Here is a 56256-nt window from a genome sequence, read left to right on the forward strand (position 1 = left end):
ATCCGCCAGCTCTGCTTCAACCGACGCACAGGTTCCGGCGCTTGGCCGGTGCGTGGAGTGAAGCAGAGCAAAGGGGCCGGACAGCAAGCACCGCCCGGGCGGCGACGGGTCGGCCAGTGGCACTGGCCGCTCTCCGCCGCCTCGGGCGGTACGTGGTCAGTCGGTGGTCGCCTCGGCCGGCGTACCGCTGTCGGCTGCGGCACCACGGCGGCGTCGGCGGCGGCGCGGGCGCGGAGTAGCCTCACCGGCGCCGTCCTCGCTGCGGTCGGTGGTCGCCTCGGCGGGGGTGCCGTCGACGGCCGTCGACACGGTCTCGGCGCCCGCCACCGCCTCGCCGGCCCGGCGACGCCGACGACGCCGGGGAGTACGAGTGCCTTCCTCGGCGTCACTCGCGGTGGCGTCGGTCGGCGTGGTGTCGGCACCGTCCTGCCGGCGACCGCTGCCGCCGCGTCCGCGCCCGCCCTCACCACGACCGCCCTCACCACGACCGCCGTCGCCGCGACTGCGGCGGCGAGTGCCACGCGGCTCGCCCCGCCGGGAGCGGCCACCACCCAGGTCCTCCTCGACCTCGGCGGCCAGTCCCGCACGGGTGCGTTCCGCGGTCGGCAGGGTGCCGGTGATCTCGGTGGAGATGTGCAGGTCCGTGTAGAGATGCGGCGAGGTGTGGTACGTCTCCGGCGGCTCGGGCATGTCCAGGCCGAGCGTCTTGTCGATGATCCGCCAGCGGGGCATGTCGTCCCAGTCGACGAAGGTCACCGCGACACCGGTCGCGCCGGCCCGACCGGTCCGGCCGATCCGGTGGGTGTAGGTGTCCTGGTCTTCCGGACAGTCGTAGTTGATCACGTGGGTGACGCCGCTGACGTCGATGCCCCGGGCTGCCACGTCGGTGGCGACCAGAGTGTCGATCTTTCCGGCCCGGAACGCCCGCAGGGCCCGCTCGCGGGCGCCCTGACCGAGGTCGCCGTGCACCGCCGCGACCGCGAAGCCACGGAAGTCCAGGTCCTCGGCGACGCGGTCGGCGGCCCGCTTGGTTCGGGTGAAGATGATGGTCAGGCCGCGGCTCTCCGCCTGGAGGATCCGGGCCACGATCTCGATCTTGTTCATCGAGTGGGTGCGGTAGACAAGCTGTTCCGTCTGCGGCGACGGGCCGGTCTCGGCGGTGTGCCCGGCGTGGATGGTGATCGGGTGGCGCAGGAAGCGTCGGGACAGCGTCACGATCGGATCCGGCATGGTCGCGGAGAAGAGCATGGTCTGCCGGTCCTCCGGCAGCATCGCCAGGATCCGCTCGACGTCGTCGAGGAAGCCGAGGTCGAGCATCCGGTCAGCCTCGTCCAGCACCAGTGCGCGTACCCCGTGCAGGCGCAGATGCTTCTGCTTGGCGAGATCCAGCAGGCGTCCCGGAGTGCCGACGAGGATCTCCACGCCCTTGCGCAACGCCTCGATCTGCGGCTCGTACGCGACGCCGCCGTAGATCGGCAGCACCCGTACGCCCCGGGTGCGGCTGGCAGCGGCGATGTCCTTGGCAACCTGGATGCCCAGCTCGCGGGTTGGTACGACGACCAGGGCCTGCGGCAGCCCGTCGCCGCCCTCGTCGGGTGCGAAGACCCGCTCCAGCAGCGGTACGCCGAAGCCCAGGGTCTTGCCGGTGCCGGTCGGCGCCTGCCCGATCAGGTCAGCTCCGCGCAGCGCGATCGGCAGTGCGTACTCCTGGATGGCGAAGGCGCGGGTGATGCCGGCCGCGGCCAGCGCGTCGACGGTCTCGGCGCGCGCGCCGAGCTCGGCGAAGGTCGGTGCCTCCGGTCGGACCGGAGCGGTCGGGGCCAGTTCCTGGCCGTCGATAATGTCTTGAATCGGCTCACTCATGTGGATTTGGGGGTGCCCTCTCGTGGGTGCGCCCCGTCATGTCCTCAGGGCGCGTTCGGTATGGCGCGGGCCACACGGTCGGCGGCAGAGAGCCGGGCGGACCGGGCCGCACGCGCGCCGTGGGTCGGACTTCGACCGGATCGGAGTTGACTCCAGCCGGATCGGCACCTACGGCAACTCCTCCATGCTACCTGAACGGGCCAAACAGCGTCCCGATTCCGCGGGGGCCGGTGGCGGCGCAAAGGTTTGTAAGTGACCTGTATCACACATTGTCGGGGTGGCGGGTTTCGCTCGGGCCTGCCGGTACCCCGGCCGGACGGTAGCCTGCGCACGTGTCCGCCCCCACCCCGCCCGGCCACGCCGTCGCCGACCTGCTCGGTCTGGTGGCCCTCGGTGAACTGCTCGCTTTCGACCGGATGGCGGCCGACGCCCGGCTCGCTCCCGACCTGCGCCGCCGGGCAGCTTTGAGTGAGATGGCAGCTGCCGAGATCGCCAACTACCGGCGGGTGGCCGACCGGCTCACCGCGCTCGGCGTGCCGCCCGACGACGCGATGGCGGCGTACGTCATGCCGTTGCAGGCGTACCACGACTCGACCGAGCCTCGCGACTGGGCGGAGGCGGTCACCAAGGCGTACGTCGGTGACGCGATCACCGATGACTTCCTTCGGGGGATCGCGGTCGCGCTGGGAGAGCCCGACCGTCAGCTGGTCCTCGACGTGCTGCACGAGTCGCGGTACGCGGAGTTCGCCGCCGCCGAGATCCGGCTGGCCGTGGAGGCCGATCCGACCGTGGCGGGCCGGCTGTCGATGTGGGCGCGACGTCTGGTCGGCGAGGCGCTGTCCCAGGCGGGGCGGGTCGCCACCGCCGACCATGGGGCCCTCACCATGCTGATCGCCGCGGGTGGTGACGTCGACGTGGCGGAATTGTTCCGGCGGCTGACCGCTGCGCACACCGCGCGGATGGCCGCCGTCGGGCTCAACAACTGAGTTGGGCGCAACGACTGAGCAGAGACCGGCAACAGGGCGGTGCGGCGGGACAGCCCGCCCCGCCGGTCCTGTCGCCGGTCGGTCAGAACGTCAGCGGACGGTGAAACCGACCGCCCGAGGGGATGCCTCGGCGATCTCGACGTAGGCGACCTTGCCGACCGGCACGATCACCCGCCGCCCCTTCTCGTCGGTCAGGGAGAGAGTGCCCTCGCCCCTGGCGACGGCGTCGGTCACGATCCGCTCGATCTCGGCCGGCGACTGTGCGCTCTCCAGGACCAGCTCGCGCGGCGCGTACTGCACGCCGATCTTGACCTCCACTGTGCCTCCTCCATCGGGCGAAATGGCCGCCCTGCGAAGGCTATCCGATCACAAGGTCGAAGGTCAGGCTGACTCACCTTGCAGCGGGAAGCTGGCGATGCCCCGCCAGGACAGCGCCGCGACCAACGCCTCGGCCTCGGCCTTGGGTACCTGGCGGCCGCCGGCCAGCCAGAACTGCGCGGCGGTCTCGGCCGCGCCCACCAGGCCCGAGGCGAGCAGTTCGGCGTGCGCCCGGCTGACCCCGGTGTCGGAGATGATCGTGTCGGTGATCGCCGCGATGCAGCCCTGCTCGACCCGCTCCACGCGTTGCCGCACGGCCGGATCGTTGCGCAGATCCGACTCGAAGACCAGGCGGAAGGCTTCGCTCTCGTGATCGACGAAGTCGAAGTACGCCCGCACCGACGCGCTGACCCGCTCCTTGTTGTCGGTGGTGCTCGCCATGGCGTCGTGCACCTTGGCGACGATCGCGTCACAATGCGTGTCGAGCAACGCGAGATAGAGCTCCATCTTGCCGGGGAAGTGTTGGTACAGCACCGGCTTGGAGACCCCGGCCCGCTCGGCGATGTCGTCCATGGCCGCAGCGTGGTAACCCTGCGCGACGAACACCTCCTGAGCAGCGGCAAGTAGCTGCTTGCGGCGCGCCGAACGGGGCAGGCGCGTGGGTCGGCCGGCGGTCTGGGCGCCGTTCCCCACAGCGGTCATGGGAACCTCCGAGGTTGTCGTACGGGCCGGCATATCACCCGAACCCGGTCGGGGCTCCTCAGCCCCTCGCGGAATTGGCCCGCCGCTGTAACTTATCGCCACTGTCGCCACACGGTAGCCTCAGCGGGGGCGACCAAGGAGCGCGCGGTGAGTGAAACAGGGCAACCCGGTGCCGCCACCCCGGGAGAGCACGGCGACGGGACGGGTCAGCGCGATGACCTGGCCCGTTCCGGCAACGGGTGGGGTCCGCCACCGGTCGACTGGTCGTGGGGGCCCGAGGTCGTGCCCGGTTCCGAAGCGACCAGGCCGCAGCCGGAGTCCCCGTCCGGTTGGGCCACCGCCTCGTCACGCCATGCCGACCTGCCCGCTCCTGTCGGTGAGCAGGCGGAGCCGGAGCGGCCCGTGCGGGTCAACGGCAACCACGTCAACGGCCACCGGACGAACGGCACGCCCGTCGCGGACCAGACGCCGGCCAACCGGCATGCCCCGGTCAGCGCCCCGCCCGGCCTGCACGGGCCGGGTCAGGACCCCGGCAAGGACCGGCTTGTCGTACCGGCCCCACGCCCGGCGCCGTCCGGCGAGTTGCCGGTGACCACCGGCACCGGTCTGCCGACCTCGTCGCCCCCGGCCGTGCAGGTGCCGCCCGTCGGCACCGCTCCCTCCGGCTTCGAGATGCCACCCGGCCTGCACGCGCCCACCGCCGAACGGTCCGGTGAGGGCCCGACGGGTGGCCGGCAGCAGAGTTGGGACGAGGGCTTCCCGCCGGAGTCGGTCGGCGAGCCCTGGCCGACCGCGCCGGTCAACGATCAGGCCGGCGGGCCGGCCGACCACCCTTCGGGCGGCGCCGACCAGCCTGCCCGCTGGTCGCCCGCCGACCAGCCCGCCGGTGATGCGGACCGACCCAGCTGGGCACAGCCCGGCCCGGCTCGCGACTGGGCGCCGCCGTGGGCGCGCGACGACGGTGAGTCCGCCGACCGTCGGTCCCGTGAGGCGCCGGCCCGGAACTGGGCCAGCGAGCCCAACCGCCCGTACGAGCCGGTCCGCGCCGAGCCGACCCGCCCGTACGAGCCGGTCCGTGCGGAGCGGCCCCGGCCGTACGAGACCCGCCGGGATGCCGAGCCTGCGGAGGGCGAGTCGCCCACCGCGCCCGAGCCCGGGGACACGCCGGCCGCCGTCGACCCGACCAGCGCACCCCCGTTCCCGCAACCGCCCTCGTGGGCGCGTGCGCCCGAGGTGCCGCCGGCCGAGGAGCGTCCGTCCTGGGCGCTGCCCCCGGCCAGCGGCGATCCGACAAGCGCCCCGCCGGCCCCCCAGCGGCCGTCGTGGGCGCGTGCGCCGGAGTCGCCGCCGGCGGAGCAACGTCCGTCCTGGGCGCTGCCGCCGGTCAGCGGCGCACCGGCGAACGAGGGCCTGCCCTGGGGTACGCGGAACGAGGAGGCCCCGTCCTGGGGCAACCGGTCCGGCGGCCAGCCGACCGACGAGCGTCTGCCGTGGGCGCTGCATCCGGCCAGTTCCCCGCCGGCCGGCACGCCATCCGGTGCGGTCGATCCGACCAGCGCTCCACCGGCCGGAACCCGGTCGACCGCCCCCATCGGCAGCGCGCCGCAGCCTGACCCGCCGAGTCGGCGGGAAACCCTCGATCCCGGCTCGACGCCACCGGTCGCCGAGGCCCGGTCGGCCGCCGATCCGCCCGGGTATCGTCCGTTCCGGCTGCGGCCGGTTCCGGACGAGCCGACAGCCACGCCCGTCTCTGCTCCCGCCCCGCCGGATCCGATCACCGGGCCGGCCGCGACCGACCAGGTTCCGGGTGAGCCCGGCCGCCGCGAGCGCACCCCCTCTGCGCCCGTCCCGACGAGTGCAGCCCCCTATGCGGCACGCCGGTCCGCGCCCGATCCGGTGCCGTCGACCGAGTCGGCCGGTGACCGATCGCAGGACAGCACCACGGCCGTGTTGCCGCAGCGCGTCCCTGCCGAACCGGACGTGCCCGTCGTGCCGGAGCCGCCAGCCGTGGAGCCACCCGCCGAAACCCCGGAACTCGCCCGGATCGCCACTCATCTCCGCCGTGACGACGAGCCGGCCACGCTGCGGGACCGGCCGGAGGGCTTCGACGTCAACGCGATCCTCGCCGCTGTCCGAGGAGTCGAGGGCGTCCGCGACGCCGCCCTGCGGCGTACCCCCGCCGGGGCGCACAGCCTGCGCCTCGACCTCGCCGACGGGGCCGACCCGGCCGAAGTGAGCCGACACGTCGCTCGCCTGTTGCAGGAGCGGATGGGGCTGGCCGCGGCACCGCGTGGCCTGCCCGGAGTGCCCGCTGCGCCGGTGCGTCGACGCGCTGCGGAGAGCCGGAGCGAGGCGGGTGAGACGCGTCCGGTCGCCGAGCCGCGGCGTCCGTCCGCCCGACCCGGTGGCACTCGGACGGAGGCTCCGCCGAGCCGGCCGGAGACCGTGCCGGAGACGACCCGGCGGCGCCGGCAGTCCCCGACTCCGCACCGGGGCCGGGCGGTAGTGGACGAGTCGGGTGTGCCGGGCAGTCCGGCGACCCTCGGTGCCTCCTACTCCGGCGGGCAACTCACCACGACCGAGTCCGCGCCGTCCCGGCCGCTGGACACCGGCGGGGTGCCGGGCCCCCGGGTGGTACTCGACCACGTCCAGGTGAGTACGTTCGGGCTGGACGCCAACGTCGAGGTCAGGCTGGTCGCGGGCGATCACAACGCCTCGGGGTACGCCACCGGACCCGCCGTGGACGGCTTCGTGCTGCGGTTGTGCGGCGTCGCGGCGGCGGCGGCGATCGACGAGCTGCTCTGTGCCGCCGTTCCCACTGCGGAACGTGGACGGTGCTTCGTGGAGCACGCCGCGGTGGTGCCGTTCGGCAACTGCGAGGTGGCCACCGTGGTGGTGCTGCTGGTCTGCGACGGCTGGGTCGAGCAGTTGGCCGGTTCCGCGCTGGTGGCCGGCGATCCCCGGCAGGCGGTGGTACGCGCCACCCTGGCCGCCGTCAACCGTCGGCTGGAGGCGCTGCTGGCGTGAGCCGTTCCAGGCAGACTGGAACGGTGAAGCCTGCCACCCTCTGGCCCGAAGGGCTGCTGCCCGCCCACTCGGTTCCGCCGCCCTGGCCGGGGCGCGAGGTGCGACTCGACGGAGCGGTCACCTACGTCCGGGAGACGCCGGCCACCGGCCCGGACGCCGAACCAGCGTTGTACGTGCACGGCCTGGGCGGCTCGTCGCAGAACTGGACCGACCTGGCCGGCCTGCTCGCCGAGCGGCTGGACGGTCAGGCGATCGACCTGCCCGGCTTCGGCCGCAGCGAGCCGGGCCGGCGCTACACGGTGCCGGTCTTCGCGGACCGGGTGATCCGTTGGATCGAGCACTCCGACCGTGGGCCGGTGCACCTGCTCGGCAACTCGCTGGGCGGTGCGATCTCGGTACGGGTGGCCGCCCTCCGGCCGGATCTGGTCCGGACACTGACCCTGGTGTCGCCGGCCCTGCCGTTCCTCGACTTCCGCCGGTCGTTGCAGGGACGGATGCTGCCGCTGCTGGCGATCCCCCGGGGCGAACGGGTGGCCGCCTGGCGGCTGGCCCAGCTCGCGCCCGAGGTGATGGCCCAGCAGGTCATGGAGGCGTGCGTGGCCGATCTCAGCCGGATCAGCGACCAGCGTAGGCGCGAGGCGCTGGAAGAGATCCGGGTCCGCTACGAGGCGGAGCACTACGCGGCGGCGTACGTGCGGACCTTTCGTGGCCTGGTGTCCAGCTTCGTGCGGTCGTACCTGCCCGGGTCGGGCTCGCTGTGGCGGATGGCCGGTACGGTGCGGGCACCGTCGCTGGTCATCGGGGGACGGCAGGACCGGCTGGTCGACGTGCGGGTGGCGCCGCAGGCCGCCCGGGTGATCCCGGACAGCCGCCTCCTGATGATCAACGGTGTCGGTCACGTGGCTCAACTTGAGGTGCCGCGCCTGGTGGCCCGGGCCGTGCTCGGGCTGCTCGCCGAGACTGGGGAACCCGCCCGCCGGGCCGACCTGGCAGGATGACCGGGTGCACAGCCCTGGTAGCCGTCTTCGATCGGCGCATTCCGCTGGCCGTCATGCCGTCCGGCGGGGCCGCGATGGTCAGACGGCGGACCGGACCGTGTCCGACGGGGGCGGGCGGCGTCGTCGGCGGCCCGGGACGGGTGCGCTGATCCGGCTGGCGGTGCTGGTGGCCGCCGTCGGTGCCGTGGTGACGATGGTGGCCGGCGGCACCGGTGTGGGCTCGGGGGCGGCCGAAGAGGTCGACCCGGTGGGGTCCGGGCCGCCCGTGGCCCCGTCGTCCGTGGCACCTGTGGAGACGCCGTCGCCGGTGGCGGTGTCCCCGTCGCCCGCGCCACCGGTTCTGCAGGAGCCCGGTTCGATCCCGTCGACCGGCCCGGGTCGGTTCGGCTATGACGACCGGACCGGCCCGGTGCTGGGTACGGCCGGTGACCTCCGGCGTTACCGGGTGGCGGTGGAGTCCGGCGCCGGCGTGGACGCGGGCGAGTTCGCCCTGGCGGTGCGGACGGCGCTGGCCGGCCCGGGCAGCTGGGTGGACGGCGACCGGCTGCGGCTGCGGCAGGTCGAGCGCAGCGCTCGTCACGACTTCACCGTCTACCTGGCCACGGCCGGGACGGCGGGCCGGATGTGCGCGGCCGGAGGTGTGGACATCCGGGTCGGTGGCCGGCCGTACACCTCCTGCCGCGCGCCGGGGAAAGTGATCATCAACCTGGACCGGTGGCGGCTGTCGGTGCCGCACTTCGTCGAGGCCGACGTGCCGCTGTCGCTGTACCGGACGTACGTGGTCAATCACGAGGTCGGGCACGAGTTGGGCAACCGGCACGAGCGCTGCCCGGGGCGTGGCAAGCCGGCGCCGGTGATGATGCAGCAGACGCTCTTCCTCAAGGGGTGCGTCGCGAACCCGTGGCCGTATCTGGACGGCCGGCGGTACGCGGGCCCGCCGCTCTGAGCGGATCCATGCGGAGCGCACCCAGTCGATCAAAATGTGGTGATGCGCCGGAATAAGGTGCGACGATGGCGTCATGCCCTCTTCACCCCTTTGGCGCGATTGTCGGCGCTCGGGCGGCCCGCCGGAGCCCGACGATCGGCACTGCGGGCCGCTGGTCCCGTACCGGGTGATCGTGACGCTGGGCATGGTGCTCGTCCTGGCCGCCACCGCGGTGGTGCTGCTGGCCCGGACCGGTCAGCGGGTGGCCGCCCCGGAGCAGCAGGGCTTCGGCAACCGGATCGCGTCCGGCGCGGGAGGCGACGAGCGAATCGGGCCGAGCCGGTATCCATGGGCGGGCGTCGGCAGCTTCACGGTGGCCGGTGACCACTCGCCGGTGCACGGCGAGGACGGTCCGGTGGCCCGCTACCGGGTCGCCGTCGAACGGGGCACGGGCCAGGACCCGGCTGCCTTCGCCGCCGCGGTCGACGGGGTGCTGGCCGACGCGCGTAGCTGGATCGGCACCGGCCAGCTGCGCGTGCAGCGGATCGCCGAGGCGGAATCGGCCGACTTCACCGTCTACCTGGCCACCCCGCGCACCTCGGAGGCGATGTGCGCCGAGGGGGGCCTGAGCACCGAGGGCTACACCTCGTGCCGGCTGCCCGGGCAGGTCATCATCAATCTGGCCCGCTGGCTGGAGGCGGTGCCGGACTACGGCGCACCGCTGGAGGTCTACCGGGCGTACGTCATCAACCATGAGGTCGGGCACGAATTCGGGGAGGGGCACGAGGCGTGTCCGGCACCGGGTGACCCGGCGCCGGTCATGCAGCAGCAGACGTACGGCCTGGACGGCTGCCTGCCGAACGCCTGGCCGATCCTTGACGGGCGCCGGTACGCCGGCGAGCTGATCGGCTGACCACGGCGGCGGCAAGCGCTGACCGCCCGGCGGTATTCCCGCTCCCGCATAGCGGGCGACGTGTCCCTGCTCATGGTCGATGGGCGCGTCGCCGAGCGACAATGGCCCGGTTGCCCACCATCGATCCCGGGGAGTCCACCGTGTCGCTGCCCCCGCTCGTCGAACCCGCCGCCGAGCTGACCGTTGACGAGATCCGCCGCTACTCGCGCCACCTGATCATCCCGGACGTCGGGGTGGAGGGGCAGAAGCGGCTGAAGAACGCCCGGGTGCTCTGTGTCGGCGCGGGTGGCCTCGGTTCGCCCGCCCTGATGTACCTGGCCGCCGCCGGTGTCGGCACGCTGGGCATCATCGACTTCGACACCGTCGACGAGTCCAACCTCCAGCGCCAGATCATCCACGGGGTCTCCGACGTCGGACGCTCGAAGGCCGAGTCGGCCGCGGCAAGCATCCGCGAGATCAACCCGCTGGTGAACGTCGAGATCCACAACACCGCGCTGGACCGGGACAACGTCCGCGACATCTTCGCCCAGTACGACCTGATCGTCGACGGCACCGACAACTTCGCCACCCGCTACATGGTCAACGACGCGGCGGTGCTGCTCGGCAAGCCGTACGTCTGGGGGTCGATCTACCGCTTCGACGGCCAGGCGTCGGTGTTCTGGGCCGAGCACGGCCCCTGCTACCGCTGCCTCTACCCGGAGCCCCCGCCGCCGGGCATGGTCCCCTCCTGCGCCGAGGGTGGTGTGCTGGGCGTGCTCTGCGCCTCGATCGGCTCGATCCAGGTCAACGAGGCGATCAAGCTGCTCGCCGGCATCGGTGAGCCGCTGGTCGGCCGGTTGATGGTCTACGACGCGCTGGAGATGAGCTACCGCAAGATCAAGGTCCGCAAGGATCCGAACTGCGTGCTCTGCGGTGAGAATCCGACGCTCACCGATCTCATGGAGGACTACGAGGACTTCTGCGGCGCGGTGTCGGTGGAGGCCCAGGAGGCGGTGGTCGACGCGACCATCACCGCATCCGAGCTGAAGGAGTGGCAGGACGCCGGCAAGGACATCTTCCTCGTCGACGTCCGGGAGCCGGCCGAGTACGAGATCGTCCGCATCCCCGGGGCCACCCTGATCCCCAAGGGGGAGATCCTCTCCGGTGAGGCGCTGTCCAAGCTTCCGCAGGACCGGCAGATCGTGCTGCACTGCAAGTCCGGCGTCCGCTCCGCCGAGGCGTTGGCCGCGTTGAAGGCGGCCGGTTTCCGCGACGCGGTGCACGTGCAGGGCGGCGTGCTCTCCTGGATCAAGCAGATCGATCCGTCGCTGCCCGTTTACTGATCCGCAGCCGAGGGGCCCTCCGCCGTGTCCAATGGGGGAGGGGCCCCTCGCCGCTACCCTGCCGTCGGTCGGATCTCACCTATCCGTCCTCCTGAGGCGAGATCACGTTTGCGCCGGTAGCGTGGCCGCCGTGGTCGACATCGACGCCGCGATCGGGTTCGTGGTGGCTCACGGAGATGCGGTGGAGCGTGCCCGCCTGTCCTGGCTGCGTACCGGCACGCAGCCACCGCCGGAGGTGCTCGACAGCGCCGAGGTCGGGCAGACACTTGGCGGCGGCTGGCCGGCGTCCTGGGGTGACGAGGTCGCCTCGGTCGACGCGACCTGTTTCCGCCTCGCGGAGCTGGACGACCTGGGCGCGCTGGGCCGCCCGAGCGCCCGCCGGGCCCTGGACTGGCTCGCCGCCGGCCAGCAGCGCGACGGCGGCTGGGAGGAGGACCCGGCCCTCGCGGACTCCGCGCCCGAGTGGGCCCGTCCGGGTGACCCGGAGGCGCGGCTGTACCTGACCGCCAACGCCGCCTTCTGGCTGACGGTGGCGGGCCTGGACGCGCGGGCCGCCGGTCCGTTGGACCACCGGGTCGGCGGGGCGTACGCCGGGGTGGTGCAGGCCGCCAGCCAGGCGCTCGCCGCCCAACTGCGCCCCGACGGCAGCTGGCCGTCCTTCCTGGCCGCCGGGTGGCTCAGCGCGGCCGTCCTGCATCGGCAGCAGATGTTCTACGAGTCGGCGCAGATCAAGGCGGTGTTGGCGGAGCGGTTGCCGCAGGCGTCGGCGGCCGATGCCGCCTGGCTCGCCGTGACGCTGCGCCGGGTGGGCGTCGATCATCAGGAGTGGACGCTTGTCGCCGCCCGACGCCGCCTCACCGAGACCCAGCGCAGTGACGGCGGCTGGAGCAGCGACGACGGCCACCAGTTCGACGTACACGCCACCCTCGCCGTGATCCGCGCCTTCCGCTGACCCCGTTACCCCCGCTCCCCGCGATCTTGCAGTTATTGCCTCTACAAAGTGGGGCAACAGGTCCGTATCGGCGACCGAAAGTGCAAGATCGCGGAGGGTGGTGCGGGTGCGGGTCAGGGGCGGAGGTGGCCGGTGCCGGTGACCACGTACTTGGTGCTGGTCAGTTCGGGGAGGCCCATGGGGCCGCGGGCGTGCAGCTTCTGGGTGGAGATGCCGATCTCGGCGCCGAAGCCGAACTCGCCGCCGTCGGTGAACCGGGTCGAGGCGTTGACCATCACGGCCGCCGAGTCGACCCGGGCCACGAACTCCCGGGCGGCCGCCTGAGAGTCGGTGACGATCGCCTCGGTGTGGCCGCTGCCGTACCGCCTGATGTGTGCGACCGCCGCGTCCAGCGAGTCCACGACGGCGGCGGAGATGTCGGCGGCGAGGTATTCGGTGCCGAAGTCCTCGTCGGTGGCCGCAACCACGGCGTCGGAGTAGGCCGCTACCCGTGCGTCGCCGTGCACGGTCACCCCGGCCTCGGCGAACGCGGCCAGCATCGCCGGCAGGAAGGCGTCGGCGACGTCGGCGTGCACCAGCAGCGACTCTGCGGTGTTGCAGGTGGACAGGCGCTGCGTCTTCGCGTTGAGGGTGATCGCGACCGCCATCGACAGGTCGGCGGCGGCGTCCACGTAGACGTGACAGTTGCCCACCCCGGTCTCGATCACCGGTACGGTCGACTCCTCGACCACGGTGCGGATCAGCGACGCCCCGCCGCGCGGGATCAGCACGTCGACCAGGCCCCGGGCCCGCATCAGCTCCTTGACCGAATCGCGGGAGCTGGCGTCCACCAGTTGCACCGCGTCCGCGGGCAGTCCGGCACCGTCGATGGCGTCCCGCAGCACCGTCACCAGCGCCGCGTTGGAGTGCGCGGCCGAGGAGGAGCCGCGCAGCAGCGCCGCGTTGCCGGCCTTCAGGCAGATCCCGGCGGCGTCCACGGTCACGTTGGGTCGCCCCTCGTAGATGACGCCGACCACTCCGAACGGCACCCGGATCTGCCGCAGCTCCAGCCCGTTGGGCAGGGTCGAGCCCCGGACCACCTCGCCCACCGGGTCGGGCAGCGCGGCCATCTGGCGCAGCGCGTCGGCGATGCCGGCCACCCGCCCCTCGTCGAGGGCGAGCCGGTCCAGCACGGCCGCGCTCAGCCCGGCGTCGCGTCCGGCCGCCAGGTCCGCGGCGTTCGCGGCCAGGATCTCCGGCGTACGCGCCACCAGCGCGTCGGCCATCGCGTGCAGCGTGGCGTCCTTGGCGGTACGCGTCGTCACGGCCAGCGTCTCCGCCGCCGTTCGCGCCCGGCGGCCCTGCTCGCTCACGCTCATTGCACAACTCCTCAGGTTGGACGGTCTCTTACAGCAGCACCAGGTCGTCGCGGTGGACGACCTCCCGTTCGTACGCCGGGCCGAGCGCCGCGGCGAGGTCGGCGGTCGACCGCCCGAGCAGGCCGGGCAGCTCGATCGCGTCGTAATTGACCAGCCCTCGGGCCACCGGTGCGCCGGAGGTGTCGACGAGGTCGACCGGGTCGCCGGCGGTGAAGGCGCCGTCCACGGCGGTGATCCCGGCGGGCAGCAGCGACTTGCGTCGCCCCACCACCGCGGCGACCGCGCCCGGGTCGAGGTGCAGCCGGCCCCGGGGCGCGGTGGCGTGGGCGAGCCAGAACAGCCGGGCCGCGGGTCGCCGGAGGCTGGGGTGGAAGAAGGTGCCGACCGGCTCACCGGCCAGCGCGGCGACCGCCTGGGCGGCGGAGGTGAGCACCACCGGGATGCCGAAGCCGGTGGCGATCCGGGCCGCTTCCACCTTGGTCATCATGCCGCCGGTGCCGACTCCCGCGCGGCCGCTGCCGCCGATCTCGACACCTACCAGGTCCGCCTCGTCGCGTACCTCGGGGATGCGGCGGGAGCCGGGTCGGGTCGGGTTCCCGGTCCAGAGCGCGTCGACGTCGGAGAGGAGTACCAGCAGGTCGGCGTCGACCAGCGCGGCCACCAGCGCGGCCAGCCGGTCGTTGTCGCCGAACCGGATCTCCTCGGTGGCGACCGTGTCGTTCTCGTTCACGATCGGCACCGCCCGCAGGTCGAGCAGCTTGCGCAGGGTGCGGTACGCGTTGCGATAGTGGGCCCGTCGGGTCACGTCGTCGACGGTGAGCAGCACCTGGCCGACGGTACGGCCGTGCCGGGCGAACGCGGCCGCGTACCGCCCGATCAGCAGGCCCTGGCCGACGCTGGCGGCGGCCTGCTGGGTGGCCAGGTCTCGCGGTCGCCGGGGCAGACCGAGCGGGGCGAGGCCGGCGGCGATCGCGCCGGACGAGACCAGCACCACCTCGCGGCCGTCAGTGGCCCGTAGGCCGAGGGCGTCGACCAACGCGTCGACCCGCCCGTCGTCCAGACCGCCGCTGGCGGTGGTCAACGAGGAGGACCCGATCTTGACAACGACCCGCCGGGCCGCCGTGACTGCGTCGCGCACCCGCCCATTCTGCGCTGTCGTCGCGGCGTGGCCTGTCGCCGTTCCCATAGTCTGGCCGCTTGTGACACCTGACGAGTACGTCGAGGCCGTGCTGGAACTGGTCGACCGGATCCCACCCGGCCGGGTGATGTCGTACGGAGCGGTGGCCGAGGCGCTGGCCGACCGCTCCGGGCGGACGTCGGCGCGGCTGGTTGGGGCGATCATGGCCCGCCATGGTGCTGGGGCCCCGTGGCACCGGGTGGTGAACGCGTCCGGCGGGCTGCCGCCCCGGCTGGCCCGGGAGGCGCGGGCGCGTTGGCTCGCCGAGGGGACGCCGCTGCGCGGTACCGGGGTGAACATGCGGACGGCCGCGTGGTGGCCCGGGTAGGGGATGTGACCCCCGCCATAACGTGAGTAATATTCGGCCCCATGACCGCGCCGCCGGGTGGCTCCGGCCCACCGCCCACCCCCGGACAGCCCGCGCAGAGCCCAGCCCCACCGGGCACGCTGCCCAGGGGCGTGCACGCCGGCTATGCGCTCGGCTCGCTGGCGACCGGGGCCTTCGGCACCGTGCCGGGTCTGCTGCTGCTGCCCTATCTGACCGACACCCTCGGGGTGGCCGCCGGCGTGGCGGCCCTGCTGGTGCTGCTGCCGAAGGCATGGGACGTACTGGTCAACCCGGTCGCCGGGCGGATCTCCGATCGCACCAGGTCGAGGTGGGGCGCCCGTCGTCCGTATCTGCTCTTCGGCGGGCTGGCCCTGGCCGTGCTCTTCGGGGCCATCTTCGCCGCGCCGTTCGGCGCCGGTCCCGCCGCCGGGGCGTACGTCGCCGTCGCCTTCCTCGCCACCGCGACCGCGTTCGCCTTCTTCCAGGTGCCGTACGTGGCGATGCCGGCCGAGCTGACCAGCGACTACGCCGAACGTACCCGGATGATGACCTGGCGGATCGCGGTGCTGGCGCTGGCCATTCTGGTTGCCGGCGCGGTGGCCCCACTGGTGCGTGATGCGGCCGGCGGAGGTGTACCCGGACACCGATGGATGGGTGTCTTCGTGGCCGCCCTGATCGCGCTCGGTGCCGTCGGCGCCTTCCTCGGCACCCGGTCCGCTCCGCAGGGCGCGGTCGGCGAGAGTGAGCCGAGCCTGCGCGCCCAACTGGCCGTCGCGGCCCGCAGCCGGCCCTTCCGGGCGCTGCTGCTCTGCTTCGTGGTGCAGTCCGCCGGGGTGGCCACGATCCTCGCCGGGGTCCAGTACTTCGCCGACCACGTGCTGCGGGACTCGACGACCGGCCCGACCGTGCTCTTCGTCTGCTTCGTCGGACCGGCGCTGGTGGTCATGCCGCTCTGGTCGCGGGTGGGCGCCCGGGTGGGCAAGCTCGCCGCCCTGGTCGCCGCGTCGTTGATCCTGTCGGCCGGCGGACTGGCGCTTGTCGCCGCGCCGGTGCTGCCCACCGCCGTGGTCTACCTGCTGGTCGCGGTGCTCGGCGTCGGGTACGCCGGTCAGCAGGTCTTCGCGCTGGCCATGCTCCCGGACTGCATCGCCTACGACACCGTGCGCACCGGGCGTCGGCAGGCCGGCGTCTTCACCGGGGTGTGGACGGCCGGCGAGACCTTCGGACTGGCCCTGGGCCCCGGCATCTACGGACTGGTCCTCGCCACCACCGGCTACGTCTCCTCCACCACCGGTACCGCCGCCACCCAGTCCGACACCGCCCGCCTCGGCGTCCTGCTCGGCTTCACCATCCTCCCCGCCCTCCTCATCGGCCTGGCCACCCTCCTGCTCCGCCCCTACGACCTGACCCCCGCCCGCCTCTCCGCCCCCACCCCACCCCCAGCCACCGCCGATCATGCAGTTGTGGCAGGAACAAAAGCCGCTGAAAGCCACGGAAAGGGCGCCACAACTCCATGATCGACGAGAAAAGGCCGGACGGGACGCCGGCGGAGCAGGTGCTGGCGGAGATCCGGCAGCTGCGCGCGATGGATCGGCCGACGCACGGGGGGCGGTTGTTCGCGTACGTGTACGACCCGGCGGTGCCCGGGCTGGACGCGCTCGCCGCTGCCGCGTACGCCGAGAGCGCCCACGTCAACGGGCTCGACCCGACCGCCTTCCCCTCCCTGCTGGCCATGGAGAACGCGCTGGTCGCGGCGGCGGCGCGACTGCTCGGCGGCGGGCCGGGCACGAGCGCTCCCGAGGTCGTCGGCAGCGTCACAAGCGGCGGCACCGAATCGCTCATCCTGGCCGTGAAGACCGCCCGGGACGCTCGGCCGGACATCACTGCGCCCCGGATCGTGGTACCGGCCAGCGCCCATGCCGCGTTCGCCAAAGCGGCCCATTACCTGCGGGTGGAACTCGACACCGTGCCGATCGACCCGACCACGCTACGACCGGCGGTCGCCGACGTGGCTGCCGCCGTCCGGCCGGAGACGGTGCTGGTGGCCTGCTCCGCCCCCTCGTACGCGCACGGCGTCGTGGACCCGGTCGAACAGATCGCCGAGGTGGCCGCCGCCGCAGGGGTGCGCTGCCACGTCGATGCCTGCTTCGGCGGCTGGACGCTGCCGTACCTGCGTCGCCTGGGTCTGCCGGTGCCCCCGTTCGACCTCGCCGTGCCCGGGGTCACCTCGATCTCGGTGGACCTGCACAAGTACGCGTACGCGCCGAAGGGGGTGTCGGTGCTGCTGCACCGCGACCCGCAACTGCGCGCCCCGCAGTACTTCGCGTACGCCGACTGGCCCGGGTACACCATGATCAACCCGGTGATCTCGTCCACCCGTTCGGGCGGTCCGATCGCCGCCGCGTACGCCACCCTGCGGCACCTCGGCGACGACGGCTACCTGGCGCTGACCCGCCGCACCTGGACGGCGGTGGGCACGCTGGCCGACGCGGTACGCGCCACCGAAGGGCTGCGGCTGGTCGCCGAGCCGGAGTCGACAGTGGTCTGTTTCACCGCCGACGATCCCACGCTCGACCTGTTCCTACTGGTGGACGAGCTGACCGCGCGGGGTTGGCACACTCAACCACAGCTCCGGTACGCCGACCTGCCGGCCAGCGTGCACCTCACGGTGACCGCGGCGGTGGCGCCGCGGGTGGCCGAGTTCGGTCCGGCGCTGGCCGACGCGGTCGCCGCGACCCGCGCCGCCGGGCCGGTCGAGCTGCCGTCCGACCTACTGGCGATGGCCGGCAGCCTCACCCCGGAGGCGCTCACCCCGGAACTGGTGGCGGGACTGGCCGAAGGGCTCGGCCTGGGCGGCGGCGCTGGTGCTCCGGACCGGATGGCGGTGGTCAACACGCTGCTCGACGCCGCCCCGGCGGCGGTGCGGGAGCGGCTGCTTGTGGAGTTCGTCGGGCTGCTCCAGCGCCCGGCCTGGTGACCCGACGACGCCAGCGCCTGCCCAGTGACCCGATGACGTCGACGCCCGGCGTGGTGACCGACGACGTCCGGCCGGCGCCGTGGGCACCGGCCGGACGAGGGGCGGTCAGGCCGCGTCGGCCACGCGAACCGTGAATGATGCGGTGTTGTCGGCCGGGTCGGCGTCGGTCACGCTGTCGCCGTACCACTGGGTGCTGAGCTGCAACGAGACGGTGCCGAGGTCGCCCGGCACGGTCTCCGGCTCGGCGTGCAGCAGCACGTCGAAGCTCCGCTGTTCGCCGGTCATGAAGCGGTCGCCGGGTACGACGAAGTTGGTGAAGGAGCTCGGGGCGTCCTGCGGATCGGTGCCCCAGATCACCACGCCCGCCGGCAGGCCGGTCGCCTCGACCCACAGGTACTCGTGCGCGGTGTCGCCGGCCCACCCGACGGTCACCGGCAGCCTGCCCTGGTAGCTGCCGTCCGCCTGCCGGGTCAGCGTCACGGCCCCGGCCGTGGTGATGTCGGCGCGGGCCTGGCTGTCCTGCACGTAGGGCACCGGGTTGCGCAGCGAGCCCGAGGTGGAGCGGAAGCGGGCGGCGAAGCTGGCCCGGTCGGCGACCTCGTCCCGACCGTCGCCGATGTTTACCGAGATGCGCCCGCCCTTCGCGATCATCGCGACGTCCCGGGTCGGGGTGAGCACGTCAAAGGCGATCGAGAACGACCGGCTCTCGCCCGGCTCGATGTCGCCACCCGGCACCGAGCAGGTGGCTGTCCGTCGGTTGTCCTTCGGCGCGCCGAAGCCGCACGCCTCCTCCGGGCTGAGCATGCCCAGCGAACCAGCGACCGGCTCGACGACGTAGACGCTGAAGTAGGTGGCGGCCGGGCCGTTGTTGGTCACCGTGACCGGCAGGCTGCCGTGGTAGCCGCGGTCGGTCGGTTCGAGCACCAGCCGACCCACTGAGATGTCGGCGGTGGGGCTGCCGGTGGTGGGCGCGGCGGCGGCCGGTGCGGCGAGCGGCAGCAACACCGCGCCGGTGCCGAGCAGGATGCCGGCCAGCCGACGTCCGGTACGTGTCCTCATCTGGAAGGTCCTCCCGTGGTTCCCCGTCACCGCGCGGCTCGTCCGCGCGGTGTCACAAGTGGCACGCGACGGGCGTCGATCCGGTTGCCGACTCTTCTGCCGGAAGCCCGACAGCGATGCAGCCGTACGCGTAGCGATCCTCGTCGTTGTCGTGGTTCGGGCCCCGAGATGCGGAGTGCGCGACCCCCTGCCGGCCCGGGTTTCCGGCCTCGAACATTGTGGTTGACTGTCGGGGACAGGAGGGGGAGCGGTCGTGCAGCTGCCTGCGGTGCTCGGTGAGCCGATCCGGTTCGTGCTGAACTGGGGCCGCCGCTACTCGCTCTGGGTCTTCAACTTCGGGTTGGCCTGCTGCGCCATCGAGTTCATCGCGACCAGCATGTCCCGCCACGACTTCATGCGACTCGGCGTGATCCCGTTCGCGCACGGCCCCCGGCAGGCAGATCTGATGGTGGTCTCCGGCACCGTCACCGACAAGATGGCCCCGGCGATCAAGCGGCTCTACGACCAGATGCCCGAGCCGAAGTACGTGATCTCGTTCGGTGCCTGCTCGAACTGCGGCGGCCCGTACTGGGACTCGTACTCGGTGACCAAAGGGGTCGACCAGCTGATTCCGGTCGACGTCTACGTGCCCGGCTGCCCGCCTCGGCCGGAGGCGCTGCTGCACGGCATCCTCCGTCTCCAGGAGAAGATCGCCGCCGAGCAGTCCGGCATCGGCGGGGTGCCGCGCACCGACCCGCTCGCCGCACCGGTCGACGCGCCGCCCAGCGACGGCACTGCGGTCCGCTCCGTCGCTTCCCTGACCTCGCCACCGGTACGCCCGCCGCGCGCCTGACCGGGGCGACGCTGCTGGGTCGGGTCGCGGCCGGTGCCCGGCCGGGTGCGGGGGGCGGTCCGGTCGGTCCGGCGAGACCGGTCGCTCGGCTGGCCGTCCGGGTGGTGAGGTTTCGCTAGCGTACGGATCATGACCGACCTCGCCGAGCAACGTTCCGCCTTCATCATCGAGGTGCTGACCGAGGAGTTCGGCACCCTGATGGCGCTCGACCCGGCCGCCTTCCGGCGCAAGTTCCGCAAGATGGCCGCCTCGCCGTTCGCCTTCTACCGGGGCAGTGCCAGCCTGTTCTACGCCGATCAGCGTGGCGACTTCGCCGACGACAGCTTCCTGGACGCGCGGACCAGCCGGGTGTGGATCCACGGCGACCTGCACGCGGAGAACTTCGGCACCTACATGAACGGCTCCGGCCAGCTCGTCTTCAACGTCAACGACTTCGACGAGGCGTACGTCGGGCCGTTCACCTGGGATCTGCGACGGTTCGTCGCCAGCGTGGCGTTGATCGGCTACACCAAGGCGCTCTCCGACCGGATCATCAGCGACCTGGTCACCTGCTTCGCGAACGCGTACCTGATCGAACTGCGGGCCATCGCTGCCGGCGGGGACGACGCCATCGGGTCGATCACCCTGGACAACGCCGACGGTGTGCTGCGCCGGGTGCTCCAGCAGGCGCGGTTGAACACCCGGGTCGACCTGCTGCGGGGACAGACCACCATCGACAACTACGAGCGGCGCTTCTCCGTCGGCGACGGGGTGTACGAGATCGACGGTGACGTGCGGGCGCGGGTGTGCGCGGCGTTCGAGGCGTACCTGGACACGCTGCCGCCCACCACGGCGCAGGCCCGGCCGCTGGCCGCCCAGATCAAGGACGTGGTGCTGCGCAAGGGGGTGGGCATCGGCTCGGCCGGACTGCCGTCGTACAACCTCCTGTTGGAGGGGCACACCCAGGCACTGGAGAACGACGTCGTGATCTACATGAAGCAGGCTCAGGTGCCGGCGGTGGCCCGGTACATCGACGACGAGCGGGTCCGCGGCTACTTCCGGCACCAGGGACACCGCACCGCCGAGTCGCAGCGGGCCCTCCAGGCACACGCCGACCCGTGGGTCGGCTTCACCGAACTCGACGGCGTCGGCCAACTCGTCGCCGAGGTGTCCCCGTACGCGGCCGACCTCGACTGGTCGGACGTCAACGAACCGGAGGAACTGGCCGGGGTGCTGGTCGACCTGGGACGGTCGGTCGCCCGGATGCACTCGGTGGCCGACGACGAGTCCAGCCACGACCTGGTCGACTACTCGACCGAGGAGGCCATCGTCGCCGCTGTCGACGCGGACACCGCCGGCTTCGTCGGGCACCTGGTCGACTTCGCCCACACGTACGGGGTACGCGCCCGTCACGATCACCAGCTCTTCGTCGACCTGTTCCGCAACGGTCGGCTGCCCGGGATCTGAGGTGCCCAGACGCCTGCCCCGGTCGCTGGCCTGGACGCTACTCGCGCTCGCGCTGTCGAGCTTCGCGGTGGGGGTGGTGTGGGAAGCACGTGCCCTGGACCACATGCAGCAGCATCCGTACCTGGTCAACGTCCTGTCCGGGATGACCGGCTTCGCCACCAGCGCCCTGGTGATCACGCTCGGGGTCGACCGCGTGCTGCGGCGGGAGCACCTGCGGCGCTGGGGACGGATGATGGGTCAGGCGGTGGGCCGGATCCAGGCGGACCTGATGGACATCGTCGAGTGGCACCTGAGCGATGGACGGATCCGGCGGGAGCGTCATCGGTACGGGTATGCCGAAGGGCTGCTGGACACGCACCTGCTCGTCCGGACGCTCGTCACGGTAGCTGACCGTGGCGGACTCCGGGGGCCGGTCGATCGGGATCGGCTGGAGAGCCTGTTGCGCGTCGTCGACGAGTTGCTGGCGGTCTCCGTACCGGCCTTCGAACGTGCCTTCGACGTGCTCGCCGATCCCGCCGTGGAACGGGCGGTCGCCGAGATCAGACACGGCCGGGACCTCCTGTCGGAGGGGGTGGATGGAGAGCCGGCTCAGGTCGACACCAGGGCATTGCTGCTCGGCTCGATCGAGCTGGTCCGAGCGCTGACCGCGGTGGCAACCTACCGGCCCTACCGGAAGATGGTGCTCCGCCGGCAGCGGCTTCGTGGCGCCCGTCGCGCCAAGGAGGGAGCGACCGGCTCAGGCGGCGAAGTCGAGGACGACCTTGATGTCCTGCGGTCCGGGGGAGTAGGCGGTGGCGTACTGGGCCAGCGGCACCCGGCGGGTGATCAGTGAGCCGAGCCAGGCGTGGTCGGCCTTGGACAGTGCCTCGGCGGCGCCCTCCCAGTGACGCCGGTTGGCGTTCACCGACCCGAAGACGACGTTGTTCTCCAGGACGAGGGTCCGGTTCAGTGCGCCCGCGTCGAAGTCGATCGTCCGGCCGCCGCTGGACACCCCGGCCAGGCACACGATCCCGTTGGGGCCGACCTTGCACATCGCCTCCAGCACGACCACTGGTGCGCCGGTGCACTCGATGATGACGTCCGGTTCGAGGTCAAGCTGATCGAGCGGTCCGGAGTGGTACGTCGCACCGAGCGCGCCGGCAAGCGCCGGCTTGGGGCCCTCGGTGGCCAGATCGAGCACGTGCACCGAGAGACCCCGCTGGCTGGCCAGCAGCGCGGCGAGCAGGCCGATCGGCCCGGCACCGGTGATCAACGCCGTGCGGGGCTGCCACTCCGCCCGCAGGCCGATCCGGTCCACGTGGTCCCACGCCTTGACCATCACACTTGTCGGTTCGAGTAGCATGCCCACCTCGATCAGCGACGGGTCGAGCCCCACGGCGAAGCGGGGCTGCAACCGCCACCGCTCGCGGGCGAAGCCCGGCAACGCCTTGATGCCGTGCTCGGTGAACAGGCCGTTGCGGCACATGTCCCACTCGCCCACCGCGCAGTTCGGGCAGGGCATCGGATCGGGGTGCCGGACGATCCCGGCCACCAGGTCGCCGGGTTGCCGGGTACCGGTCGGATCCTCCAGCACCCGGCCCAGCGACTCGTGACCGAGCACCAGGTGGTCGGTGTCGGGCGGGGCCTCGCCGTACTGTCCGTCGATGATTTCGATGTCGGTGCCGCAGACGCCCACCGAGAGGGCCTCCACCAGGATCGGTCCCTCCTCGGGGGCCGGTTCCGGGTAGTCGTCGAGGAGCCGCAGCGAGCCGGGTACTCCGGGAATGACGGTCACAGCGCGCACGGGTCCATCCTGGTGACCACCGACGACCGGCATCGGCGAAGTCCGCGAGAGTCACCCGCCCGCGTGCACCCGTCCGGTCGGTCGGGTGCCGTCTGGCTCCGCATCGGCTCGGCCGAGGACTCCGGCCACAGGGCCTAGGATCAGCGACATGACACCGGAAGAGGTCGGCCAGCGGCTCGTCGCGTTGCTTGCGCCCGTCGAGGCCACCGCGACGGTCTCCGGCGGTGAGGTCCATTCCCGGGCCACCATCGACGTACCCCCGAACGCCTGGCGGGCCGCGCTGCTGGCCGCCCGCGACGACGCCGAGCTGGCCTTCGACTACTTCGACTGGCTGTCGGCCGTCGACGAGTTGGCCGACGGGTTCGACGTGGTGGCCCACCTCTGGTCCATCACGCACCGGCACGGGGTGCTGCTGCGTGCCCGGGTGTCCCGCCAGACACCGATTGTCGACTCCGTGGTGGCGGTCTACCCGGGGGCCGCCTGGCACGAGCGGGAAACCCACGAGATGTTCGGCATCGACTTCGCCGGGCACGCCGAGCTGCGCCCGCTGCTGCTGCCCCCGGAGTTCGAGGGGCATCCGCTGCGCAAGGAGTTCGTACTGGCCTCCCGGGTGGCGAAGCCCTGGCCGGGTGCGAAGGAGCCGGGTGAGTCGGAGGCCGGCGGTGGACGTCGCCCGATCCGACCCCCGGGTGTGCCCGCGCCGGGCGAGTGGGGAGTCGTGCCGACCCCCGCCGGTGCCGGTGGGGTGGGGGAGGGGCCGCGCGGCGGCACCCCGGCCCGCCCCGCCCGGGAACGCCCGGCCCGTCCGGCACCGGGTGCCCGCGGGCCGCGTACCCCTCGGGATGCCGGCTCCGCCGGGGCGGGCTCCCGGCCGCGCCCCGGCGGTCCGGCGCCTGCGGATGGGACAGCATCCGAGGGTGGTCCGGCACCGGATGACGGAGGTAGCGACTGATGCCGCTCTGGCTGGAACTGGTGGTCCGGATCGGTGGCGTGCTGGCTGCCTTCCTCGTGCTGCCGCTGTTGGTCGGACAGGCGGAACACAAGGTGATGGCGCACATGCAGGGTCGGCTCGGCCCGATGTACGCGGGCGGGTTCCACGGCTGGGCGCAGTTGATCGCCGATGGGGTGAAGTTCGTCCAGAAGGAGGACGTCACTCCCCGAGCCGCCGACCGGCCGGTGTTCCGGCTGGCTCCGGCGGTGGCGCTGGTGCCGTACCTGCTGGCCCTGCTGGTGATCCCGCTCGGCCCGAACGACCTGGTCGGCCAGCCGCTCGACGTCGGGCTGTTCTTCGTACTGGCGGTGGTCGGGGTGGGCGTGCTGGCCGTGCTCATGTCGGCCTGGGCGTCGGCCAACAAGTACAGCCTGCTCGGCGGGTTGCGCGGTGCGGCACAGCTGCTCGGCTACGAGTTGCCGCTGGTGCTGGCCGCCGCGTCGGTGGCGATGGCCGCCGGGACGCTCAGCCTCTCCGGCATCGTCGAGGCGTGGCAGCCGTGGTGGCTGCTCTGGCAGGCACCGGCGATGGTCATCTTCTTCGTGGCCGGGCTGGCCGAGATCCGCCGGCCGCCCTTCGACATGCCGGTCGCCGACTCGGAGCTGGTCTTCGGCTACCTGACCGAGTACACGGGCCTGCGCTTCGCGTTCCTGCTGCTGGCCGAGTACGTCGGCATCGTGGTGATCGCGGCGCTCACCACCGTGCTGTTCCTCGGCGGCTGGCAGGGCCCGTTCGCCGACGCGCAGCTCGGCTGGCTCTGGACCCTGCTCAAGGTCGCCGCCGTCAGCTTCGTGATCATCTGGCTCCGGGTCTCCTACCCACGACTCCGCGAGGACCAGCTCCAACGCCTCTGCTGGCTCGTCCTGGTCCCCGCCGCCCTGGCCCAGCTCGTCCTCACCGCCGCCATCCGCCTAACCCTCTAACCAAAATCCCGTTGATCAAGAAGTTTTGGTCGGGATCCGCGCGGATCCCGACCAAAACTTCTTGATCAACCCGGACGTCGCGCGGGGTGGGCGGGGCTAGGGGGTGGGGAGGGGGGTGTGGGCGGGGTTTACGCGTTCGGCGGGGGTGGGGGGTGCGGGTGGGGTACCGGTGCCGAAGGGGTGGCCGCCGAGGGACTCGCGGTCGTGGGGCTCCAGCCAGTTCGACAGGTCGGGGCCGAGCGGTACCACGCCGGTCGGGTTGATGTCGCGGTGCACCTCGTAGTAGTGCCGCTTGATGTGGTCGAAGTCGATCGTGTCACCGAAACCGGGCGTGGTGAACAGATCCCGGGCGTACGCCCACAGCACCGGCATCTCGCTGAGCTTCTGCCGGTTGCACTTGAAGTGGCCGTGGTAAACCGGGTCGAAGCGGACAAGCGTGGTGAACAGTCGGACGTCGGCCTCGGTGATCGTGTCGCCGACCAGGTAGCGCTGCCCGGCGAGTCGTTCACTGAGCCAGTCGAGCCGGTCGAACAGCCGCCGGTACGCCCGCTCGTACGCTTTCTGGCTGCCGGCGAAGCCGCACCGGTAGACGCCGTTGTTGACGTCGGCGAAGACCACCGCGTTTACCTCGTCGATCTCGCCACGCAGGTGCTCCGGATAGAGCTGCGGCGCACCGGGACGGTGGTACGCGGTCCATTCGGTGGACAGGTCCAGGCTCATCTGGGCGTAGTCGTTGGTAACCACCTGTCCGGTGGGCACGTCCACGATGGCCGGCACGGTGATGCCGCGGGGGTAGTCCGGGTAGCGCGCGAAGTAGGCCTCCTGGATGCGCTCGATGCCGAGCACCGGGTCCCGCCCGTCGGGGTCGAGATCGAAGGTCCAGCTCCGCGCGTCGTGCGTCGGACCGGCGACGCCCATCGAGATGGCGTCCTCCAGGCCCAGCAGTCGCCGCACGATGATCAGACGGTTGGCCCACGGGCAGGCACGGCTGACCACCAGTCGGTAGCGGCCCGGCTCGACCGGGTAGCCGTCCCGCCCGTCGGCGGTGATCCGGGTGGTGATGTAGTTCTGGTCCCGCTTGAACTCACCTGGCTCGACGTACTTCCCGGCGGTCTGAGTCCGGTCTGCGCCGTTGTTCTCCGTCATCGTCCCGCTCTCTGCCGTGCCAGCTCGCGTCCGGTCCCATCATGGCTGATGCCCCGTCCGCCGGCTCGGCGAGCGCGCCTGCCCGTCCGCCGGCTCGGCGCATGCGAGCGGTGTACCGGCGGCGAATCGGGAGTCGGTGAGGCCGTGCAGTGTCGAAGGCCGAGGGCGGTTGCCGCCCGGCGGTGATCAGGCGGCCTGCGCGGCGAAGGCGAGCGCGACCAGGCTGCCGTTGCTCACCGCGTGGGCGACGATCGGTACCCACAGGTTCCGGTGCCGCCGCAGCAACCAGGCGAAGAGCAGACCGGCGGCGAACGCGCTTATGGCGTTGAAGCCTCGGGGCAGGTGCATCACCGCGAAGAGGGCGGCAGAGGTCAGGATCGCGGCGACGGCCGGCAGTCGGGCGGCCACCCCCTGGAAGAAGACGCCCCGGTAGAGCACCTCCTCGTACATCGGTGAGGCGATGGCCGCGAAGAAGAGGGCGAAGGTGAACTGGGCCAGCAACGGGCCGGCCGGGTAGCCGCCCTCGCCGCCGCCGTCGGCGGTCAGCGCCGCCGGCAGGACGAGCAGCAGGGCGAGGGTGAACGCCGCCTTTGCCAGACCCCAGCCGCCTGCCGCGCGTAGCTGCGCGGGCCGTGGGCGGTGCAGCAGGAGTGGAGCGCGTACCGCACCGAACCGGTGGTATGTCACGGCGATTCCGACCAGCAGCTGGACGCTGTTGATCGCAAGCCAGGCGACACCCAGGGCGACCACCTCGGAGGCGCCGAGTGCGGCCGGCCCTTGGGCGAGCAGGTCGGCCACCGTGGCGTTTGCCAGGCCGAAGCCAACCGCGAGGACGATCACCAGGTCGAGCCAGGTGAACCGGGTCGCGGTCGGGCTCGGGGTGGGTGGGGCCGGGGCGGTCTGCGTACTCATCGCCTTAATGTTAGTCAGGCGACCTATTTAGGTCAAGCGACCTATAACGTATCATCGCCTCATGCCGAAGGTGGTCGATCACGAGGAGCGCAGGCGGCGACTCGGTGCCGCCGCCTGCACCGTGCTGAGTCGTACCGGGGCGGCCGGGACGACGGTCCGGGCCGTCGCGGGTGAGGCGGGGATGCCACTGGCCACCGCCCAGCACTATTTACCGACCCGGGAACTGATGGTTCGGGCCGCGATGGCGCATCTGGTCGACCGGGTCGTCGACCGGGCTCGGATGATTCGGACCGGACCGACCGCCCTGGACACACTGCGGCTCGCCGTACTGGAACTCGTGCCCCTGGACGCCGACCGGATCTTCGAGGCGCGGGTCTGGTTGGTGCTCACCGCCGAATCCCTGATCGACGAGCGGATCGCCGGCGTGCTGCGGGACAACGCCGCCGAGCTACGCGGCAATCTTGAACGCCTGATCGACGAGGCCCGCGCGGACGGCAGCATCGCTCCGGACGTCGACGTGCCGGCGGCGGCGAGCGGGCTCGCCACACTGCTGGACGGGCTGACGGTCCGCCTGCTGTCGACCGCGCTCAGCCCTGCCGAGGCTCGCGCCGAGGTCAACGCCCATTTCGCCAGTCTGAAGAGACAGTCGTGACAGGTCAGCGGGAGCGGGGAGTGATCCGGGCGAGAGGGGTGTCCATGTCCCACGGGTCGGCCAACAGGATGCCGTCGCTCGTCCGGGAGGCGATCTCCACCGCCAGCAGAACCTCGTTCGGCAGGTAGGAGGAGGGGTTGCGGGCAGCCGCGTCCAGCTCGGTGACCAGCAGGTCGGGAATGAGAGACCGGGTGCGGGACGTCCGCACCGACACCCCCTGGGTGACGTCGAATTCGGCGGGGCAGGTCTCCTGCAAGGCGGCGCCGAGCAGCATTGCGATGGATTGGTGCAGTCGCGTGAGGGAGGGCGACACGATCAGTTGTCCGTCCAGGAGTTCACGGCGGCGGCCGTCGTCGGGCAGGCGGTCGAGGTCGTCCGTCGTCCACTCGCCCGGCGCCAGGTAGTCGTCGCGCAGCGCGACGGTCATTGACGGGTCCTTTCCGGCGTGTCGTTCTCCCCGTGGCGACGGTACTACCGGCTACCCCCGGGTGGTGGTCGCGCGCGCCGTGCCCACAGGGCAGGATGTTCGGCATGAGCGAGCGCGAGCGAAGCGAGGCGACCGGCCTGCCCGGCAGCGGCTTGGTCAAGGGGCTCGCCGTCACGTTGAAAACGATGACAAAACGCTCCACCACGGCGCAGTACCCGGACGTCGCCCCGGAGCTGCCACCCCGCTCGCGTGGGGTGATCGCGCTGTTGGAGGAGAACTGCACGGTCTGCATGCTCTGCGCCCGCGAGTGTCCGGACTGGTGCATCTACATCGACTCGCACAAGGAAGAGGTGGCGGTCCCGGGCGCCGCCCGGGCCCGGCAGCGCAACGTGCTCGACCGGTTCGACATCGACTTCTCGCTCTGCATGTACTGCGGCATCTGCATCGAGGTCTGCCCCTTCGACGCCCTCTACTGGTCGCCGGAGTTCGAGTACGCCGAGTACGACATCAAGGACCTGCTGCACGACAAGGACCACCTGGGCGAGTGGATGGCCACGGTCCCGCCGCCACCGGCGCACGACCCGAACGGCGAGCCGGCCAAGGAGGAGACCGCCGCCGCGCGCAAGGCCGCCGTCCCGGGCTCGTCCGCCGCCCGTCCGACCACCCCGGGGGTACGGCCCGAGCGCCGCCCCGCACCACCTCGCGCCGCCGACGACGAAGGTACGCCCGCGTGACCGGGGTGGACGCGCTGCTGCTCGCCCTCGGCGCGGTGGCGGTCGGCTCGGCGGCGCTTGTGGTGGCCACCCGGCACCTGGTCCGTGCGGGTCTCTACCTGGTGGTCTGCCTCGGCGCGGTGGCCGGCATGTACCTGGTACTCGCCGCCGAACTGGTCGCCTGGGTGCAGGTGCTGATCTACGTCGGCGCGGTGGTGGTGCTGCTGTTGTTCGCCGTGATGCTGACCCGTGCGCCGATCGGCGCCTCGGACGATCTGGACCGCCCCGGCTGGCCGGCCGCGCTGATCGGCGGTGGGGTGGGGCTCGGGTTGGCGGCGTTGCTCGTCGACGCGTACCGCTGGACGACCGTGGAGCTGCCCGAGGCGGGCACCGCCGAGCGTCTCGGTGAGCAGGTCTTCAGCAGTTGGGTGCTGCCCTTCGAGGTGCTGTCGGTGCTGCTGCTCTCGGCACTTGTGGGGGCCATCGTGCTGTCCCGCCCCGACATCGGCGCCAGCAGGGACGACGCGACGGGCGATCGGGGGCGGTCGCGGTGAGGCCGGTCATCCCGTACGTCACCGCCGCGCTCCTGTTCGGCCTCGGCGTGTACGGCGTGCTGCGGCGGCGCAACGCGGTGCTGGTGCTGATGTCCGTCGAGCTGATGCTCAACGCGGTGAACCTGATCCTGGTCACCGCCGACACCACGGCGAAGGCGGTGCTGCCGCACGGCGGGCAGGTCTTCGCGTTGTTCGTGATCGTGCTGGCCGCCGCCGAGATCGGGGTGGGTCTGGCGATCGTGCTCCAGCTCTACCGGATGCGGGCCAGCGTCGCCGTCGACGAGATCCCCCTGACCGAACAGCACGCCGCGAAACCGGTCGCCGCCACGACGGTCGGCCAGGCGTCACGGGCCGTCGGAAGCGAACCGGAGGGACCGCGGTGAGCGTCACGACGTTTGGTGCGTTGCTGCCGGCCGTACCGCTGCTCGCCGGCCTGACCGGCCTGCTGCTGCCACCGTCGCCGCGCGGCGCGGCCATCGGCGAGGCGGCGGCCCGCCGGGTGGCCGCCACCGTTGGCATCGCTGGCGCGGCCGGGGCGCTCGCCTTGGCGGTGGCCCTGCTGGTCACCCTGGACGGCCCGGCCGAATCTTCGACCACCTGGATCGAGTTGGGCGGGCTCACCGTCACCCTCGGGGTACGCCTCGACGGCGCCGCCGCCCTGGTCGCCGTCGCGGTCACCACGGTCGCCCTGGCGGTGCAGATCTACTCGACCGGCTACCTGCGGCAGGGGCCACCCGAGGAACCCGACCACCGTTACCCGCCGTACGCGGCGCAGGTCAGCCTCTTCACCGCCGCGATGCTGCTGGTGGTGGTCTCCGGGGACCTGATCCTGCTGCTGGTCGGCTGGGAGGTGATGGGCCTCTGCTCGTACCTGCTCATCGCCCACGACCGGCGGCTGCCGGAGGCGCCGGCCGCCGCGATGAAGGCGTTCCTGGTCACCCGGGTCGGTGACGTCGGCTTCCTGCTCGGCATCGCGCTGCTCGGCGTCTCGGCGGGCAGCTTCCGGATCGCCGACGTGCTCACCCACGACCACGGCACCACCACGCTCACCGCCGCCTGCCTGCTGCTGCTCGCCGGGGTAGCCGGCAAGAGCGCCCAGTTCCCGCTGCACACCTGGCTGCCCGACGCGATGGCCGGACCGACCCCGATCTCCGCGCTGATCCACGCCGCGACCATGGTGGCCGCCGGCGTGTACGCGGTCACCCGGCTGTGGCCGCTCTTCGAGGCCACCCCGACCGCGCTTGTCGTGCTCGGCGTGATGGCCTCGGTGACCCTGCTGCTCGGCGCGCTGGCCGCCACCGCCCAGGACGACATCAAGCGGGTACTCGCCTGGTCGACGGTGTCGCAGATCGGCTACATGACCGGGGCGCTCGCCGTCGGATCCCCGCCGGCCGCGCTGTTCCACCTGCTCACCCACGCGGCGTTCAAGGCACTGCTGTTCCTCGCCGCCGGTGCGGTGATCCACGCCGTCGGCACCACCCTGATGTCCCGGATGGGCGGGCTGCGGCGCAGCATGCCGGTGACCTTCTGGTGCACGGTGATCGGGCTCGGCGCGCTGGCCGGCGTACCGCCGCTCTCCGGTTTCTGGAGCAAGGAGGGGGTGCTCGCCGCCGCCGAGCAGGCCGCCCTGCACGGCGACGGCCCGGCACCGGCCTGGGTGGGCTGGCTGGTCTGGCTCGCCGGGCTGGTCGGTGTCGCCGTCACCGCCTGGTATGCCACCCGGCTGTTGCTTGGCACCTACTTCGGTGCGCCCCGCACCCCGCTTGACCGGCCGCCACACGATCCGCCGGCCGTGCTGCGCTGGCCGGTGCTGGCGTTGGCCGTACCGGCGGCCCTGCTCGGCCTGGCCGGCTTTCCGGGCTGGTTCTCCCGCCAACTGCAAGCCACCCTGCCCGTCGCTCCCGACGCCGTGTCGGATCTGCTGCCGTCGGACGCGCTGATTCACCTCACACCGACCGTGCTGCTGCCGCTGGCGCTGCTGGTGATCGGTGCCGGCCTGGCGTGGGTCGGGTGGCGGCGGGGCGGCGGTGCCGACCCGGTGGCCGCGCTCGGTCCGCTGCGGCCGGTCTTCGCCCGCGCGTTCCGGCTCGACGACGTGCAGCACACCCTGGTCGTACGCCCGACCACCGCGATTGCGCGCGCGGCGCGTACCGCCGACGAGCGGGTGGTGGACGGTGCGGTCACCGGCACCGGACGCGCCGTGGGTGCCCTCGGCGGCAGGCTGGGCGTCCTGCACCGCGCGGCGCTGCCCCGGGCCGCCGCCGCGGTGCTGGCCGGCGCGCTGCTGATCGGCCTGGCCGCGGCGGCCCTGATCGGAGCGACGGCATGAGCGAACGTCAGCGAGCACACCACCTACCCGGCGTCCCGGTGCCGCCTGCCGGCCCGCCGGTCAGCGGGGGGCCGGCATGAACGTCGGGGAGTTCCTGCTGGTCTCGGTACTCGCGGTGCCGGCGCTCGGCGCGCTGGCCGTGGCGGCGACGCCCCGCGACCGGGCGGCGCGGATCGTGGGCACCGTGGCCGCCGCACTCACCCTCGTCGCGGCGGCGTCGCTGGTCGCCGGCCGGAACGCCGCATGGTCGGCGTACGCGCCCCAGGACGCCGCCGGGGCGGTGCGTCCCTGGCACTCGATCGACCTGCCCTGGGTCCCCGGGCTGGAGCTGCGCTTCCACCTGGGCGTCGACGGCATCTCCTGGCCGCTGGTGGTGCTCACCGCTCTGCTGACCCTGCTCTGCTGCGGCTACACCCTGTGGCGGGTGCCGGGCGGAGGCGACGGCCGGGCCCTGGTGGCGCTGCTGCTGGTCGTCGAGGTCGGCATCCTCGGCACCTTCCTCGCCTTCGACCTGGTGCTGTTCTTCCTCTTCTTCGAGGTCGTCCTGCTGCCGATGTACGCGATCATCGTCGGTTGGGGCGGCGACGGCACCGACCCGGCGGCACTGGACGCGCGGCGGCGGGCGGGGCGGAAGTTCGCCCTCTACACCCTGTTCGGTTCGGTGCTGTTGCTGGTCGGCGTGTACGTGGTGGTGGCCGCCGCCGGCACCGCCGACATCGTGGCGCTGACCGGCGGCACCGAGCTGTCCCGCACCACCCAGCTCGCCGCCTTCACCCTGCTCGCGCTGGCCTTCGCGGTGAAGAGCCCGCTGTGGCCGCTGCACTCGTGGCTGCCCGACGCGCACACCCAGGCACCCACCGTCGGCAGCGTGCTGCTCGCCGGGGTGCTGCTCAAGATGGGCACGTACGGTCTGATCAGGGTCGCCGTCGGGGTGGCCCCCGAGGGCGCCAGGTGGGCGGCACCGGTGCTCGGTGTGCTCGCCGTCGCCGCCATCCTGATCGGGTCGCTGGTCTGCCTGGCGCAGAGCGAGTTGAAGCGGCTGATCGCGTACTCAAGTGTCGGGCACATGGGCTTCGTCCTGCTGGGAGTCGCCACCCTGACCGCCACCGGCATCCAGGCGGCGCTGATCGGCAACGTCGCCCACGGCATCATCACAGGTCTGCTGTTCTTCCTGGCGGGCGCGATCAAGGACCGTACCCACACCGGCGCGCTCAGCGAGCTGTCCGGGCTGCGGGAGACCGCCCCGCGCCTGTCCGGGCTGCTCGCGTTCGCGGCGGTCGCCTCGCTGGGGCTGCCCGGGCTGGCCGGCTTCTGGGGCGAGGCGTTCGCCGTGGTCGCCGCCGTCGAGTCGGGTGGTGCGCTGTGGACCACGCTGGCGGTGCTGGCCGCGATCGGCGGGGCACTGACGGCGGCGTACCTGCTGCGACTGTTGCGGCGGGTGACCCACGGCGAGCCCAGCCCGGCGGTCGCCGCGCTCGGGCCCAAGCTGGCCGGAGCCGAACTGGTCGCCTGGGCGCCACTGGTCCTCCTCGCGCTGGCCGTCGGGCTGGCCCCGACGCTGGTGCTGGGCTTCGCCGAAGCTCCGGTCGAGGCCCTGGTGGGAGTGGTGGCGCGATGAGCGAGCGTAGCGAGCGATTTATTCGGCGCAGTGCGGTCGTGGCTCGTCGTGACGCCGAGCGTAGCGAGGTGGCGCGATGAGCGAGTCGAGTCTGGTGCAGGCCGTCGACCACGTGGCGCTGCTGCCGGCGTACCTGGCCGCCGGGACGGCGGTGCTGGTGCTGCTTGTGGACCTGCTGGCGGCCCGGCCACCGGCCACCGTCGCCACGGCGGTCACCGGCGCGGTCGCCACCGCGGTCGGCGCGGCGGCGGTCGGCTCGGGGGCCGAGCGACGCACGTTCTGCGTCGGTGCCGACTGCTCGTACGTCTTCGGCGGCCGGGCCGCCCTGGTCGCGGCGCTGGTGGCGCTGCTCGTCCTCGGGGTGCTGGCGTTGTCCGGGCCGCTGCTGCGGGCCGGGAACACCCCGGTGGGGGAGTACTGCTTCCTGCTCGCCTGCTCGATGACCGGCGGCGTGGTGCTCGGCGCGGCCGGTGACCTGATCACCCTGATCGTGGCGGTGGAGGTGCTCACCCTGCCGCTGTACGTCCTGGTCGGCCTGCGTCGGGGCAGCCTGGCCAGTGCCGAGGCGGCGGTGACCTTCTTCGTGGTCAGCGTGGTCGCCACCACGCTGACCCTGCTCGGTGCCGCGCTGCTCTACGCGGTCACCGGCGGGCTGCACCTGGAACGGCTGGGCACCCTCCTCGCCGACGAGGCGCTGCTCGACCTGCCGTTGACCACTGTCGCGGTGACGCTCGTGGTGGCGGGACTGGCGTTCAAGGTGGCGGCGGTGCCGTTCCACGCCTGGGCGCCGGCCACCTACGACGGGGCACCACTGCCGGTGGCCGCGTACCTGTCGACCGCGTCCAAGCTCGGCGGGGTGGTCGCGCTGCTGGCAGTGGTGCGGCAGGCGTTGCCGCCGGAGGTGACCGGGCCGGTGCTGGCCCTGGTCGCCGCGCTGACCATGACCGTCGGCAACCTGGTGGCCCTGCGCCAGCGGCGTACGGTCCGGCTGCTCGCCTGGTCCTCGGTGGCCCAGGCCGGCTACATCCTCGCCCCGCTCGGCGCGCTGGCCCTGACCACCGACGCGGAGGCCCGCACTGCCGTGTACGCCGCCGCCCTGGCGTACGCCGTCTTCTTCGTGCTGCTGGAACTGGCCGCTTTCGCCGGCGTGGTGGCCCTGCGTCCGGCCGGTGCCGACGGGGGCGGGCTCGACGACCTGCGCGGTGCGGCACGGCGGCACCCCTGGGTCGGTGCCGGGCTGGCGTTCGCGCTTATCGGCCTCGCCGGCCTGCCACCCGGCCTGGCCGGACTCTTCGCCAAGGTGACGGTGGTCCGGTCCCTGCTCGGTGGCGACGCCGGCTGGCTCGCCCTGGTGGTGGCGGTGAACGCGGTCATCGGCCTGGCGTACTACCTGCGGGCCGCCGCGCTGCTCTACGCCCCGCCCGGAGACCTCACCGCCCGTGTCGCCCGACCCGCCCGCGCGGTGGCTGCGGCGCTGGCGGTGGCGACCGTGGTGGCCCTGGTCGTCGGCTTCGCACCGCAGGTCGTGCTCGATCTCGCCGGGAGCTGAACCCGGGCCAGCCAGCGCGCCATCCGTCACTCAGGTAACTCTCAGTCATGAGACGGATGGTTGACGGGTACCGGGGTGTTGTACCGGTCAGCGGATCCCGGCATCCGTGCACCGAAGGAGTGATCGTGCACCACAACCGTCTGAAGACCGCCGCGCTGCTCGGCCTGCTCACCTCACTGATTCTGGCGGTGGGCTACTGGTTCGGCGGCAGCGGCGGCCTGGTCATCGCCGTACTCGTGTCGCTGGTGATGAACGGCGTCACGTACTTCTACTCCGACAAGCTGGCACTTCGCTCGATGCGGGCGCAACCGGTAAGTGAGGCGCAGTTCCCCGAGCTGTACCACATGGTTCGCGAGTTGGCCGCCGAGGCCCGACAGCCCATGCCCCGGCTCTACGTGAGTCCGACCGCCCAGCCCAACGCGTTCGCCACCGGGCGTAACCCGCAGAACGCGGCCGTCTGCGTCACCCAGGGGATCGTCGAGCTGCTCGACTACCGCGAGCTGCGGGGCGTCATCGGTCACGAGCTGTCGCACGTCTACAACCGGGACATCCTCATCTCCAGCGTGGCGGCCGGCCTCGCCGGCATCATCACCATGCTGGCGAATCTCGCCCTGTTCATCCCGCTGGGCGGCAACAGCGACGAGGACGGCCCGAACCCGCTGGTCCTGCTGCTCACCATCATCCTGGGGCCGATCGCGGCCACCGTCATCCAGCTGGCGATCAGCCGGAGCCGTGAGTTTCAGGCGGACGCCTCGGGTGCCGAACTGACCGGGGACCCGCTGGCGCTGGCCAGCGCCCTGCGCAAGATCCACATGGGTGCCCAGCGGCGGCCGTTGCCGGCCGAGGGGCAGCTCACCAGCACCGCGCACCTCATGATCGCCAACCCGTTCCGGGGTGGCGGGGTGGCCGCGCTCTTCGCCACCCACCCGCCGATGGAGCAGCGGGTCGCCCGGCTTGAGCAGTTGGCGAGCCAGACGGGCCCCGTGCGTTACCAGCGCTGACCCGCCCGGACCCAGCACCGGCGCGGGCGGCACCGTCCCTCGCCGGGGTGGAAGGGCAGCACGAGTTGCGGTATGCCGGCCGCTCGGAGGCGGTTCGAGAGAGCAGATTGCGGCATCCCGGGAACCGGGTGAGCGCCGCCACAGGCCCGGACCGCGGGGTCGGCCGGACCGGGGACGTTAGGGTCTAACTGAGTCTCGCTCATTACATCTCGTGGAGGTCCGCTGTGGCTGGGCTGCGCCGGTATCTGGCTGTTTGGCAGATTCCGGGCGCACCGACCCTGCTGATCACTGGCATCATCGGGCGACTCGGGATCGGCATGACGCCGCTCGCGTTGCTGCTCGTCGTCGAAGGGGTGACCGGCCGCTACTCGTTGGCCGCTGCGGCCGGCGGCTGCTACGCCCTATCCGGCGCCACGCTGAGCCCGGTGGCTGGCCGGATCGCCGACCGGATCGGTCCCACCCCGGTGCTGCTCGGCACCGCGATCGCCCACCCGTTGGCCCTGATGGGGCTGCTCTGGGCGGCCCGCGCCGATAGCGCTCCCTTCGCGCTGGTCCTGCTGGCTTCGGCGGCGGCCGGTGGAACGTACCCGCCGATGACCGCCGCGATCCGTGGTGCCTGGAACGGCCTGACCAACATCGACTCCGGTCGGTACTACCTGCGCAACACCGCACTTGCCGCCGAAACCACCCTCTTCGAGATCGTTTTCGTGCTCGGTCCACTGCTGGTGGCCGGGTTCGTGCTGGTCGCCGACGCGGGGGCGGCGCTGATCGGTGCCGCGGTGGTGACCCTGGTCGGCACCCTGTCGGTTGCGCTCGGCCAGGCCATGCGCGGCTGGCGTCCGCACGCCCGGGAACATCATGCCCGTGGCCTCGGTCCGCTTCGGGTCGCCGGCTTTCCGGCGCTGCTGCTCTGCGTGGCCAGCATCGGCATCGCCTTCGGTGCGGCCGGCGTGACCGTTCCGGCGTTTGCCACCCGCTACAGCCCCGACGACCCGAACAGCCTCGCCGGCGTGCTGTTGGCCGTCTGGGGGGTCGGCAGTGCGATCGGGGGGTTCTGGTTCGGCGTCCGCCGGCCGGCCCGCAACATGACCCGCCTGTTCGCCTGGCTGCTCGCCGTGCTCGCCGGCAGCTTCGCTGTCTTCGCCGTGATGCCGACGCCAGTCGCACTGGGCGCCGCCCTGGTGATCGGCGGAGCCGCCATCGCTCCCGCGCTGACTCTGGAAAACACCCTGGTCGGGCGGATCTCGCCGACCAGCATGCTGAACGAGGCGTACACCTGGGTGGTGACCATGTCGGTAGGTGCGAGCGCGGTCGGCGGCGCCGTCTCCGGCCTGATCGTCGACCATGCCGGCGGGGTGCCCTGGGCCTTCCTGTTCGCCGGGTTCGCACTCGCCGTCGGAGCGGCGGTCGCCGCGCTGCCGGCCGGCCCCATCGCCCGCGCGGAGGCCACCGCCGTCCGGGCCGAGCAGCCCGCCGCGGCCTGACCCGCGCAATGATGGGTACGACGGCCGGATGTTCCTCTTCTTCTCGAACCGGATCGGCTGTCTGGGTTCGATCCTGGTGAGCGCGATCCTGACGGTCGTCCTGCTGCTGATCTTCGCCCGTTGACGCGGATCCCGACGCCCGGCCGGCCCGGTCAGGTGGGCCGGGCCGGCCGGCGGAGGTTCTCCCGTTGGGCGGTAGCCTCGCGTGCCGAGGAGGCGAGTCATGGAGCTGACCGCGCTGGGCCCGACCCATCCGGCCGTCGTGGCGAGCTGGGCGACCTCTGCCGAGGAGAGTCGTCGCTGGTGCTCCCGCGACCGAGTGACAGCGGAGAACGTCAGGCGCTGGGGAACCGAGCCCGACGTGCTCGCGTACCTCGCACTCCTCGACGGAGAACCGGCCGGCTACGGCGAGCTGTGGCTCGACGACGACGAGGCCGAGGTGGAGTTGGCCCGACTCATCGTGGCCCCGGCGCTGCGCGGCCGGGGCCTGGGCCGTCGGATGGTCACCCTGCTCACCAACCTGGCGCGGGACCACCACCCGACGGTGCTGATGCGATTGCATCCCGACAACGCTCCGGCGCTGCGCTGCTACACCGCCGCCGGCTTTGAACTGGTTCCCTCGGACGAGGCGGATCAGTGGAACCGGGGCCAACCCCTGCCGTACCTCTGGCTGCGCCACCGGCGCGACGACTGAACCAGACCGTTCGGAGGAGCACGCCGGATCCGTGGCAGCGCTCCGGTCAACGCATCGAGCTGCGGAGCGCAACAATCGCTGGCGGCGACGGATCGACGCGGCCGGTTCGAGACGACTTAGCGGTAGTTGGTGAACTGGCAAGAAACCGCCTGCCACCAGCCAAAACACACCCATGATCGCCGCTAGGCCGTCGCCAGGCCGTCCGAGGACGGCGCGAAGACCTCGTCGACCGCACGGCGGGTACGGTCCTCGCTCGTCGGCATGAGATGCGTGTACGTGCGCAGCGTGAAGCCCGGGTCGGCGTGACCGAGATACTCCGACAGCGCCTTGACGCTCTCCCCGGCGTCGAGGAGAACCGAGGCGTAGAAGTGCCGCAAGGCGTGCATGCCAGTAGCGCGCGAGGACTCGATGCCGGCGGCCGTCAGGGCCGGGTGCCAGTAGTCCCGGTTGAGCGTGTGGCGATCCATAGCGACGTTGGTCCGACCGTGAACAACCAGATTGACTGTGACCGGCGAACCTCCCGGCACCTCCCAGGGCAGCGTTACCGGTACGGCAGGGAAGTCCTCCAGATGACGGGTGAGGGCCGCACCCACCGACGCGGGCAGCGGGACGTCCCGTGTCTTGCGTCCCTTGGGCAGCGCGTAGACGAGCCGGCTACCCACGATCTTCAACTGCCGGACGACATGCAGGGTGCCTCTGAGGAAGTCGATGTCCTCCACGGCTAGGGCCAGCACCTCACCCTGGCGAAGACCGCATCCCGCGCCCAGGTCGACCGCAACGCGGTAGCGCTCAGGCAGGCCGCAGCGGATGGCTAGCACCTGTTCCCGGGACCACGGGACCACCTTGCGCGGCGGCACCTTCGGTGGCCGGACCGTCTTCGCATGGCACGGATTCCGAGGGATGCGGCCGTCATCGACCGCCGCATTGAGGATGGTGGCGACGTTGCTGTAGGCGACGACCCGATAGGTGACCGCCAGGCCGAGCTGTTGCAGCGAGCGGTCCAGCTCCCGCAGGTGAGTCGGCAGGATCGTGGCCAGAGTCCGCCCGCCGAGGTAGGGCAGGATGTGCCGGCGTAGCCGCCGCTCCGTTGCCTCACGAGTCGACTCGTCGAAGGTCTGCGCGGCCAACCACTGCTCGGCGTACTGCCGGAAGGTCAGCTTCCCGGCGGCCGGGTCGATGTAGGTGCCGCGTAGCTTGTCCGACTCCACCGAGACGAGGAACGCCTCAGCCGCCCGCTTCTCCCGGTCGGGGAACGACTTCGACCGCTCTCGACCATCCGGCGCGATGTACCGGACCCGGTACCGAAGCCCCTTCCCATGAAGCGGTGTCTTGACCCGCTCCGACTTGCCGTCGGGGCGAGCAACGGTCTTGAACCAGCGGTCTTCGACGTGGGCCAACGATGCTCCTTTCTCAGGCTGCGGCTTGCTGCTCGAACCAGGCCCGGACGGCGTCCGGGTCGTATCGCAGATGCCGACCAACCCGACCGGCGGGTGGACCTATGCGGCGCTTACGCCAGGTGTAGAGGGTCTGCACCGGAACGCCGAGGTACGCCGAGACGTCGTCGACGGTCCAGAGCTTGTGTGACTGCGCGGTGGTCATGTCATCTCCCGTGATCGAGGGGGTCAGGCGGCAGCCGGTGCGGTGCCGGCCGGGGTGGTGCCGAGTTCGTGGGCAAGTTCTTCGCGACCGGCGGTGCGTCGCTCGCGGGCCATGGCGGCGGCGGTGGCGGCGAGGAGGGCGTCTCCGGTGGTGTGCCAGCCGACGCCGGCGAAGGTGAGGGTGCCGACGATCAGGGTCGTGTCGTCGTCGAGATGGTCGACGGCGCGGAGCGCGCCGGGCTGCTCGTCGGCCTGGTCGTGGTGCTCGTGCCGCCGGAAGCTCACGCGGGTGTCGCGCAACAGTTGGAAGGTCACCGAGTAGCGGCGGCCTTTGGTGAGGAAGTGCCCGCCAAAGCCGAGCATGTGTGCCCATCGGCGTAGCCGGGCGTACGGGTTGCCGGTGGCGGGTTTCGTGGGTTCGGTGTCAAGGGCGGCTTGACGGTGGGCGACGCAGGTGGGGCAGGCGGCGTAGCGGGTGTGGGTGCCGCAGTCGGTGCACTCCCAGCGCGGGACGAAGCCGGGCCGGGGCCGGTCGTCACGAGCCCGCTCAGACAGGGGCACGGGGGTGCCGGTGGGTCGGCCGATTCGCCAGCAGGCGTCGATGAGGCGGGCGGTGTGGTCGCCGTCAGGGTCGGCGTAGTCCCCGATCGAATCGGCGGTGAGGCGGGTGGAGGTGTGCCCGGTGGCCTCGGTGCTTTTGGTGGCGTACTTGGCTAGGTAGCCGGCGACCATGCCGTCAGTGACCTCACCAGCGCCGTCGGCGGTGATCGGTCGTACGTCGACTTGCTCGCCCCATCCGATTTGCCATCCGTCGGGTCGGTCGGGGTGGGTCGGGGTGTGGAAGGCGATCTGTTCGGCGGCGTGGTGGAGGGCGTCGACCAGGTCGCCGACGCCGAAGCCTGCCGGGGGTGGGATGACGGCGGTCGGGTCGTCGGGGTGGACGCCGTCGAGGCGGGCGATGGCGTGGAAGTGCACCGCTCCTCGCGCCTGCAACTCCGCGACCTTGCCCGGCGAGAGCCGCACGGGAGCAATCTTGCGGATGTTGCCGGAGGCGGTGACGATCTCGACGCGGGGGATCCCCCGGCGTCGGGCGAGTTTGGCGAGCCAGCGTTCCGCGGCTTGCTTGGTGCGGTGCCACAGCTCCCCGGAGAACAGGTTCCACACGACCTGGTGGCCGTGGTCGTAGCAATCCAGGCACAACGGCCGACCGAGCACCGCGTCACCAGTCTCATGACGTGCCCAGCACACAGCCGGCCGACCGTGAGGACAGAGGCCGACATCGCGACGGGCGTGGCAGGGTTCGGCCCGGCAGTCGCAGCGTCGCCGGTTGCCGCAGGTGTGCTTGCGGACGACGCGGGTGTGGACGGTGCCGAACGAGGGGGCGGTGAAGGTGGCGAACACCGCCGGATGCTGCGCGACCGTCTCCGGGACGCCCTTGCCGCCGACGAGGCCGGCGCGTAGGAGTTGGAAGGCGTCGCGTTGGTAGGTGTGCGCGCAGGACGGGCACACCGTGGCGCGGCGGTTACCGCAGGCGGTGTAGATCGCCGCGTCGGGCATGGCGTCGGTGTGCCGCTGCTCCACCACCCGGCCCGTGGATTGCTCGACGGTGAGGAGCTGGCCGGCGAGGCGGATCGGGCGGGTGCAGCCGGCGGCGGCGCGGACGTGGTCCAGCCAGCCGAAGTAGTCCGGTCCGGTGGCGCGCAGGAGGGCGGAGCCGGCGGCGGTGTAGTCGTACACGGGCGTGGTGTCGGCGTTCGAGCCCACACCCCGGGCCGAAGCACGGGGTGTGAGGTCCAGCGTCGACGCCATCAAGCCGCAATCCCGGTGTGGGGGCGGGTGGTGATGGTGCGTTCGCGCACGATGACGCGGCAGGCGCCGCACTGGCGCTTGGCCGGCTCATGCCGGTGACAGGCAATCTGGGCGGTCACGTTGCCGCAGCGGATGGTGACCGGAGCCCGGCAGGGACCGCCGGGGGTGATGTGCACGAGCGTGCGGCGGGTGTCGAACGGATGCGGCTCCGGGTCGGCGGGGCAAATGTGGGTGATGTGCTCAAGGTCGACGAGGTGAATGGTCATCGGGCACCACCAGCGTTAAGAGCGTTGAGAAGTTGCCTGGCAACCGCCGGGGCGATGCTCAATCGGCTGGCGAGTTCGTTCGAGGTGATGGGCTCGCCGGTGGCCTGCTCATGCTGCACAGCCGCGAAACGGGCGGTAGGCAACAGATGCGTAGGAACGTCGACCGGATCCACGGCCGGCACGGTGACGGGTTTCGGCGCAGGGATCGGCTCGACCGTAGGAACCGAGGTCGGTTCGGTGGTCGGTTCGGGTGCGGTGATGGCGGCCGGCGGTTCGGTGGGTTGCTCGGCGGCCTGGACGTGGATGGGTTCGGCCGGCTTAACCGGCGGGATGGTGGTGCCCTTGGTGGGGGCGAGGACGAGTTTGACCAGGGCCATGAAGGCGAGGGCGGGTACGGCGGACAGGAGCCAGCCGGAGACGCCGGGCTTGGCAACGGCGAGTTGTGCGGCCAGGGACAGACTGGCGGCGGCGACCAGGAGGAACAGGGGGTAGCCGATGGGTGCGCTGGTGCGGCGGCGTCGGCGGATGGTCAGTAGGCAGGCGATGGGGACGAGTTCGGAGATGACGGCGTTGGCCCAGCCGAACCACTCACCCGTGCCAGCGGGGGAGTTGGCGAGGGTCCAGTCTTTGACGTGGGTGAAGGAGGCGGCTCCGGCGAAGCCGGCGACGGTGAGCAGGATGAGGACCAGGACGACACCTTCGATGCGGGTGCCGGTGGTGGGTTGAGGGTTCATCGGACACCGCCCATGTAGGCCATGGCGGCACCGATGAGCAGGATGATGGCGAAGGTGATCAGGACGTCCATCAGGAGTCTCCTTCGTGGCAGTCGAGGCAGCAGCCGTAGCGGCGGGGGATGTAGTAGGGCTTGACCTGTCCGCAGTCCCGGCAGGTCCGACGGGCACGCAACGCCTTAGCGATGGCCTGCCGCTGGGCGGGCGTGGCAACGCGCTTGGGTGCGGCGAGGTCGAGGCGGTAGAGGTAGGCGATCCGCTTGCCGCGTCGCCAGAGGATCTGGGCGACCGGGTCGTGACCGCCGGGACGAAGGCCGGCGGCGCGGAGTTGACGGCGGGTGGCCAGTCCGGTCGGGGCCATCTGGTAGGGGAATGTGGGGAACCCGTGGCGGGTGCCGAGCGGGTCGTAGAAGCGGACCCGTAGGCCGATGTGGTCGGCGAAGTCGGTCACGGCCGATCACCCCAACGCTGCTGGGCGGCCTGTCGGGAGATGCCGAGTCGGGAGCCGATCTCGGCCCAGGAGTAGCCGAAGGCCCGCAGGCCGATGACGGCTTCGGTGATGGCCTGGTCGATGACCGCCGAGAGAGCGGTCAGGTCGCGGAGCGCTTCCACGTCTCCGGTGGCGACGCGGCGGCCGTGGGCGCGGATGATGCGCCGAGCGAACGCGGCGAACTCGTCGTTCTCGACGACGTCCCGCCGCTTCTGCGCGGGGACGCGGGGTGTCAAGGACTTCTTGACGGTGTTCATCGGTTCTCACCTCCGGTGGTGTGGAGGCGGTCCCACTCGTCAGCGGCCGTTTCAAGGGCGGTGATGACCTGCTCGGCGGTACGCGCCGGGTCGTCGTTCCACGAGTAGGGGGAGGTGTGTTCGTCGATGACGAAGCCGTCGTCGTCGACGAGGAACAGCGGTTCAGTGGTGTCGAGATAGTCGACGAACGCGGCGAGTGCGGCGAGGTAGTCGCCCAGGGCGTCCGGGGCGAGTTGGGAGAAGTGCTCCACTCGGTGGCCGGCGGTGGCGATGCCGATGGCTCCGGCGGCACATGCCGGCGGGGTGGGGGTGTCGGTGGTCAGGTGGTAGTAGGTGCCCTGGTGCCAGCCGTGCCGGCGCAGGTAGAGGGCAGCCATCCGCAGCAGGTCAGCGGGTGTGACCTGGACTGCGGTGGGTGGGTTTTGGGTAGCCTTCATGGCAGCCACGTCCTTTCGGGGCTGTTGGTGGAGGTCGGCAGGACCAGCTCTGCTGCCAGGCGATGACCTGGTCCTGTCGACTGCTATCGGTTGCGGAGCCGCAGGTAGCGGCGGTGTCGGGTGTCGTCGCCACCCATCAGGTGTGGGGCGGAGACGTAGACGAGCCGGCCCGTGGCACTGGCGGCCTGGATCATCACGGCCAGATCCTCAGGGGTGCCGACGACCCAGATCTCCGTGTACTGGTTCGCACGTTGGTTGTTCGCCTTGGTGTAGGCGCGTTCGCGGGTGGTCATGCCGCCATCCCCCAATCAGCGGGAGAACCGGCAGGGGTGACGGGGGTGCCGGGTCGGCGGACCCAGGCGGCGTAGTCGGCGATGCCGGCGATCTGGGCATCGGTGAGGTAGGCGACCTTGATCCGACGCGGAACACCGCCCTCCGCGATCAAGTAGGCCGCGCCCTGGTTGGTAGGGGCGATGTCGGTTGCCGTGTAGCCCTGCTCGGCCCATCCGTGGCCGAGGACGATATTGGAGCTGTTGGGGGTGGTGCAGCGGAACGCGGCCCGGTAGCCGAACAGGTCCCGCAGCGAGGTGGGGATGATGTCGAACGACGGCCGCTGCGTCGCGGCGACCACCGGGATACCGGCGGCACGTCCCCGGGCGACCAGGTCACGCAGGAGAGCGACGAACTCTTCCTGTTCCTGCTTGCTGCCGACCGTGGCGCTGTAGAAGGCGATCTCGTCGACCAGGACCGTGATCACGGAGAGGCGGTCGGCGGCGGTGAGCTTGCGCCGGTTGTGGGCGCGCAGCCAGGCGTAGCGGTTGTTCATCACCAGTTGGAGCCGGCGCAGGACGTCGAGGGCGGCGGGCATGTCGGGGCCGATGAACGCATCGGCGGAGTCTTCCCACTGCCCCAGCTCGACGAGCTTGCCGTCCAGCAGCACCAGGCGGCTGTCGACGGACAGGGCGGCGTGAGCGGCGATGGCGTTGAGCAGGCCGGACTTACCTCCGCCGGGTTCACCACCGGCGAGGAGGTTGCGGTAAGCGAGGGTGATGTAGACGGGCTGGCCGAACTCGTCGATGCCGATGAAGATCGGGTCGAACATCGACAGGCCAGGCCCCACCGGCACCGGAGCCGGTTCCGTAACGACGGACATGAGGTGCCCTCCTTGGGCGTTGGTGGGCGCGAGAAGCCACACGAACGAGCCGCGATGGCTCCCCGCGTCCCTTGGTGAATGGGTGGGTTAGATCCAGTCGGAAACGTCGTCGTCGGCATCCACCGACGTCGGCTTGGTGCCGTTGGCCGTCGTGGTCGCGGCCGGCTTGACCGGCTTCCGATCACCCTGTTTGGGGAGGGTGATGGTGGGTGCCTGCACGTCGGGCAGGTCCAGAGCGGTCGGCACCTGAACAGGTGTCTGCTCGACGGTGGGGGTGTCCGGGTCGATCACGTCGACCAGTGGCGACCCGACGTTGGCGGTGAGGACTTCGCGGCGTTTGATGTCGAACCGCACGTAGGCGGAGTTGCCGTCCGATGCCCGTTCGATGAGCACGGTGGAGGCATGGCAGGTCACGGCAATCTTGTCCAACCGCGATTCCAGATCCTTGACCGACAGCCCGGGCCGCAGGTACACCCAGACGCGTTCCCCGACCGGGGTCGGGACGGCCCACAGGATCAGCGGCAGCGAACCGGACTGGTTGGCGATGATGAACTGCGCGAAGCACACCCGCAGCCGATGCCGAACGATCAGGCACCATCCCCACGCCACCAGCCGGCGACGGATCACCGGAACACCAGCCGGGATGCCGACGACCAGGGCGACGACGAGCAGCGTCACCAGGGTCGGGGTGTGGGAGGCGAGTTGGACCCAGCCGGTCAGGAGCAGGCCGGCGAGGATGATTTCCGGGGTCCACCACCACAGCAGCCGGATCACCGGCCAGATCCGGACCAGCACCCACACGATGCCGCCCAGGGGGACGCCGACAGCGACGGCGACGAACAGGGCCAGGATCGGGTGCATGTAGGACGAGGCGACCACGGCCGCCAAGATGCCGGCGATGACCGCCGTCAGGACGAACGCCATCCGGGCGTTCCGAGCCCAGGAACGGTGAACACGGGCCTCGATGACCGTCACCGTTCCGGTTGACTTCCCGCCGAACGGGCGACGAGGGCTAGACTTGGACATGACACGTCCTCCCTGGTTGGGGTGGATGGGTTGGAAGAGAGCGGGGTCGGCAGGTTGCGAGCCAGTACCGGCCCCGCGCTCGAATTTTCGAGACGCTGACCGAAGGTCAGCCGTTGCTCCGCAACTTCTGAGCGAGTTGCCCGAAGCGGATGCGCTCGTCCTCGTCGAGGACGGTCGGGGTGCGCCCGGCGGCGCGTTCCTCGCGGATCTGCTTGTCGAGGTGCTTCGGGTCGACCTTGACCTCACGGACACGGCCGTTGCTGTCCTCGCTGAATAGGTACGTGCGGCCCACGATGGGGCTCCCTTCGGTGGTGGGGTTTAGAGGCAGGCAATGAGCAGGGACGACACCCACAGGCATCCGGCGTGGAGGGACTGATCGGCCAGGTACATCCCGCAGATGGGGGCCTGCCGGTCCGCGAAATCGCGGCTTCCGGTGTGGGTCAGCAGCCACCGCACCGGCCAGCGCCGGTCGAGGATCGCGTGACTGATCGCGGAGAAACCCAGGCCAGCGGCGAGGCCAAGCATCGTGACGGGCAGATCCAGCGCCGCGATGGTGATGGCCAGCATGACCACCACCACGAAGTGATAGGCCACGATGTGGCCCAGCAGATGACGCCAGCCATGCCATCCCGGCGCGGCCTTGTGCGCGGCCTGCTTGTCGGACTGGCCGAACACGTGATCGGCCACCTGGTGACCGGCGTAGAAGGTCGCCGCGACGACGGCGAACACGACAGCGGAAATGAGCACGACAACCACTCCCCACAATTGGAGGCGAACGGGTTGGAGGGCAGGCGGGGTCGGCAGGTATGCGAGCCAGTACCGACCCCGCGCCTCATAGTGTTGTGGCCACCTGACGTGGCCACCGGCCGGAAACGTGCGAGCCAGAACCGCTTCCGGACGACGTGGAACAGATCAGCGGACCATCAGGCCGCTACGCGCGGAGGTGCGCGAGAGGGACACCGTGGGCTTCACACAGCACGCTGTGCGAAGGACTACTTGGTGGCCGAGGTGCCAGTCAGCGGCTTCAGCGAGAGGGCACGGAACGCGGTGCCGTTGCGCCCGTTGGTCGCCCACGGGATGGCCTCCAACTGCTCGACGGCGATAAGCTGTCCCACCTTCACGCCCGGCTTCTCACCTGCCGTGGTGATGGTGATGACCTCACCGCCCGTCTCGTCGAGAACGAAGACCTGGGTGGACCACATGGGCCGGCCGGTGTTCTTCTCCGACCGCTGGTTGCCGTGCTGGTCGTTCTTCGGCTCCGGGTCCTTCGACACCGTTACCTGCTTGCCCTCGGTGGCGATGTACAACTTCACAACTGACCTCCTGTGTCTTGAGCGCGTCCCCGGTGGACGAGTGCTCGACTTGTTAAGCCCCATCAACACTTGGTGTTTGCGGGCTTGAAAACAGTCAAGCAGGCTCAACCAGGCATGTAAAGCCCCCTAAACAAGATTGTTTAGGGGGTCTGTCCGAGTGGTGGAGGGTGTCAGGGCAGGCGACAAACTAGGCTGTAGTTAGCCCCCTGGACAGAGAGGACATCCAGTGCTTGACCCCGGCAGTGCCGCGAACATCGCGGATCCGGCTGAACGCGCCCAGAAGGTCAGCGCCCTGATCGACGAGTACCAGGTGGCCATCGCGGAGCTGTCGCGTGTGCGGCGCGAAACCATCGAGGAGTTGCTTGCCGGTGGCATGACGCAGGGTCGCATCGCTGACCTGCTCGGGATGTCTCGGTCGCGGGTGTCGCAGCTGCTCTCGGCAGGGGTGCGTCCGGAGCGTGCGTTCCTCGGTGCCGGCAAGTTGACGGTCGCCATCGGTGGCAAGCAGGAGGCGAACCGACACGATCCCGGCGAGGTGGTGTCGGTTGAGTCCTTCACCGCGTACGAGATGCTGTCCGAGTTGGCTCGCACAGTCGGCCTGGACTCGGGATATGAAGTCGTACCCCCGCCGGGCCACGTGCACCTAAACCGGCCGAACCTGATCGTCCTGACAAACCCCCGGCTGTTGCCGTTCCTGGCACAGGTTATGGAAGCAGACCCCCACCTGCGGTATCTCGTGGACGATGACGGTTGGTACATCCACGACGTGACGACCGGACAGGACTACCGGTCCCCACGCGATCGTGGAGAGACGGCCGACTACGGGTACGTTGGCAGGCTTCCCCGGCCAGACGGCAAGGGCACCTTCCTCTATCTGGCAGGTACCCACGCCCAGGGCACCCTCGGCGCTGCGCACTTCGTGACAACCAACCTCGCCGAGCTGTACAAGGAGCTGAAGAACCGCAGGTTCTCGACCGTCATCAAGTGCGTCTACGACCCGAAGGACCGGCGCAAGATCCTGTCGACCGAGCGCCTGACACCGCTCTATCGCGCCGACGGTGCCTGATGCGAGTAGCGACCGCGACCGATCCAGGTAACCCGCTGCGTCCCAACGAGGATTGGGTGGCCGCCGCGCAAGGACTGATCGTCGTCCTGGACGGCGCGACCGCGCGCACGGACACCGGCTGCGTCCACGGCGTTGCCTGGTACGCCGCCAAGCTCGGATCCACGATCACCGGCCTCGCTGTCGACGAGGGCAGGAAGCTCGGCGACGTCCTAACGGACGCCATCGGCATCACCGCCCGGATGCACCCTGAGTGCGACCTGCACCATCCTGGCACCCCATCAGCAACTACCGCCCTGATCCGGCTCACCGAGGACTCATTGCAGTACCTCGTGCTCGGTGACACGACGGTTGTTGTGGAGACCACCGACGGCATCGAGGTCATCAACGATGACCGAGTCGACACGACAGCCCGGACAGAACGCGCTGAGGCCAACCGGTACCCGTTCGGCTCCGCGCAGAAGCAGGCCGCGCTGTTGCGGATGAAGCACGCCGAGCTGGCGCTGAGGAACCAGCCCGGAGGATTCTGGGTCGCCGCGGCTGACCCCACCGTCGTCACGCACGCCCTTACCGGGCACGTCCCGCTGACCGCAGTCCGACGGCTAGCGGTACTGACCGACGGTGCCGCACGACTGGTCACGATGTTCGACCTCCTCGACTGGCGAGGAGTGCTCGACGTTCTGGACCAGCACGGTCCGACCGAGCTGATCCGCCGGGTCCGAGCGATCGAGGCAGCCGACCCAACCGGCACCAAGTGGCCCCGCAACAAGGGCAGCGACGACGCCACGGCGGTCTACGCGCACTGACCGGCCGCCTGCCGGCGAAGTGGTTCAAAGTTTCTGTACGTCTTCAAGGCGGCCCTTGACGGGCCGCACGCGCCGCCGCCAGGGCGCGCGCCGGCCGCGCCGCTGTCGCTCTGCGGCCGTCACGCCTGATGCCCGGCGGCTGGCGCGGAGAGCGGGGAGCCCGGTGGGCCGCCGCAGGACGACAGGCCGTTGACGGTTGGTGTGGTGGGCCGGCAGCCGGCCGGGCCGCGCGGCCAGGACCCGCGCGGCGTAGGGGAGCGCACGCCGGCCGCGTCGGCGAGCTGGCGGTGGTCGCGGGGTTGCGGTTAGGGCGCCTCCGGCGGGGGCGCTCCGGCTCCAGGATGGCCGAAGATCGCCGGCAGCCGGCGGGTCCGTGGGTGGTTGCGCGGGCCATCCCGCCCGCCATCGACCCGGGCAAGCCGAGCAGACCACCGCCCGACCCGCCAGCGTCCGTACGAGCCGTCAAGGTCCGCTTGACATGGCGGGCCGGGCGGCGGCCCGCTCCCCGGTAGGGCGGGTCGAAGGCAGACGGGATGGCACTACCTGGCCGATGGGCAATCTGGAATGCCTTATCAACTAGCCATAACAAATGGTGGCGCATATACAGACATTCTGTCGAAAAGCAAGAAGATTCGTATTAGCAGACAGTTGCTTGATCTGATTAACCGCGCCGCCGGCGCGTCGGTTAGCGCCGGCCTTTGCCAGGCTGCGAGCATTGATGCCCTCCATCCCCTCAGCGCCAACCGGGAGAATCCTTGTCTCGTCGAGGCGGGCAACGGCGGAGCCCACGCACCTGGGGCTACTGGACCGAGCAGAAGCTATCCATGTTGGCCGCATACCTGCCGGCCTTCACGAAGGCGTCGCAGAAGTCGCGTCGCACCCTCTACCTGGACCTTTTCGCAGGACAAGACAGGAACCTTAGCCGCACGACCGGCGAGCCCATCAGCGGGTCGCCGAGGGTAGCGCTCGACACCGCGCCCCCGTTCTCAAAGGCGGTCTTCTTCGAGCTGCCGGGCCAGGCAGCAGGCTTGGAGGCGGAACTGCGAACCTCCTACCCCGGCCGGGACTTTGAAGTCGTACCAGGAGACTGCAACAAGACGGTTAGCGAGGTCCTGGAGCGTCTTACGGCGGAGGAGTGGCACTGGGCACCTACGTTTGTGCTGCTCGACCAGCAGGCTGCGGAGATCGAGTGGGCCACACTGGAGGCGCTTGCCAAGTTCAAGCACAGAAGCAGGTCGAAAGCGGAGCTGTGGCTTCTGTTTGCTCCGTCGATGCTGCCCCGGGGCTTGGCGTCCGTTGATCCGGAAGATGCCGAGCGCTTCGCAAAGCGCGTTACGGCGATGTTCGGTACCGAGGTGTGGCGGGACGCATACGAAGCTCGGCAGCAGGGCCGCCTCAGCGCGGCGGAGCTGCGTGACGAGCTGCTGAACCTCATCCGGTGGCGGCTAGAGAACATCCTTGGCTACAAGGCCACTCATTCGTTCCAGATGAAGAACACCAGGGGAGCGGACATCTACGAGATGGTGTTCGCTACGGACCACGACGCTGGCGAGAAGATCATGAGTCATATCTACCGCATGGCGGCCGATGCCCAGCCGCGAATGCGGGCCGAGGCCGTCGCGAAGGTCGAAGCCGAACGGGAGGAGAAGTCGGGCGTCTTGTCGCTGATACCGCCGATGGCCAAGGTGATCAATACTGTCCCGCGCTACAAGCATGAGCCGCCCCGCGAGCCCTATCGCCTACCGGCCGACGAGTAGCGGTTCTGTCGGAAGGGGCATCTCGTCCCACGTCCGGCCGTCCAGCTCTCGTCCGCCGGCCTTTGGCGTCCTGCCGCCCCACTGCTTGAAGAAGAAGGCCGTCCCGTCGGCGACGCATTGGTCGCGCAGGGATCGCACCCAATCGGGATCGACCGGCCGACAGCCAGGGCCTGATTCCCCACCGGCGATCAGCCAACCGACGCCGTCTAGGTTCAAGTCGTTCAACGGGCCGAGTAGCGGCTCGGCTGAGACGAACCGAACGGCGGCGGGCACCTGGCGAAGGTGGTCAATGCGCTCCGTGTGATCGTCGTCCTCGACAGAGACCCCCATCCAAACGTTGGCCGGCCAGGTCAGCCGAGGAGCGAGCTTGGCCAGCCTCATCGCCCGCTTCGTAAGCACCTGGTAGGTGTGCTGGGGGGTTGCCGCCATGACCTCGAAGACCTGCTCGACGAAGTGGAAGGGAACCTTCGCGTGGAACAGGTCGCTCATCGAGTTGACGAACACGACCCGAGGGTCTCGCCACCTCAGAGGGAGGGTCAGCTCGGTGGGGTGCACGGCAACTCCGAAGCCGGGTCCGGAGGTGCGCGGATCGCCGTCCGTCTGGTACTTAGCGGAGCCCATGGCCTTTAGCCGCTTCGATAGGGTCAGCGCGTAGCAGTGATCGCAGCCGGGCGAGATGCGGTCACAACCGGTCGTGGGGTTCCAGGTGGCTTCAGTCCACTCAATGGAGCTCTTGTCTGCCATCTCCACACTCCCCGGCCGGTTCAGCCGATTTTGTCGAACGTGCGTACGGATTGAAAGGCGTGTGGACGATCTTTCTTGGCGGCTCAGGTCAGCGCCTGCACGACCCGCGTGGCTGGTTCGATCGACGGAGAGGCCGCAGGGCTAGGCCGTCGCCAGGCCGTCGAACGTCAGACAGAAGTGACAAACGACGACCATTGGCGACCACGTCTGCCCAGGTCACCGGGCGTGACGAGCCTCCTTGCCGGCCACAACGGCCCCGACTTACCTGTAGTTGGTGAACTGGAGGGCCACGCCGAAATCCTCGGCCTTGAGCAGCGCGATGACCGCTTGAAGGTCGTCCCTCTTCTTGCCGGTGACCCGCAGCTGGTCGCCCTGGATCTGGGCCTGGACGCCCTTGGGACCCTCGTCGCGGATCTTCTTGCTGATCGCCTTCGCCTTGTCCTGGTCGATGCCCTGGATCACCTTGGCGTCGAGCTTGAAAACCTTGCCCGAGGGGCGAGGATCACCTGCGTCCAGCGACTTCAGCGAGATGTTCCGCTTGACCAACTTCTCCTTGAACACGTCCAACGCGGCCCGGACCCGCTCCTCGGTCTCCGCCTGGAGGCTGATCGCCTCCTCACCAGACCAGGAGATCTCGGCGCCCGTGCCCCGAAAGTCGAACCGCGTCCCGAGCTCCTTGTCCGCCTGCCGGAGGGCGTTGTCGACCTCCTGGCGATCGACCTTGCTCACGATGTCGAACGACGGGTTCGCTGCCATACTCATGCTCCTGCTGTCTGGCTGTTTTGTGATCCTTTGGCCCTGGTTGCCCAGGGGTACGACCCCCTGACGGTACCCGGTTGCGGCGGCAACGGGTGGAGCCGCTATCCTTGCTTCCGCCGCCGCGCCACGGTGCGGTGGTACGCCCTGGCGGGTTGCCCGAGCGGCCAATGGGAGCGGACTGTAAATCCGTCGCGAAAGCTACAGAGGTTCGAATCCTCTACCCGCCACCAGGTGCACAAAGAGCCCCCTCACCAGCGAGATCTGGTGAGGGGGCTCTTTCGTGGGCCTACGTCGCGTCCCCGTTCGGTGAGCGGTGCCCGCGCCTGATCGGGTTGACCACCGCCCGGCCGGTCCACTACATCGACGATCCTGGGCGTGGCCCGACGGGGTGGCGGGCGTACATTGACCCTGTTCGCTGTTCCTCGGTGCTGGGGGAGGTGGCTGTCCGGGGACCTGGGGCCGTGCTGCCGTCTGTTGCGTCGCATGTGCGCCACTCTCGCGAGTGGACGTTGACCGCGGGGCGCGGAGCGGCGAGAGTGGTGGAGCGACGTGTACGCGAACCTGCCAGGTTCGTGGTTTTCCGGCCAATACCGGCAAAACCGGTGCCTTGTCGTTTTGGGCACCCTCAGATGCTCCGATGGGGTGCTACCGGCCCAGAAGCCGGTCGACGACGGCTGGTCGCACGTCCGGGGGACGGCTATGCCCGTTCGCTGGCTTTTCCGGCTGCCTGGGCTGTGGCACGATCGGCGTACCCGTCACTACACCCCCGAAGGCAGGAGTGCTCCCGATGTCTCGTCGAAGGAGTGGTCGAGTGCTTGCCGCAGTCGCGGCAATCGCCATGCTCGCTACGGTGAGTGCTGCCGTGGTCGGATTCGGCGATGCGCAGTTCGTCGGTATCGGGTGGGAGAACAACCCGCTCCAGGCCAACGGCCTTGAGTGGGGCGCCCCCGCACCAGACGATGTGGTCGTTTCGAGCACACGCTGACCGGGAGGCACTCGGCAATCTGGTGAGGGGGCACCTGCGTGCCGACTAGAGAGGCACCGCGCCGCCCGATCGCGACCGCTTGGCTGATCACCACGCCCCTCGCGGCGCTGGCCGTTGCCAGCATCGCCATACTGGTCTTCACCGCGGAGTTCGACGAGCGGGATCTGCTCCTGGCGGCTCTCCTGCTGGTCGTGATGGTCATTGCGGGCATCCCGACCCTGAGTTTCGTCGTCCGGCGGCAGGCTTTTGTCGTCACCCTCACCGAGATACCACTGGTTCTCGCCTTCTACAGCCTCAGCCCGCTGCTGGTCGTGGTGATTGCGACCTGCGCGGCGATCATCACGCAGGCCTACCGTCGTTATCCGCCGCCGAAGCTGTGGTTCAACGTGGCAAGGGATGCGGCCGGGGTCTCGGTCGCGGGACTTGTCGTGGCGGTGGCGCTGCCGTTCGACGGGGTCGGCCCGGGCACGTGGGCTGTCCTGTTCGCCGCGATCACCGCGAACAGCCTCATCAGCCTGGTCGCGGTAGTCGGCGTGATCACCCTGCTGCAGGGCTGGCAGGGCTCCCGGGAGACGGCAAGTACGGCGGTTCAGCTCTTTCTCACTCTCGCGCTGAACGTCGCGATCGGTCTACTCATCCTGATCGCCCTGGCCAGCACCCTGTGGTCGACCCTGCTGTTGGGGGCGATCACCATTGCGGGCGTGCTGCTCTACCGGTCATACGCGCGTTTCCTCCGGCAGCACCGCACTCTCGGTGACATGTACGAGCTGACCCGCGCGATGGCCAGTGTCGGTGCGGAGGGAAATCTCGCAGACATCCTGCTGGGACGTATCCGGGCCCTGATGCAGGCCGAGTACGCCACGCTGTGGCTGCCGGCCCAGGGCCGGCATCCGGAGGTACTGCTCACCGCCCGGCTGGACGATCGGGGTCTGCTCGATGTGGCGCAAACCCCGGTGACGGTTCGTCAGCGCACCCTGGAGTCCGGTCAGACCCTGGCGGCCGGGCGACTGCTCGGCGGTGAACCGGAACTACGTCGCGAGTTGACTCGGCAGCAGGTCAAGGACGTCATTGCCGTGCCGCTGCGCTCCGGACAGGTGGTCATCGGCACGATCGAGGTGGTGAACCGCCTCAGCGACGTGGGGAACTTCGCCCCGGCCGACGTGCCGATTCTGGAGACGGTCGCCGCCCATGCCGCGGTCGCGCTGGAGAATTCCCGCCTGGTCGACCGGCTGCGGCACGACGCCTACCACGATGCGCTCACGAAGCTGCCCAACCGCCGCCGCATCCTCGGTGCGCTGGCCGAGGCGGTCCGGATCCGGGCGCCCGGCGAGGTGGTCGCGCTGCTGCTGTTCGACGTCGATCGGCTGCGTCAGGTGAACGAGGCGCTCGGCCACGCTGCGGGCGACAAGGTTCTGGTCGAGGTCGCCGACCGGCTGCGTGGCTGTGTGCCGTCGGCCGCGCTGGTCGGGCGGGCCGGTGGCGATGAGTTCCTGGTGACCCTGCGGCTGGAGAGCGCCGACGCCGCAGTGGAGCTTGCCGGCCAGTTGCGGGAACAGATCCGCGACGAGATGGTCTTCGACTCGCTCACGCTGGACGTGGACACCGCGGTCGGGGTGGTCGTACACCCGGATCATGGCGACGCCCCGGCGACCCTGCTGCAACGGGTGGACGTGGCCGCGACGGCGGCCAAGGCGGTCCCCGGCAGCGTGCAGCTGTACACGCCGGCGTTGGAGTCGCGGTCGCTGCACCGGCTCGGTCTCGCCGGAGACCTGCGCAACGCCCTCGACAACGGCGAGCTGGAGGTCTACTACCAGCCCAAGGTGACGCTGCGGGACCGCCGCCTCATCGGGGTGGAGTGCCTGGCCCGCTGGGAGCATCCGACGCACGGTTCGGTCACCCCGGCGGATTTCGTCGCCGTGGCCGAGCACACCGGTCAGCTCGGCCGGCTCACCGAGTTCGTGCTCCGGGAGGGGCTGCGGCACAGCCGGGACTGGGCACACGGCGGTCAGTCGCTCGCCGTCGCGGTCAACCTCTCCGCGCGTACGCTCACCGACCAGCACTTCCCGGAGCAGGTGCGGGAGTTGCTTGAGGAGTACGGCGTTCCGGCGCAGCTGCTGACCCTGGAGATTCCGGAAGCCGGCGTGCTGGACGGCACCGAGCGCCCGATCCCGACCCTGCGCCGCCTGCGAGACCTGGGCGTACGGCTCTCCGTGGACGACTTCGGCACCGGCAGTTCCTCGCTGGCCCATCTGCGCCGGCTGCCGGTGCACGAGGTGAAGGTCGACCACTCCTTCGTTCAGGGCATGGCCACCGATCCGGGGGACCTGGCGATCGTCAACGCCGTCGTCACCCTCTCCCAGCAGTTCGGTCTCACCGTGGTGGCCGAGGGCGTGGAGAGCGAGCTGACCCTGGAGTTGCTCCAGGACATCGGCTGCGAGGTCGGCCAGGGGTTCCTGTTCAGCCGCCCACTGCCGTACGAGCGGTTGGAAGCGTGGTTCGGTGCCCAGGTCGATCTGGAGTCGATCTCCAGCAGCGAGCTTCCGAGGCTGCGCGTGGTGCCCTGAGCTGGGCGTACGACCTCCCTGGGGATCCGATTTCACCAGTACGATCGGGCCGTGTACTCTTACCTCTGCGCGGGCACCGAGTGATCGCGCAGGCCCCCTTAGCTCAGTCGGCAGAGCGTCTCCATGGTAAGGAGAAGGTCTACGGTTCGATTCCGTAAGGGGGCTCAGAGGGTCCGGCTGGGCCCACCGCGGCGGTGTAGCTCAGATGGCAGAGCAAGCGGCTCATAATCGCTGTGTCGCCGGTTCAAGTCCGGCCACCGCTACTCTCGTCCGCCCCGGAGGGATCTCCGGTGGTCGGTGGGACGGGCGCCACAGGCGCCCGCTTTGCGTGTCCGCCCAGGTGGCGCGTACGCTTTAGCGCCGTAGTTGTATCCGTTATCGAGGAAGGCACTCCGCCGTGGCGAAGGCGACCGATGTCCGGCCGAAGATCACTTTGGCGTGTGTGGAGTGCAAGGAGCGCAACTACATCACGCGCAAGAACCGCCGTAACGACCCGGACCGCATCGAGCTGAAGAAGTTCTGCCCCCGGGACGGACGGC

General features: G+C 70.8%; 57 protein-coding genes and 3 tRNA genes (1 of these 60 running past the window's edge). 34 read left to right on the forward strand and 26 right to left on the reverse strand.

Annotation, left to right across the window (positions count from 1 at the left end):
- Window positions 1-156: 156 nt before the first annotated feature.
- Window positions 157-1863, reverse strand: coding sequence for a DEAD/DEAH box helicase (locus O7624_RS19185; protein WP_282236787.1), 1707 nt, complete (start codon window positions 1861-1863; stop codon window positions 157-159).
- A 332-nt stretch (window positions 1864-2195) separates the two neighbouring features.
- Between O7624_RS19185 and O7624_RS19190 the strand changes: the two genes are divergently transcribed.
- Window positions 2196-2849, forward strand: coding sequence for a ferritin-like fold-containing protein (locus tag O7624_RS19190; RefSeq protein ID WP_282236788.1), 654 nt, complete (start codon window positions 2196-2198; stop codon window positions 2847-2849).
- Between the two features lie 90 nt (window positions 2850-2939).
- Here the strand turns inward: O7624_RS19190 and O7624_RS19195 are convergent, their stop codons facing one another.
- Together O7624_RS19195 and O7624_RS19200 are read right to left on the reverse strand one after the other, a co-directional pair.
- Window positions 2940-3167 carry a DUF3107 domain-containing protein gene (locus O7624_RS19195; RefSeq protein WP_093403539.1) on the reverse strand — a complete coding sequence of 76 codons (228 nt, stop codon included), beginning with the start codon at window positions 3165-3167 and terminating at the stop codon, window positions 2940-2942.
- Between the two features lie 63 nt (window positions 3168-3230).
- On the reverse strand, window positions 3231-3869 hold the full coding sequence (locus O7624_RS19200; RefSeq protein WP_093403541.1) for a TetR/AcrR family transcriptional regulator: 639 nt from the start codon (window positions 3867-3869) through the stop codon (window positions 3231-3233).
- Between the two features lie 147 nt (window positions 3870-4016).
- Here O7624_RS19200 and O7624_RS19205 point away from each other — a divergent pair, with 147 nt between their 5' ends.
- The 6 genes from O7624_RS19205 (at window position 4017) to O7624_RS19230 (ending at window position 12006) form a co-directional block, all read left to right on the forward strand.
- Window positions 4017-6896: a hypothetical protein gene (locus O7624_RS19205; protein ID WP_282236789.1), complete on the forward strand. Its 2880-nt coding sequence runs from the start codon at window positions 4017-4019 to the stop codon at window positions 6894-6896.
- A 23-nt stretch (window positions 6897-6919) separates the two neighbouring features.
- Entirely contained in the window at window positions 6920-7894 is a 975-nt protein-coding gene (locus O7624_RS19210; protein WP_093403545.1) for an alpha/beta hydrolase, read from the forward strand.
- Between the two features lie 97 nt (window positions 7895-7991).
- A complete protein-coding gene (locus O7624_RS19215) occupies window positions 7992-8840 on the forward strand; it encodes a DUF3152 domain-containing protein (protein ID WP_348774956.1) in 849 nt (282 codons plus the stop codon).
- Window positions 8841-9012: 172 nt separating this feature from the next.
- A complete protein-coding gene (locus O7624_RS19220) occupies window positions 9013-9732 on the forward strand; it encodes a DUF3152 domain-containing protein (RefSeq protein WP_282236790.1) in 720 nt (239 codons plus the stop codon).
- 101 nt (window positions 9733-9833) lie between these two features.
- A complete protein-coding gene (gene moeZ / locus O7624_RS19225) occupies window positions 9834-11054 on the forward strand; it encodes an adenylyltransferase/sulfurtransferase MoeZ (protein ID WP_170863402.1) in 1221 nt (406 codons plus the stop codon).
- A 31-nt stretch (window positions 11055-11085) separates the two neighbouring features.
- Window positions 11086-12006: a prenyltransferase/squalene oxidase repeat-containing protein gene (locus tag O7624_RS19230; RefSeq protein WP_282236791.1), complete on the forward strand. Its 921-nt coding sequence runs from the start codon at window positions 11086-11088 to the stop codon at window positions 12004-12006.
- 113 nt (window positions 12007-12119) lie between these two features.
- Here O7624_RS19230 and O7624_RS19235 read toward each other — a convergent pair whose 3' ends face one another.
- Together O7624_RS19235 and proB are read right to left on the reverse strand one after the other, a co-directional pair.
- The gene (locus tag O7624_RS19235; protein WP_282236792.1) at window positions 12120-13364 is read right to left on the reverse strand and encodes a glutamate-5-semialdehyde dehydrogenase; all 1245 of its coding nucleotides are present in this window, start codon (window positions 13362-13364) and stop codon (window positions 12120-12122) included.
- 28 nt (window positions 13365-13392) lie between these two features.
- The gene (gene proB / locus O7624_RS19240; protein WP_282236793.1) at window positions 13393-14502 is read right to left on the reverse strand and encodes a glutamate 5-kinase; all 1110 of its coding nucleotides are present in this window, start codon (window positions 14500-14502) and stop codon (window positions 13393-13395) included.
- Between the two features lie 61 nt (window positions 14503-14563).
- Between proB and O7624_RS19245 the strand changes: the two genes are divergently transcribed.
- The 3 genes from O7624_RS19245 to O7624_RS19255 are packed head-to-tail and all read left to right on the forward strand — an operon-like array spanning window position 14564 to window position 17846.
- The gene (locus tag O7624_RS19245) at window positions 14564-14869 is read left to right on the forward strand and encodes an MGMT family protein (protein WP_282236794.1); all 306 of its coding nucleotides are present in this window, start codon (window positions 14564-14566) and stop codon (window positions 14867-14869) included.
- A gap of 41 nt (window positions 14870-14910) precedes the next feature.
- On the forward strand, window positions 14911-16386 hold the full coding sequence (locus O7624_RS19250; RefSeq protein ID WP_282236795.1) for an MFS transporter: 1476 nt from the start codon (window positions 14911-14913) through the stop codon (window positions 16384-16386).
- Window positions 16383-17846, forward strand: coding sequence for an aminotransferase class V-fold PLP-dependent enzyme (locus tag O7624_RS19255; protein ID WP_282236796.1), 1464 nt, complete (start codon window positions 16383-16385; stop codon window positions 17844-17846). The genes O7624_RS19250 and O7624_RS19255 overlap by 4 nt, the downstream gene beginning before the upstream one ends.
- A 105-nt stretch (window positions 17847-17951) precedes the next feature.
- Here the strand turns inward: O7624_RS19255 and O7624_RS19260 are convergent, their stop codons facing one another.
- The gene (locus tag O7624_RS19260) at window positions 17952-18905 is read right to left on the reverse strand and encodes a hypothetical protein (RefSeq protein WP_282236797.1); all 954 of its coding nucleotides are present in this window, start codon (window positions 18903-18905) and stop codon (window positions 17952-17954) included.
- 253 nt (window positions 18906-19158) lie between these two features.
- Between O7624_RS19260 and O7624_RS19265 the strand changes: the two genes are divergently transcribed.
- The 3 genes from O7624_RS19265 (at window position 19159) to O7624_RS19275 (ending at window position 22015) form a co-directional block, all read left to right on the forward strand.
- Entirely contained in the window at window positions 19159-19737 is a 579-nt protein-coding gene (locus O7624_RS19265; protein ID WP_282236798.1) for an NADH-quinone oxidoreductase subunit B, read from the forward strand.
- A 129-nt stretch (window positions 19738-19866) separates the two neighbouring features.
- Window positions 19867-21183 carry a DUF2252 domain-containing protein gene (locus O7624_RS19270; protein ID WP_282236799.1) on the forward strand — a complete coding sequence of 439 codons (1317 nt, stop codon included), beginning with the start codon at window positions 19867-19869 and terminating at the stop codon, window positions 21181-21183.
- A 1-nt stretch (window position 21184) separates the two neighbouring features.
- A complete protein-coding gene (locus O7624_RS19275; protein ID WP_282236800.1) occupies window positions 21185-22015 on the forward strand; it encodes a hypothetical protein in 831 nt (276 codons plus the stop codon).
- Here O7624_RS19275 and O7624_RS19280 read toward each other — a convergent pair.
- A complete protein-coding gene (locus tag O7624_RS19280) occupies window positions 21920-22966 on the reverse strand; it encodes a glucose 1-dehydrogenase (RefSeq protein WP_170863404.1) in 1047 nt (348 codons plus the stop codon). The two genes, O7624_RS19275 and O7624_RS19280, sit on opposite strands and share 96 nt — an antisense overlap.
- A 148-nt stretch (window positions 22967-23114) precedes the next feature.
- Between O7624_RS19280 and O7624_RS19285 the strand changes: the two genes are divergently transcribed.
- Together O7624_RS19285 and O7624_RS19290 are read left to right on the forward strand one after the other, a co-directional pair.
- Window positions 23115-23918, forward strand: a complete 804-nt coding sequence (locus tag O7624_RS19285) for an NADH-quinone oxidoreductase subunit C (protein WP_282236801.1) — start codon at window positions 23115-23117, stop codon at window positions 23916-23918.
- Window positions 23918-24880, forward strand: a complete 963-nt coding sequence (locus O7624_RS19290; RefSeq protein WP_093403566.1) for a complex I subunit 1 family protein — start codon at window positions 23918-23920, stop codon at window positions 24878-24880. The genes O7624_RS19285 and O7624_RS19290 overlap by 1 nt, the downstream gene beginning before the upstream one ends.
- 96 nt (window positions 24881-24976) lie before the next feature.
- On the opposite strand, the gene O7624_RS19295 is transcribed toward O7624_RS19290, so the two are convergent.
- The gene (locus O7624_RS19295; protein WP_282236802.1) at window positions 24977-26026 is read right to left on the reverse strand and encodes a glutathione S-transferase C-terminal domain-containing protein; all 1050 of its coding nucleotides are present in this window, start codon (window positions 26024-26026) and stop codon (window positions 24977-24979) included.
- Window positions 26027-26212: 186 nt separating this feature from the next.
- The gene (locus tag O7624_RS19300; RefSeq protein WP_282236803.1) at window positions 26213-26938 is read right to left on the reverse strand and encodes a CPBP family intramembrane glutamic endopeptidase; all 726 of its coding nucleotides are present in this window, start codon (window positions 26936-26938) and stop codon (window positions 26213-26215) included.
- 61 nt (window positions 26939-26999) lie between these two features.
- Here O7624_RS19300 and O7624_RS19305 point away from each other — a divergent pair, with 61 nt between their 5' ends.
- A complete protein-coding gene (locus O7624_RS19305; protein WP_282236804.1) occupies window positions 27000-27590 on the forward strand; it encodes a TetR family transcriptional regulator C-terminal domain-containing protein in 591 nt (196 codons plus the stop codon).
- A 4-nt stretch (window positions 27591-27594) separates the two neighbouring features.
- On the opposite strand, the gene O7624_RS19310 is transcribed toward O7624_RS19305, so the two are convergent.
- Window positions 27595-28017, reverse strand: coding sequence for a Uma2 family endonuclease (locus tag O7624_RS19310; RefSeq protein WP_282236805.1), 423 nt, complete (start codon window positions 28015-28017; stop codon window positions 27595-27597).
- Window positions 28018-28112: 95 nt separating this feature from the next.
- Between O7624_RS19310 and O7624_RS19315 the strand changes: the two genes are divergently transcribed.
- The 9 genes from O7624_RS19315 to O7624_RS19355 all read left to right on the forward strand — a co-directional run bounded on the left by O7624_RS19315 (window position 28113) and on the right by O7624_RS19355 (window position 37959).
- Entirely contained in the window at window positions 28113-28751 is a 639-nt protein-coding gene (locus O7624_RS19315; RefSeq protein ID WP_282236806.1) for an NADH-quinone oxidoreductase subunit I, read from the forward strand.
- Window positions 28748-29284: an NADH-quinone oxidoreductase subunit J gene (locus tag O7624_RS19320; RefSeq protein WP_348774957.1), complete on the forward strand. Its 537-nt coding sequence runs from the start codon at window positions 28748-28750 to the stop codon at window positions 29282-29284. The genes O7624_RS19315 and O7624_RS19320 overlap by 4 nt, the downstream gene beginning before the upstream one ends.
- Window positions 29281-29667 (forward strand): NADH-quinone oxidoreductase subunit NuoK, encoded by a 387-nt coding sequence (gene nuoK, locus O7624_RS19325; protein WP_282236807.1) that lies wholly within the window; start codon window positions 29281-29283, stop codon window positions 29665-29667. Before O7624_RS19320 ends, nuoK begins: the two co-directional genes overlap by 4 nt.
- Entirely contained in the window at window positions 29664-31613 is a 1950-nt protein-coding gene (locus O7624_RS19330) for an NADH-quinone oxidoreductase subunit L (protein WP_282236808.1), read from the forward strand. Before nuoK ends, O7624_RS19330 begins: the two co-directional genes overlap by 4 nt.
- A 76-nt stretch (window positions 31614-31689) precedes the next feature.
- Window positions 31690-33231, forward strand: coding sequence for an NADH-quinone oxidoreductase subunit M (locus tag O7624_RS19335; RefSeq protein ID WP_282236809.1), 1542 nt, complete (start codon window positions 31690-31692; stop codon window positions 33229-33231).
- A gap of 76 nt (window positions 33232-33307) precedes the next feature.
- Entirely contained in the window at window positions 33308-34780 is a 1473-nt protein-coding gene (locus O7624_RS19340) for a proton-conducting transporter membrane subunit (protein WP_282236810.1), read from the forward strand.
- Between the two features lie 125 nt (window positions 34781-34905).
- The gene (gene htpX / locus O7624_RS19345; RefSeq protein WP_093403731.1) at window positions 34906-35781 is read left to right on the forward strand and encodes a zinc metalloprotease HtpX; all 876 of its coding nucleotides are present in this window, start codon (window positions 34906-34908) and stop codon (window positions 35779-35781) included.
- Between the two features lie 224 nt (window positions 35782-36005).
- Window positions 36006-37265 carry an MFS transporter gene (locus tag O7624_RS19350; protein WP_282236811.1) on the forward strand — a complete coding sequence of 420 codons (1260 nt, stop codon included), beginning with the start codon at window positions 36006-36008 and terminating at the stop codon, window positions 37263-37265.
- Window positions 37266-37488: 223 nt separating this feature from the next.
- The gene (locus tag O7624_RS19355; RefSeq protein ID WP_282236812.1) at window positions 37489-37959 is read left to right on the forward strand and encodes a GNAT family N-acetyltransferase; all 471 of its coding nucleotides are present in this window, start codon (window positions 37489-37491) and stop codon (window positions 37957-37959) included.
- A 182-nt stretch (window positions 37960-38141) separates the two neighbouring features.
- On the opposite strand, the gene O7624_RS19360 is transcribed toward O7624_RS19355, so the two are convergent.
- The 14 genes from O7624_RS19360 to O7624_RS19425 all read right to left on the reverse strand — a co-directional run bounded on the left by O7624_RS19360 (window position 38142) and on the right by O7624_RS19425 (window position 47039).
- On the reverse strand, window positions 38142-39356 hold the full coding sequence (locus O7624_RS19360; protein WP_282236813.1) for a site-specific integrase: 1215 nt from the start codon (window positions 39354-39356) through the stop codon (window positions 38142-38144).
- A 13-nt stretch (window positions 39357-39369) separates the two neighbouring features.
- A complete protein-coding gene (locus O7624_RS19365) occupies window positions 39370-39558 on the reverse strand; it encodes a helix-turn-helix domain-containing protein (RefSeq protein ID WP_282236814.1) in 189 nt (62 codons plus the stop codon).
- 23 nt (window positions 39559-39581) lie between these two features.
- The gene (locus O7624_RS19370) at window positions 39582-41366 is read right to left on the reverse strand and encodes a replication initiator (RefSeq protein WP_282236815.1); all 1785 of its coding nucleotides are present in this window, start codon (window positions 41364-41366) and stop codon (window positions 39582-39584) included.
- A complete protein-coding gene (locus O7624_RS19375; protein ID WP_282236816.1) occupies window positions 41366-41632 on the reverse strand; it encodes a hypothetical protein in 267 nt (88 codons plus the stop codon). Before O7624_RS19375 ends, O7624_RS19370 begins: the two co-directional genes overlap by 1 nt.
- Window positions 41629-42366, reverse strand: coding sequence for a hypothetical protein (locus O7624_RS19380; RefSeq protein WP_282236817.1), 738 nt, complete (start codon window positions 42364-42366; stop codon window positions 41629-41631). Before O7624_RS19380 ends, O7624_RS19375 begins: the two co-directional genes overlap by 4 nt.
- Window positions 42367-42436: 70 nt before the next feature.
- A complete protein-coding gene (locus O7624_RS19385; RefSeq protein ID WP_282236818.1) occupies window positions 42437-42814 on the reverse strand; it encodes an RRQRL motif-containing zinc-binding protein in 378 nt (125 codons plus the stop codon).
- Window positions 42811-43110 (reverse strand): hypothetical protein, encoded by a 300-nt coding sequence (locus O7624_RS19390; RefSeq protein WP_282236819.1) that lies wholly within the window; start codon window positions 43108-43110, stop codon window positions 42811-42813. The genes O7624_RS19385 and O7624_RS19390 overlap by 4 nt, the downstream gene beginning before the upstream one ends.
- The gene (locus tag O7624_RS19395) at window positions 43107-43547 is read right to left on the reverse strand and encodes a hypothetical protein (RefSeq protein ID WP_282236820.1); all 441 of its coding nucleotides are present in this window, start codon (window positions 43545-43547) and stop codon (window positions 43107-43109) included. Before O7624_RS19395 ends, O7624_RS19390 begins: the two co-directional genes overlap by 4 nt.
- Window positions 43548-43630: 83 nt before the next feature.
- Complete coding sequence (locus O7624_RS19400) at window positions 43631-43840, reverse strand: hypothetical protein (protein ID WP_282236821.1); 210 nt, start codon at window positions 43838-43840, stop codon at window positions 43631-43633.
- Window positions 43837-44700, reverse strand: a complete 864-nt coding sequence (locus O7624_RS19405; RefSeq protein ID WP_282236822.1) for an FtsK/SpoIIIE domain-containing protein — start codon at window positions 44698-44700, stop codon at window positions 43837-43839. Before O7624_RS19405 ends, O7624_RS19400 begins: the two co-directional genes overlap by 4 nt.
- A gap of 87 nt (window positions 44701-44787) precedes the next feature.
- On the reverse strand, window positions 44788-45726 hold the full coding sequence (locus tag O7624_RS19410; RefSeq protein WP_282236823.1) for a hypothetical protein: 939 nt from the start codon (window positions 45724-45726) through the stop codon (window positions 44788-44790).
- A 106-nt stretch (window positions 45727-45832) separates the two neighbouring features.
- A complete protein-coding gene (locus tag O7624_RS19415; protein ID WP_282236824.1) occupies window positions 45833-46018 on the reverse strand; it encodes a hypothetical protein in 186 nt (61 codons plus the stop codon).
- A gap of 26 nt (window positions 46019-46044) precedes the next feature.
- Window positions 46045-46482, reverse strand: coding sequence for a DUF3307 domain-containing protein (locus tag O7624_RS19420; RefSeq protein WP_282236825.1), 438 nt, complete (start codon window positions 46480-46482; stop codon window positions 46045-46047).
- Window positions 46483-46718: 236 nt separating this feature from the next.
- A complete protein-coding gene (locus O7624_RS19425) occupies window positions 46719-47039 on the reverse strand; it encodes a hypothetical protein (protein ID WP_282236826.1) in 321 nt (106 codons plus the stop codon).
- Window positions 47040-47349: 310 nt separating this feature from the next.
- On the opposite strand from O7624_RS19425, the gene O7624_RS19430 reads away from it, so the two are divergent.
- From O7624_RS19430 to tcmP, 3 genes are all read left to right on the forward strand, one after another.
- On the forward strand, window positions 47350-48105 hold the full coding sequence (locus O7624_RS19430; protein WP_282236827.1) for a sigma-70 family RNA polymerase sigma factor: 756 nt from the start codon (window positions 47350-47352) through the stop codon (window positions 48103-48105).
- Window positions 48105-48908, forward strand: a complete 804-nt coding sequence (locus O7624_RS19435) for a protein phosphatase 2C domain-containing protein (protein ID WP_282236828.1) — start codon at window positions 48105-48107, stop codon at window positions 48906-48908. Before O7624_RS19430 ends, O7624_RS19435 begins: the two co-directional genes overlap by 1 nt.
- Before the next feature lie 755 nt (window positions 48909-49663).
- The gene (gene tcmP / locus O7624_RS19440; RefSeq protein ID WP_282236829.1) at window positions 49664-50665 is read left to right on the forward strand and encodes a three-Cys-motif partner protein TcmP; all 1002 of its coding nucleotides are present in this window, start codon (window positions 49664-49666) and stop codon (window positions 50663-50665) included.
- On the opposite strand, the gene O7624_RS19445 is transcribed toward tcmP, so the two are convergent.
- Complete coding sequence (locus tag O7624_RS19445; protein WP_282236830.1) at window positions 50648-51409, reverse strand: phage Gp37/Gp68 family protein; 762 nt, start codon at window positions 51407-51409, stop codon at window positions 50648-50650. The genes tcmP and O7624_RS19445 overlap by 18 nt on opposite strands.
- A gap of 261 nt (window positions 51410-51670) precedes the next feature.
- The gene (locus O7624_RS19450; RefSeq protein WP_210936658.1) at window positions 51671-52165 is read right to left on the reverse strand and encodes a YajQ family cyclic di-GMP-binding protein; all 495 of its coding nucleotides are present in this window, start codon (window positions 52163-52165) and stop codon (window positions 51671-51673) included.
- A 149-nt stretch (window positions 52166-52314) separates the two neighbouring features.
- On the opposite strand from O7624_RS19450, the gene O7624_RS19455 reads away from it, so the two are divergent.
- The 6 genes from O7624_RS19455 to rpmG form a co-directional block, all read left to right on the forward strand.
- Window positions 52315-52398, forward strand: a tRNA-Tyr gene (locus O7624_RS19455).
- A 581-nt stretch (window positions 52399-52979) separates the two neighbouring features.
- Complete coding sequence (locus O7624_RS19460; protein ID WP_170863405.1) at window positions 52980-53153, forward strand: hypothetical protein; 174 nt, start codon at window positions 52980-52982, stop codon at window positions 53151-53153.
- 38 nt (window positions 53154-53191) lie between these two features.
- Window positions 53192-55717 carry a bifunctional diguanylate cyclase/phosphodiesterase gene (locus O7624_RS19465; RefSeq protein ID WP_282236831.1) on the forward strand — a complete coding sequence of 842 codons (2526 nt, stop codon included), beginning with the start codon at window positions 53192-53194 and terminating at the stop codon, window positions 55715-55717.
- Window positions 55718-55809: 92 nt separating this feature from the next.
- Window positions 55810-55882: transfer RNA gene (locus O7624_RS19470), tRNA-Thr, on the forward strand.
- A gap of 25 nt (window positions 55883-55907) precedes the next feature.
- Window positions 55908-55980, forward strand: a tRNA-Met gene (locus tag O7624_RS19475).
- Between the two features lie 134 nt (window positions 55981-56114).
- Window positions 56115-56256: the 5' portion of a 50S ribosomal protein L33 gene (gene rpmG, locus O7624_RS19480; RefSeq protein WP_093403583.1), read on the forward strand. 26 nt of this gene lie beyond the right edge of the window; 142 of the gene's 168 nt are visible here — the first part of the coding sequence; the start codon lies at window positions 56115-56117; the stop codon falls past the right edge of the window.

It is taken from the genome of Verrucosispora sp. WMMD1129 (assembly GCF_029581255.1).
Lineage (GTDB): Bacteria > Actinomycetota > Actinomycetes > Mycobacteriales > Micromonosporaceae > Micromonospora > Micromonospora sediminimaris.

What these genes read in the sequence shown, in the direction of transcription:
- O7624_RS19185 (WP_282236787.1), bottom strand. Translation starts at nt 1,863, where the DNA reads ATGAGTGAGCCGATTCAAGACATTATCGACGGCCAGGAACTGGCCCCG.
- O7624_RS19200 (WP_093403541.1), bottom strand. Translation starts at nt 3,869, where the DNA reads ATGACCGCTGTGGGGAACGGCGCCCAGACCGCCGGCCGACCCACGCGC.
- moeZ (WP_170863402.1), top strand. Translation starts at nt 9,834, where the DNA reads ATGGCCCGGTTGCCCACCATCGATCCCGGGGAGTCCACCGTGTCGCTG.
- O7624_RS19230 (WP_282236791.1), top strand. Translation starts at nt 11,086, where the DNA reads ATGGGGGAGGGGCCCCTCGCCGCTACCCTGCCGTCGGTCGGATCTCAC.
- O7624_RS19235 (WP_282236792.1), bottom strand. Translation starts at nt 13,364, where the DNA reads ATGAGCGTGAGCGAGCAGGGCCGCCGGGCGCGAACGGCGGCGGAGACG.
- O7624_RS19250 (WP_282236795.1), top strand. Translation starts at nt 14,911, where the DNA reads ATGACCGCGCCGCCGGGTGGCTCCGGCCCACCGCCCACCCCCGGACAG.
- O7624_RS19255 (WP_282236796.1), top strand. Translation starts at nt 16,383, where the DNA reads ATGATCGACGAGAAAAGGCCGGACGGGACGCCGGCGGAGCAGGTGCTG.
- O7624_RS19260 (WP_282236797.1), bottom strand. Translation starts at nt 18,905, where the DNA reads ATGAGGACACGTACCGGACGTCGGCTGGCCGGCATCCTGCTCGGCACC.
- O7624_RS19270 (WP_282236799.1), top strand. Translation starts at nt 19,867, where the DNA reads ATGACCGACCTCGCCGAGCAACGTTCCGCCTTCATCATCGAGGTGCTG.
- O7624_RS19285 (WP_282236801.1), top strand. Translation starts at nt 23,115, where the DNA reads ATGACACCGGAAGAGGTCGGCCAGCGGCTCGTCGCGTTGCTTGCGCCC.
- O7624_RS19290 (WP_093403566.1), top strand. Translation starts at nt 23,918, where the DNA reads ATGCCGCTCTGGCTGGAACTGGTGGTCCGGATCGGTGGCGTGCTGGCT.
- O7624_RS19295 (WP_282236802.1), bottom strand. Translation starts at nt 26,026, where the DNA reads ATGACGGAGAACAACGGCGCAGACCGGACTCAGACCGCCGGGAAGTAC.
- O7624_RS19300 (WP_282236803.1), bottom strand. Translation starts at nt 26,938, where the DNA reads ATGAGTACGCAGACCGCCCCGGCCCCACCCACCCCGAGCCCGACCGCG.
- O7624_RS19305 (WP_282236804.1), top strand. Translation starts at nt 27,000, where the DNA reads ATGCCGAAGGTGGTCGATCACGAGGAGCGCAGGCGGCGACTCGGTGCC.
- O7624_RS19310 (WP_282236805.1), bottom strand. Translation starts at nt 28,017, where the DNA reads ATGACCGTCGCGCTGCGCGACGACTACCTGGCGCCGGGCGAGTGGACG.
- O7624_RS19315 (WP_282236806.1), top strand. Translation starts at nt 28,113, where the DNA reads ATGTTCGGCATGAGCGAGCGCGAGCGAAGCGAGGCGACCGGCCTGCCC.
- O7624_RS19335 (WP_282236809.1), top strand. Translation starts at nt 31,690, where the DNA reads ATGAACGTCGGGGAGTTCCTGCTGGTCTCGGTACTCGCGGTGCCGGCG.
- O7624_RS19340 (WP_282236810.1), top strand. Translation starts at nt 33,308, where the DNA reads ATGAGCGAGTCGAGTCTGGTGCAGGCCGTCGACCACGTGGCGCTGCTG.
- O7624_RS19355 (WP_282236812.1), top strand. Translation starts at nt 37,489, where the DNA reads ATGGAGCTGACCGCGCTGGGCCCGACCCATCCGGCCGTCGTGGCGAGC.
- O7624_RS19365 (WP_282236814.1), bottom strand. Translation starts at nt 39,558, where the DNA reads ATGACCACCGCGCAGTCACACAAGCTCTGGACCGTCGACGACGTCTCG.
- O7624_RS19370 (WP_282236815.1), bottom strand. Translation starts at nt 41,366, where the DNA reads ATGGCGTCGACGCTGGACCTCACACCCCGTGCTTCGGCCCGGGGTGTG.
- O7624_RS19375 (WP_282236816.1), bottom strand. Translation starts at nt 41,632, where the DNA reads ATGACCATTCACCTCGTCGACCTTGAGCACATCACCCACATTTGCCCC.
- O7624_RS19380 (WP_282236817.1), bottom strand. Translation starts at nt 42,366, where the DNA reads ATGAACCCTCAACCCACCACCGGCACCCGCATCGAAGGTGTCGTCCTG.
- O7624_RS19390 (WP_282236819.1), bottom strand. Translation starts at nt 43,110, where the DNA reads ATGAACACCGTCAAGAAGTCCTTGACACCCCGCGTCCCCGCGCAGAAG.
- O7624_RS19395 (WP_282236820.1), bottom strand. Translation starts at nt 43,547, where the DNA reads ATGAAGGCTACCCAAAACCCACCCACCGCAGTCCAGGTCACACCCGCT.
- O7624_RS19400 (WP_282236821.1), bottom strand. Translation starts at nt 43,840, where the DNA reads ATGACCACCCGCGAACGCGCCTACACCAAGGCGAACAACCAACGTGCG.
- O7624_RS19405 (WP_282236822.1), bottom strand. Translation starts at nt 44,700, where the DNA reads ATGTCCGTCGTTACGGAACCGGCTCCGGTGCCGGTGGGGCCTGGCCTG.
- O7624_RS19410 (WP_282236823.1), bottom strand. Translation starts at nt 45,726, where the DNA reads ATGTCCAAGTCTAGCCCTCGTCGCCCGTTCGGCGGGAAGTCAACCGGA.
- O7624_RS19435 (WP_282236828.1), top strand. Translation starts at nt 48,105, where the DNA reads ATGCGAGTAGCGACCGCGACCGATCCAGGTAACCCGCTGCGTCCCAAC.
- O7624_RS19445 (WP_282236830.1), bottom strand. Translation starts at nt 51,409, where the DNA reads ATGGCAGACAAGAGCTCCATTGAGTGGACTGAAGCCACCTGGAACCCC.
- O7624_RS19450 (WP_210936658.1), bottom strand. Translation starts at nt 52,165, where the DNA reads ATGGCAGCGAACCCGTCGTTCGACATCGTGAGCAAGGTCGATCGCCAG.